Source organism: Sphingobium sp. AS12 (assembly GCF_019097845.1).
In the GTDB taxonomy this organism is placed as follows: Bacteria; Pseudomonadota; Alphaproteobacteria; order Sphingomonadales; family Sphingomonadaceae; genus Sphingobium.
This window is the reverse complement of the sequence record NZ_JAHRGM010000001.1, coordinates 441,779-499,077: the sequence shown is the minus strand read 5'-3', so window position 1 is coordinate 499,077 and position 57,299 is coordinate 441,779. Positions and strand designations below refer to the sequence as shown.

Sequence of the window (57,299 nt, the reverse complement as noted above, 5' to 3'; positions counted from 1 at the left end):
TTTCAAGCCAGCCGCATCGTCGATGACGTCATTCCACCAGGCCAGCCGCATCTGGCCGATCGTGGGTTCACGGGTCGATCGCGCAATATGCGCCAGCCGCGCGTCATAGGCCCATATCGCCCGATGCCGCGCAGACTCCGCCCCTGCATGGGCGCTCAACAGCGCGGCGAGCGGGGACAGGCCATCGTCGGGCACGGGGGTTATCGGTCCTTTAACCATCTTCCTCATACACATTCTAACCAGTGGGCCTGCATAGGCGAACAGAATTGCCCCACCCGGACATGGGGGGTGTTGGGCGCGACATGGGTGATTGCGGACAGATGGGCAAGCAGATCAATCGGACGAACGGGTTTTTGGCCCGGCTGGCGCACAACCAGGCCGGCAACACCCTGGCCATCGTCGCGGCGTCGGTCATCCCGCTGGCGGGCCTGATCGGCGGCGGCATCGACATCAGCCGACTTTATCTGGCAAAGACCCGCCTTCAGCAAGCCTGCGACGCGGGCGCGCTGGCGGGACGCCGCTCCATGTCGGGCATCACCTGGACGACAGGCACCAGCAGCAATGAAGAAACCGCCAAGAATTTCTTCAACCTCAACTTTCCCGCAAACAAATATGGCGCGGGAACACCGGCCATCGCCTATACCGCATCAAACACCGGTGCAGTGACCGGCACTGCGTCCGTCGCGGTGCCGATGACGCTGATGAAATTGTTCAACGTCACCAGCCGCACCATTTCGGCCGAATGCACGGCGGATTTGCAACTGCCTAACACGGACGTCATGTTCGTGCTCGACACCACCCTGTCGATGAACGACATTAATCCGGGCGACAGCGAAAGCCGCATTGTCGTGCTGCGCACTGCCGTGCAGAATTTCTACAATTCCCTGCAACAGGTTAAACCGGCGGGCAGCCATATCCGCTATGGCTTCGTGCCCTATTCCTCGACCGTCAATGTCGGCATGTTGCTCAAGCGCAACTGGATTCAGGACAATGCGACCTATGATTCCCGCGTGCCGGATGGAACGTCGGTTATTCCGGGATCAACGCAGGGCGCCACGATCAGCAAGACTACGTCGGTCGTAAATAGTGGTAATACATCGACCGGCACCAAATATCAGGGTTCGTCGGAAACATGCACCGCGCCCGCCAATTCGCTGAGCGACAGCTATACCGCATGGTCAGCATGGTCGCCGTCTGCTACTGCGCTGCCCCGGTCCCGGACGCGCGTGCGTACCCGCAATGGCGTGACCTATTCGGCCGGCCTGACTAACGGCGTCTGCTGGATCACGCCGACAAACTATAATAATTTGAAGGAGACCTACACGGAAACCGTGTCGGAAAATCCCAACGCTGGTGACCAGAATGCCAACGGGACGGCCTATCACTGGATTTACAAGCCAGTGACCTACTCAATGGCCAATCTGAAGGGCACCGGCTCAGGCGATGATTTGGTGACTGGCGGCTTTTTCATGGCACCAGTGACCAATAATTTCGGTACGGATCGAAAAATCAGCTGGACGCAGACCAACGCCTGCATCGAGGAACGCGCGACCCGTCGCACCAATGAAGGGACCGATGTTCCCCGCTACGACATGGACGTTGACCTGATCCCCGATTCAACCAAGCCTGAAACCCAATGGAAACCCTTCCTGCCTGGGGTTGTCTATGGCCGTCGCGGCGGTAGCGCGACTGCCACGACAGGCTGGGAGTATAGCGGCGCAGCAGCGACCTATACGCGGGTGGTCACGCCCAATGCCACGACCAACTATTACACGCCCAACGGGTCCACGTCCCAATATGCCGCTTGTCCGACCTATGCGCGGAAGCTGGCGGAAATCGACTCTTCCACCCTGTCGACCTATCTTTCCGCGCTCGTACCAGCCGGCTATACCTATCATGATATCGGCATGATGTGGGGCCTGCGGCTGATGTCGCGCGAAGGCTTGTTCGCGGCAGAACATGCCACGGCGGAATCGACGGGACGCTACGCCCGCAACCTGATCTTCATGACCGATGGTGGAACCGATACGCGCATCGGCAGCTATGACGCATGGGGCCTGTCGGCGGTCGCCCGGCGTCGTACATCCAGCGCGTCCATCCCGACCAATGCCGATCAGAACGCCATCACGGAAGCTCGTCTCACTGAATTGTGTACGATTGCCAAAACCCAGAAGAATATCACCGTCTGGGTCATCGCCTTCGGCACCGATCTGAGTACGATGTTGTCCAATTGCGCGTCGCCAGGCCGTGCCTATCAGGCGGACAATGCGGATCAGTTGACCACGACCTTCTCCCAGATCGCGTCGCAGATCGCTCAATTGCGGATCACGCGATGAAATGCGCTGGCTCGCGATGGCCCGGCATGGGGCTGCTACGCGCCCTGCGCGGGGACAGGCGCGGGGCGACGATTCTGGAATTCGCCTTTGTCGCGCCAGTGCTGATCCTGATCCTGATGTTCCTGTTCGACACGGCCTATTATCTCTATGCACGTGCGATCCTGAGCGGGGAAGTTCAGGCGGCGGGGCGCGCATCGGGCCTGGAAACCGCTACCCAAGCCAACCGCGACGCGCTCGACAGTGGCGTCGAAACGGCGGTGAAGCGGCTGGTCGGCGCGGGCAACGTTGCCTTCACGCGCATGGCCTATAAATCCTATGGTCGCGCACAGTCGAAGGCCGAAGCCTTTGTCGATGGAAATGGCGACGGCCTGTGCAACAATAATGAGACCTTCGACGACGCCAATGCCAACCATGTGCGCGACCTGGATTCCGGCGCGACCGGGCAAGGCGGCGCGAAGGATGTGACCATTTATACCGTGACGCTGCGCTACAATCGCATCTTCCCGATGACCTATCTGCTGGGCTGGCCACAGGAGGTGACCATGGCGTCCAGCACGATCCTGCGCAACCAGCCCTTCGACAAGCAGTCCGAACCCGTCACCGGCAATTGCACATGAGGATCACAGCATGACCGCGATTCTCCCTTTCTCCCACGCGCGAAGCGACAGATGGCGGCGTCAGGCGCAACGTCTGCGGCGTAGCGAAAGCGGCATGGCGCTGGTGGAATTCGCCATGGTCCTGCCATTCCTGATGATCATGGCGACCTCGGCGCTTGAACTGACCAACTATGCCATCACAGTCAAGCGGGTCGGCGAACTGGGCGTGATGGTGTCGGACAATGCGTCCCGCATGGGCGCGCAAAGCGCGATCAACAACAAGCCGATCAGCGAAGCGGAAATCAACGATGTATTCATCGGCGCGGATCTTCAGGCGTCGGGCCTGAACCTGGCAGCCAACAGCCGCATCATCCTGTCCAGTCTGCAATTGAACAGCGACGGCGGGCAAACGATCAAATGGCAGCGCTGCTTTGGATCGGTCGCCTATTCCTCAGCTTATGGCGCGCAGGGCACGGGCGCCACCGGCACCGCGTTTGAGGGTATGGGGCCGACCGGAAAGCAGTTGAAAGCCGCGGCTGGCACCGCCGTGATGTTCGTTGAAATCCGGTATCGCTACAAACGCCTGATGCCGCTCTTCTGGCTGCCGCTCAGCGACATTACCGAAACGTCGGCGTTCAACGTCCGCGACAGTCGCGACCTGACGACGGTCTATAATACGGAAAACGTCACGGCCTCGACCTGCTCGGCATAGACCGGCACGAGACATGACGAAACGGGCAGCGTTGATCCGCTGCCCGTTTCTGAACACCTATTTATAGCAAACCTTCTTGGCCGCCGCGACGACGCGGGCGGCGTCGATCAGGGCTGCCTTTTCAAGGTTCGCGGCATAGGGCAGCGGCACGTCCTCATTGGTGACGCGCAGGACCGGGGCGTCGAGATCGTCAAAGCCCTGTTCCATCACTACGGCGGCGATTTCCGACGCGATCGAGCAGGTCGGCCAGCCTTCTTCGACCACGACGAGGCGGTTGGTCTTTTTCAGGCTCTCCAGCACCGTGGCCGTGTCGAGCGGGCGCAGCGTGCGCAGGTCGATGACTTCCGCATCGATGCCCTCTGCCGCCAGCGTTTCGGCGGCTTCCAGCGCAAGGCCGACGCCGATCGAATAGCTAACCAGCGTGACGTCGCTGCCCGACCGCATGATCCGTGCCTTGCCGATCGGCAGGACATAATCATCGACCTTGGGCACGTCGAAGCTGCGGCCGTAGAGCAGTTCGTTTTCGAGGAACACGACCGGGTCCTGGCTGCGGATCGCGGCCTTGAGCAGACCCTTGGCATCAGCCGCGTCATAGGGCGCGATGACGATCAGGCCGGGAACGGCGGCATACCAGGGGGCATAATTCTGGCTATGCTGCGCGCCGACGCGGCTGGCCGCGCCGTTGGGACCACGGAATACGATAGGGCAGCGCATCTGGCCGCCCGACATATAGTTGGTCTTGGCCGCCGAGTTGATGATGTGGTCGATCGCCTGCATGGCGAAGTTGAACGTCATGAACTCGACGATCGGGCGCAGACCGCCCATCGCCGCGCCGGTGCCGATACCGGCAAAGCCATATTCGGTGATTGGCGTGTCGATGACCCGCTTGGCACCAAATTCGTCGAGCAGGCCCTGGGTCACCTTATAGGCGCCCTGATATTCGGCGACTTCCTCACCGATCACGAACACGCGCTCGTCGCTACGCATTTCCTCGGCCATCGCGTCGCGCAGGGCTTCGCGGACCGTGGTTTTGACATATTCGGTGCCTTCGGGAAGGCTGGGATCAGCGACGGTCGCCTTGACCGCGACCGGCTTTTTTGGCGCTTCGGGGGCGGTTTCAGCTTTGGCGGACGCGGCGGCCTTCGGCGCAGGAGCGGCTTCCTCGCCGCCCTCGCCCGCCATTTCGGCGATGACGGTGCCGACCTTAACGCCTTCGGTGCCTTCGGCGATCACGATCTTGCCGATCTTGCCTTCGTCGACCGCTTCAAATTCCATCGTCGCCTTGTCGGTTTCGATTTCGGCCAGGATGTCGCCCGAACGGACGTCATCGCCTTCCTTGACCAGCCACTTGGCCAGCGTGCCCTCTTCCATCGTCGGCGAGAGCGCCGGCATCTTGATTGCGATACCCATCAATATTGCTCCACCAGCACGTCTGTATAGAGTTCGGCCATGTCCGGCTCAGGCGATGTTTCGGCGAAATCGGCCGCTTCGCTGACGATCTTGCGGATGTCCTGGTCGATCTTCTTGAGTTCATCCTCACCCACACCTTGCGCGGCGAGATAGGCTTTGACGCCTTCGATCGGGTCGGACTTGTCGCGCATCGCCTGCACTTCTTCACGCGACCGATATTTGGCCGGATCGGACATGGAGTGGCCGCGATAGCGATAGGTTTTCATTTCCAGCAGGATCGGGCCATTGCCGCCCTGCACCCATTTGAGCGCTTCCTCAGTCGCGCCGCGCACGGCCAGCACGTCCATGCCGTTGACCTGGATACCGGGGATGCGGAAGCTTTCGCCACGGCGATAAAGCTGGTCCTCGGCCGATGAGCGGTTGACGCTGGTGCCCATGGCGTATTGATTATTTTCGATGACGAAAATGATCGGGAGCTTCCACAATTCGGCCATGTTGAAGGATTCATAGACCTGGCCCTGGTTGGCCGCGCCGTCGCCGAAATAGGCGACGCATACGCCGCCATCGCCATTATATTTGTGGGCAAAGCCGAGGCCCGCGCCCAGCGAGACCTGCGCACCGACAATGCCATGGCCGCCGAAGAATTTATGTTCGACGCTGAACATGTGCATCGAACCGCCCTTGCCGCGGGAAATGCCCGCTTCACGGCCGGTCAGTTCGGCCATGATGACATTGGGGTCGATACCATAGGCCAGCATATGGCCATGGTCGCGATAGCCGGTAATCACGCTGTCCTTGCCGGGCTTAAGCGCCGACTGGATGCCGACCGCGACCGCTTCCTGGCCGATATAGAGGTGACAGAAGCCACCGATGAGACCCAGGCCGTAAAGCTGCCCGGCCTTTTCCTCGAAACGGCGGATCAGGACCATCTGCCGGTAGAATTCCAGCAACTCTTCCTTGGATGCCTTGTAATCAGTGGGAGTTTCAGGGCGAGGCCGGTTATGGTCCGCGCCGGCAGCGGGTGCAGCCGCCTTTGCCGTTGCGCGTGAAGGACGCGGCGTCGTTGGTTTCGCCAAGGCTCTTATCCTTTTGCGTGGGGTAGGATGGAAGGAAGTCCGATATAGCGGCAGAGTTGCATATATTGCAACGGCGAAGCCCGGAATCCGGGCGGGGTGGACAAGAATTTCGCAACCTCTATCCGGCTTGCGAAGTTTGCAAAGTCTCGGCCTATCCATTCGCAGCAAAATTGCGACGACAGCCATTTCCGCGCAAAAACGTTACGTTTTCCTGGAAAGACACTCAGTTGAGCGGAACGATCACTTCATCATGATGGATGACGCCAAGCTGGCGGCGGATCAGTTCGTCGGCCAGGTCGGGATCGACGCGGCGGGGATCAAGCGCTTCGACGCGGTTGCGCAGTTCTGCTTGCGCGGCCTTGGTCGTTTTCAGTTCTGCCTTGGCCGCGCGCAGCTGGCGCGAATAGTCGCCCCACGCCAGCACCCCATTCGACCCCAGCACGACATAACCGGCAAAGACGAGCAGGAGCAGCAGCGCGACCGCCGGGCCAAAGGCCGAGAAAAGAAGGGAACGAAGCTTCGCGATATGCGCCATGGCCAAGATGAATCACAGGGAGTGGCTGGCCGCAAGTAAAAAATGGTTAACTTGCGGCCAACCGAATCCTGACCGATTTTAGCGGAAGATCGAGCGACCGGCGTAAACCGCGATGTCGCCCAATTCTTCCTCGATACGGATGAGCTGGTTATACTTTGCGAGCCGGTCGGAGCGCGCCAGCGAGCCCGTCTTGATCTGGCCGCAGTTGGTGGCAACGGCCAGGTCGGCGATGGTCGCATCTTCGGTCTCGCCCGAACGATGCGACATGACGGCGGTGTAGCGCGCGCGGTGGGCCATGTTGACGGCCGCCAGCGTTTCGGTGAGCGTGCCGATCTGGTTGACCTTGACCAGCAGCGAATTGGCCAGCCCCATGTCGATGCCCATCGCCAGACGCTTGGGATTGGTCACGAACAGGTCGTCGCCGACCAGTTGGACCGAACCGCCAATCTTGTCGGTCAGCGCCTTCCAGCCCTCGAAATCATCCTCGCTCATGCCGTCCTCGATCGATTTGATCGGATAGTCGGCACACAGGGCAGCAAGATAATCGGCCATTTCGACCGGGCTGAGCGACAGGCCTTCGCCCGAAATCTCATATTTGCCGTTCTTGAAAAATTCGGTCGCGGCGCAATCGAGCGCCAGCACGACGTCGTCGCCCGGCTTGTAGCCCGCTTTCTCGATCGACAGCATGATGAAGTCGAGCGCATCGCGGGTCGATGCGATGTTGGGGGCAAAACCGCCCTCGTCACCGACCGAGGTCGCCAGACCCTTGTCATGCAGGCCTTTTTTCAGCGTGTGGAAGATTTCCGAGCCGATCCGCACGGCGTCCGCGATGCTTTCGGCCCCCACCGGCATGATCATGAATTCCTGAAAGTCGATCGGGTTGTCGGCATGTTCGCCGCCATTGATGATGTTCATCATCGGCACCGGCAGGACATGCGAGGACACGCCGCCAACATAGCGGTAGAGCGGCAGGCCGCGTGCGTCCGCTGCGGCCTTCGCCACCGCCAGGCTGACGCCCAGGATCGCGTTCGCACCCAGGTTCGACTTATTGTCGGTGGCGTCCAGTTCGATCATCGCGGCGTCGATTTCGCCCTGATCTTCGGCATCATAGCCGACCAGCGCGTCCGCGATCTGGACGTTGACCGCCTCGACTGCGCCCAGCACGCCCTTGCCCATGTAGCGCGACTTGTCGCCGTCGCGCTTTTCCACCGCTTCATAGGCACCGGTCGATGCGCCCGATGGCACGGCGGCGCGGCCGAAGCTGCCATCCTCCAACATGACATCGACTTCGACGGTGGGGTTGCCACGGCTGTCGAAGATCTGGCGGGCGTGAATGTCGAGAATGGCGGTCATGGTCGCTCCCTGAAATATGGCCTGCGCTGCGGCAGGACGCCTATTTTCGCGCTCCGCTTAGCCAGCGACCCGGTGCTTGGCAATGCAGAGGGGCTTGCATGGGCCGAAAAAATGCCGATGGTCGAAATTGGAACGGCTACGGAACTGTGAGCGACCGCAAAGCATTTGACCAAAGTATCAATTGCTGCGCCGCACGCCCCAGCCGCGCAACCGAAAGGGAGACTTAGGACCATGGCCGACACGCCCGAAACCCCGCCCGTCAAGACCGCAGCGAACAAAAGCGCCGCGAAGAAGTCGGTCGGCAGGCCGCGCAAAGCCAAGCCGGTCGAAGCCACCGCCGCCAGCGTGCCTGCGGTGAAGCCCGTCAAGGCTGCCGCGGTGCGCAAGACGCCCGTGCGCAAGGCTCCTGCGGCCAAGACGGCCAAAAAGTCTGGCAATGGCACAGCCTCCACCGGCTGGGCCGCGCAGATCGCGCCCATCAAGGCGAAGGCCGAGCAAGCAGCCAAGTCCGCAACCGATGCGCTGGGCGCTGTCGATTGGAAGTCGCATATCGACCCGATCAAGGAACAGGCGGGTAAAACCGCCAAGTCAGCCGCTGGCGTCGCCAAGGAAAAGACCGGCACGGCCATGCAGAGCCTCTCCAAGCTGATTGCCGATACGGCAGGCACGGTCGATGCCAAACTGGGTCCGCAATATGGCGATTATGCCCGTCAGGCGGCCGAATCGGTCGCTGGTGCGGCGGACTCGCTCGACAGTAAGGATGTCGACCAGCTGATGACCGAAGCGCGCGACTTTGTGCGTAAAAGCCCGGCGGTCGCGATCGGTGCGGCGGCAGTGGTCGGCTTCGTGCTGATGCGTCTGGCCAAGGGTTCGGACAGCGACGCCTGACATCTGCGCAAAAGCTGCGGCAAGCGCGGCGGAGGGTGATTTGACAGAGATGCCAGCGGAAACGGCGGTGACGCCGCACGCCGACGGGCCGGACGATAGCGCCCCCGACGAATCGGTGCGCGACGTCTTTGCCCGTCTCTATGCCGATGGCCGTGCCTATGCGGCGGCAGAAGCGGACAAGCAGAAGGCGCGCGCTGGCCTGATCGGCGCAGGCGTGCGCGATGCGGCGATCTTTGCCGGGGTTGCGATCATGCTTGTCTTTGCTACGCTGGTCGCGTTCCTGATCGGCCTGATCATCGCGCTGGCGCCACAGCTTGGCCCACTTTGGGCGACCTTCGCAGTGCTGGGTGCCAGCCTGCTGGTGGCGATCGGCCTGTTATTGCTGGCGAAGGCGCGGATTTCCCGGATGAAGAAAGCGATTACGCCATGAGCGGTGCAGGGCGCTATCAAGAGGCTGTCGCGCGGGCCGAGGCAGCGAAACAAAGCCTGATTTCCAGCGCTCAGACGGCCAAAGCGCGTATCACGCCCGCTCGGCTGAAGCAGGATGCCACCGCCAAGGTGGTGGACGTTGCCATGGACGGGATGGCCTATGCCGCCGCCACCGCGCGTCAGCGGCCAGCCATGGTTGGCGCGGCTGGGGCCGCCCTGCTCCTCTTCCTGACCCGTCGCCCGCTGGCGGCACTTTTCGGTCGGCTGGGCGTTCGAAATGAAGACACAAACCCCGACCATTCGGAGACTGATGATGGCTGATATTCGCGCCCAACTGAGCCGCGTCCGCGAAGCGGCGAACGATGTCGCGACGAGCGCGACGGACAAGATCAAGGATGGCACGGAAAAGGCGCGCGAAGGCGCTGGCGAACTGATCCAGACCAGCCGGGAAAAGGCGAGCGAGGCCTATGGCGACGCACGCGACCGCACGCAGAAGGTTGCGGCGCGGGCCAACCAGATCGTGCAGGAGCATCCTGTCGTCGCGGTGGCTGGCGCAGTCGCTGCTGGCGCGGTGATCGCGTGGATGTTCCCTAAGAGCCGCGCGGCGATGAAAGCCCTGCCGAGCTTGGCCAGCACGGCCGGTGCGCGGTTGGTCGAGGCAGCGCTGGCCGCACGGTCGGCCGCGTCGGATGGCGCGGAAACGATCAAGCAGGGCGCGAGCGATCTGGCCGCCACCGCGCGCAAGACCGCGGCATCGAGCGACCTGCCCGCCAAGGCATCGCACATTACCGACGATGTCGTCGCGATGGTCAGCACCAAGATCGATGCCCTGGCCGAGGCGATCAAGGCGCGATTGCCGAAAAACTAATCGCAACGGCGGCAAAAGCACGCAGTTGCGGCCCTGCTCCCCCTTGGATGGACGCTGCACCGCTGCTAGGGTCAGCGTTCACCCAAGCGAGGATAAGATAACACCATGAGCAAAATGCATCTGGTGATGGGCGGTCGCGTTACCGATCCACAGACACTGGAATTTCAGGACCTGAGCAAGGTCGATCTGGTCGGCGTGTTCCCTGACTATGCGTCGGCCGAAAAGGCGTGGCGCGGCGCGGCACAGCGGACAGTCGATGACGCGGAAATGCGCTATGTGATCGTGCATCTGCACCGGCTGCTGGAACCGGACCTGCCGTCGACTTGAAGTGTAATGACTTTACCCCAATCCGTTCGTCCTGAGTAGCCATTGAGCGAAGTCGAAATGGCGTATCGAAGGATCAAACGCTGCGCGTGATGCTTCGATACGAGCCTTCGGCAAGCTCAGTCTCTACTCAGCACGAACGGATGTTAGACATTAGGCGCTGATCGTTAATTCAGGGGCTGGGGCGGTTTGCGGAAACGCCAGCGCAGCAGCTGGCGCGTCAGCACCAGCCCCACCAGAAAACCACCAATATGCGCGGCGATGGCGATCTCGCCCAGGTCGCCCAGACCACCAGCGGTCGCGATGCCGATCATCAGTTGCAAGCCAATCCACGCCGCCGCCAGCCAGAGCAGGCGCACGATATTGGCCGACAATGGCCCGATGCGGCGCACCGTCTGCTGGCTGTAGAGCAAGGCATAGGTCGCCATGATTGCCGAGATCGCGCCGCTGGCGCCAACCATCGGATTGGTCGATCCGGGGTCGATCGCCCATTGCGCCGCGCAGGCACCATAAGCGCCGACGAGGTAAAGGCAGAGCGTACCCCCCTTCCCCAGCACCTGTTCGACCTGCCGCCCGCAAAAGACCAGCATCAGCAGATTGAAACCGATATGCAGCCAGCCAGCGTGAATCAGCGCGCAGCTGAGCGGGGTCAACCAGGCCGGAACCGCCGCCATACCCTCCAGGAGAGCAGGGTCGCCAATCCGCGCCGGGATGAAGCCGCCAATGATGGCGGCGTCATCGGTCCGTCCGGTGAAATGGAGCAGCAGGAATGCGACAAAAGTGATCGCCGCAATTCCGTTGGTCATCCTGCCTGCGGGTAATTTCACGGTCAGATGAAGGCGATTTTTTCGACCTGGTAGAATTTGTCGCCCGCGGGGACCGACACTTCCACATCCTCGCCCACCGTGCGGCCGATCAGCGCGCGGCCAAGCGGGCTGTTATAGGAAATCATGCCGAGCTTCGCGTCGGCTTCGGCCTGCCCCACGATCTGATATTTGACCGGCTTGTCATCCTCATCGAGCAAGGTGACGGTCGCGCCGAACACGATCTTGTCGCCCGACAGGCTCTTGGGATCGATGATCTGCGCGCGCGACAGCTTGTCCTCCAGATCGGAGATGGTCGCTTCGACCTGGCCCTGCCGTTCCTTGGCGGCGTGATATTCGGCATTTTCCGACAGATCGCCATGGGCGCGCGCCTCTTCGATGGCGTCGACGATCAATGGCCGTTCAGCCTTGAGTTCGCGGAGTTGCCCCATGAGCTTGTCATAGCCCATCTGCAACATCGGCATCTTCTCAACGGTCGCCATTATGCAAATCCTTCGTCAAAACTTCCCTTTGGCGGCGACCAACATGGTGCCACCCGCAGCGTGTGTCCTTGTGCAGGGGATCAGGCTTGCGACAGGGGATAATAGGACTGGAGCGACCGCACTTCAAGGGGATGGTCCCGTAAAGCCTCGATCGCGTCAGCAGCGGCGACGCTGGCGGCGGCGGTGGTGAAACTGGCAATCTTCGCCCGTAGAGCCGATGTGCGGATCGCCTTGCTGTCCTTCAGGGACTGCCAGCCTTCGGTGGTGTTGAAGATCAGTTGCACGTCGCCGTCGGTGATCCGGTCGACAATATGCGGGCGGCCCTGCGCCACCTTGTTGACCGTTTCCACCGCCAGGCCATTGTCGGCCAGGAAAGTGGCGGTGCCGCCGGTCGCGATGATGCGGAAACCCATGGCAGAGAGCTTCTTGGCAGCGGGCAGGATGACCTGCTTGTCGCCGTCCTTCAGCGAGATGAACACCGTGCCGCTGGTCGGCAACATGGTGCCAGCGCCGATCTGCGCCTTGGCAAAGGCGGTCGCAAAATCGCTATCGATTCCCATGACTTCGCCGGTGCTTTTCATTTCCGGTGAGAGGACCGGATCGACGCCGGGGAAGCGGCCGAAGGGGAACACGGCTTCCTTGACCGCGACATGGTTGATCGCGTTGCGATCGATCACAGGCAGGTTTTCCAGCATCTCGCCCGCCATCACCCGCGCGGCGATCTTGGCGATGGGGGTGCCGATCGCCTTGGCGACGAAGGGGACAGTGCGGCTGGCGCGCGGGTTGACCTCGATCAGATAGACGGTGCCATCCTTGACCGCGAACTGGATGTTCATCAGGCCGCGCACCGACAAGGCATGGGCCAAGATTTCGGTCTGCCGTTCGATTTCCGCGATGATATCATTGCTGAGGCTGTAGGGCGGCAGCGAGCATGCGCTGTCGCCCGAATGGACGCCGGCTTCCTCGATATGCTGCAACACGCCGGCCACGACGACATCGGCGCCATCGCACAGCGCATCGACATCCACCTCGATCGCGTCGCGCAGATATTGGTCGATCAGCACGGGCGATTCGCCCGAAACCAGCACGGCGGTGGTGATATATTCTTCCAGTTGCGCCTGCCCGTCGACAATCTCCATCGCCCGGCCACCCAGAACATAGCTGGGACGCATGAGGACGGGATAGCCGATGCGGTTGGCGACGGCGATCGCCTCCTCCCGGCTGCGGGCAATGCCATTGTCGGGCTGGCGCAGCTTGAGCTTGTCGATTAGCGCGGCGAAGCGTTCGCGATCTTCGGCCAGATCGATGGCGTCGGGCGATGTGCCCAGGATCGGGATGCCCGCATCCTCCAGCGCCTGCGCCAGCTTGAGCGGGGTCTGGCCACCAAACTGGACGATGACGCCCTTCAATGTCCCGTTCGACTTTTCGATGTCGAGGATTTCCAGCACATCCTCGGCGGTCAGCGGCTCGAAATAGAGGCGGTCGGACGTGTCATAGTCGGTGGACACGGTTTCCGGGTTGCAGTTGACCATGATGGTTTCATAGCCAACGTCGCTCAGTGCAAAGCAGGCGTGGACACAGCAATAGTCGAACTCGATCCCCTGCCCGATCCGGTTCGGCCCGCCGCCCAGGATCACGACCTTTTCGCGATCGGTCGGCGCGGATTCATTTTCCGCCTGCCCGAAGATCGGCGCCTCATAGGTCGAATACATATAAGGCGTTTTCGCCTCGAACTCGGCGGCGCAGGTGTCGATGCGCTTGAACACCGGACGCACGCCCAGTTTGTGGCGCAGGGCGCGCACTTCATCCTCGGTCACGCCGCCGGTCATCGCCTTGACCGCTTCGTGGATCAGGCCTGACCCGCGCGCAATGCCGCGCTCCATGCCGCGCAGATTGGCGGATTTTAGCGCGAGATAGGCGAGGCGCTTGTCGGAAAAGCCCATGGATTTGAGGCGACGCATCCCGTCCGCATCGCGCGGCAGGCCGTTTTCGATGACTTCGCCTTCGGCCTCGACAATCTCCTTGATCCGTTCGAGGAACCAGGGGTCGAACTTGGCGATATTGTGGATTTCCGCGACGGTCAGGCCTTCGCGCAACGCCTGCGCCGCGACCAGCAGCCGGTCGGGCGTGGGCTGCGACAAGGCGGCGATGATGTCATCCTTGGGCGCGCCGACCAGATGATCGACATCGTTGAAACCGCACAGGCCGGTTTCCAGACCGCGCAGCGCCTTCTGCATCGATTCATGGATGTTGCGGCCAATCGCCATCACTTCGCCGACCGATTTCATCGCGGTGCCGAGCAAAGGCTCTGCGCCCTTGAACTTTTCGAACGCGAAGCGCGGGATCTTGGTCACGACATAGTCGATCGTCGGCTCGAAGCTGGCTGGCGTCGCGCCGGTAATGTCGTTGGTGATTTCATCGAGCGTGTAACCCACGGCCAGCTTCGCCGCGACCTTGGCGATCGGGAAGCCGGTGGCCTTGGACGCCAGTGCCGAGGAGCGCGACACGCGCGGGTTCATCTCGATCACGATCAGGCGGCCATCCTTGGGATTGACCGCGAACTGTACGTTGGAACCGCCTGTTTCGACGCCGATTTCGCGCAGCACCGCAATGGATGCGTTGCGCATGATCTGATATTCCTTGTCGGTCAGCGTCAGCGCCGGGGCGACAGTGATGCTGTCCCCGGTATGGACGCCCATCGGATCGACATTTTCGATCGAACAGATGATGATGCAATTGTCCGCCCGGTCGCGGACCACCTCCATCTCATATTCTTTCCAGCCGAGCAGCGATTCCTCGATCAGCACTTCGGTGGTGGGCGATGCGTCCAGACCGCCGCGCACGATGGTCATGAACTCGTCGCGATTATAGGCGATCCCGCCGCCGGTGCCGCCCATGGTGAAGCTGGGGCGGATGATCGAAGGGAGCCCCGTAAACTCCAGCGCCTCCAGCGCCTCCTCCATGGAGTGGGCGATGCGCGAACGGGCGGATTCGAGGCCGATCTTGTCCATGGCGTCGCGGAACTTGATCCGGTCCTCCGCCTTGTCGATCGCCTCGGCGTCCGCGCCGATCATCTGGACGCCATATTTCTCCAGGGTGCCGTCATTGAACAGCGCCAGCGCGGTATTGAGCGCGGTCTGCCCGCCCATCGTCGGCAGCACCGCGTCCGGCCGCTCCTTCTCGATGATCTTCGCCACGATTTCAGGCGTGATCGGCTCGACATAAGTGGCGTCGGCAAATTCCGGGTCGGTCATGATCGTGGCCGGATTGGAATTGACCAGGATGATGCGATAGCCCTCCTCTTTCAACGCCTTCACCGCCTGCGTGCCCGAATAATCGAACTCGCACGCCTGGCCGATGATGATCGGCCCAGCGCCGATGATGAGGATGGAGGAGATGTCGGTGCGTTTGGGCATGTTAAATTCCAAAGAAAGCGCGAATAGTATTAATTGCTAGCAATATTGCTTGCTTAGCCGGCTCTTCCGCTACGGCCTCATAGGCATTCATAAGCGGAGCCAAAAGCAGCGCAGAGACTGCTGACGCTAGGACTTTATGCTTCTTTATCAGCGCTATACCTGCACCAATATGGTCTCTTATCCAACTACGCTTATCTTCATCGATCGAATTAGATGATCGTATCGATTCTGAAGCAGCATCTGTGAGTTCGACAACTTCCGCAAATGCGCGAGAGTTATGATCTATCGCAACCAAACGATCAGAAGCTCGGGCGATGGCAATATCAACGAGCGGAAGATCAACACCATCATCTGGCAAAACACCGCGTTCGTCAAAGTGCTTCCGCAGACCAACAAGTGCGCGTCGCAGCCATTGATCACCAAGCTCATGATAATCTTCGTACAGCACATGCTTCAAAAAAGCTGAACCACGAGGGTAATCTGATGCCTTGTCAATCAAGCCAGATTCATCACCGTTCCGTTTGGCATCTTGAATTTGCTCTTGAGCAAGGGAAACGAAATTTTCAAACTCGTTGGCTTTTATTTTTACGAATGTTCCAGAAAAATTGTCGTCAGTCACCCTGAGAAGTCCGCACTCAGCTAGACTTCTTATAACGTCTTGAGCCAACTGCTCCGTGATTGGGAATCCACAGCGCTGCTCAGCATAGTTTTTGAACTCAGACAGATCACCGGAAAAATCTCTTGCAGTAGCTCGATGATTGCCGAAAATGTCGTTGAATTCATCATCATCAGCATCATCCCAACTAATCTTGCTGATGACTGCAAGAGCCACGTAGTCAGCGATACTACGGGTTGTTGGCGGAAGTGCAGAACTCAATGCACCGCCCCCGTCCGAGCCTCGCACCCCCAGCCGTCATATTCAACGCCACACAATATCTCGATCTGGAGGCACTTCTTCGTCAGCGCGCGGATGGAGGCTTCGTCCACCGCCTGTTCGCATTCCAGGAACAGGAACAGGTCGCCATCCTCATCCTCTTCGCGGTCCAACTCGACCATGCCGAATTGGCTGGCGATTTCCAGGACGCGGTCGAAATCCTTGTCATTGCCCTTGAAGCTGACGTCCACGGCGCGCGGGATCATCGCCTTGTCGCCATTGGCGGCGAGGTTGGCGAGGACTTGCCGGTCCGCTTCCCATTCGGCGGCCAGGCGCGCTTCATCGACGGGGGGCAGCTTGATGCTCATGCCGCCACGGCTTTTTTGAGGCCATCGACGAAGCGCTGGAACAGGTAGAAGCTGTCCTGCGGGCCGGGCGAGGCTTCGGGGTGATACTGGACCGAGAAGGCATTTTTGTCAGTGAGCGCAATGCCGCAATTGCTGCCGTCGAACAGCGAGACATGGGTGGCGCGGACATTGACGGGCAGCGTCGCCGCATCGACCGCAAAGCCGTGGTTCATGCTGGTGATTTCGACCAGCCCGTCCTCCAGCCGCTTGACCGGATGGTTCGCGCCACGATGGCCCTGATGCATCTTGATCGTCTTTGCGCCCACGGCAAGGCCGAGCAACTGGTGGCCAAGGCAGATGCCGAACACGGGAATGTCCGCGTCCAGCACCTGCCGGATCACCGGCACGGCGTAAGCCCCGGTCGCGGCGGGATCGCCCGGACCGTTGGACAGGAACACGCCATCGGGCGACAGGGCCGACACCTGATCGAAGGTGGCGGTGGCGGGCAGTACGGTGACGCGCGCGCCGGCCTTTACCAGATTGCGGAAGATGTTGTTCTTCGCGCCATAATCGATGGCGACGACATGGGGTCTTGAACTGGCTCCGTTCGCTTCGAGCGCAGTCGAGAAGCCGCTTTCAGGTGTCTCGACTGCGCTCGACACGAACGGGGTTTGGGTTTCGTTCAGGCTATACCCCGCGCCCAGCGTCCAGCCGCCATCGCTCCACAAGCGGCTATCCTTGCCGGTGACTTCGATGGCGAGGTCCATGCCCTCAAGGCCGGGCCAGGCGGCGGCCTTGGCAGCCAGCGCGGCGATGTCGAACCCGCCGTCGGGATCATGGGCGATGACGATGTTGGGCGCACCCTTTTCGCGGATCATGCGGGTGAGCGCGCGGGTATCGACGCCAGACAGGCCGATGCGGCCATGGTCGCGCATCCAGTCGTCAAATGGCTGGACGTTGCGGAAATTGCTCGGCTCCGTCACGTCCTGCCGCACGACGCAGCCCAGCGCGAAGGGCGTGTCCGCCTCGACATCGTCGGCGTTGGTGCCGACATTGCCGATATGGGGGAAGGTGAAGGTCACGACCTGGCCCGCATAGCTGGGGTCGGTCATGATTTCCTGATAGCCGGTGATGGCGGTGTTGAAGCAGAGTTCGCCCACCGCTTCGCCCACAGCGCCGAAACCACGGCCGAACACGGCGGAACCATCGGCAAAAACCAATACCCCTGTCGCTCCTTTGGGCACAATGAGGGTCTTGGCGTCAGCCATGGTCGGGTGGTCCTTTTTTGCTTTTGCGGGGTCCCGTCTGGTGCGGGTTAAACGGCCGGTCACCTATGCCTGTGCAGCGTCGCGGTCAACGCCTGTTAAAAATCTCTTTTGGCGTTATATCTACTTCTTTCCCGATAAAAACAGGATTCGCTTCGCCATGATTCGCGATACCATCAAGAGCGCCCAGATCACAGCCATGAAGGCGGGCGACAAGGACCGTCTGGCCGCCGTGCGCCTGATCATGGCCAAGCTGAAGGACCGCGACATCGAATTGCGCGTGGCCAGTACCGTGCCGGACGACGATGTGGTGGTGGTCGAAGTGCTGCAGAAGATGGTCAAGCAGCGCCGCGAATCGATCGACATGTTCAAGAGCGGCGGGCGCGACGAGTTGGCCGCCAAGGAACAGAGTGAGTTGGAAGTCATCGAAAGCTTCCTGCCGCAACAGCTGAGCGAGGATGAGACGAAGGCGGCGATCGAGGGCATCAAGGCCGAGGTCGGCGCAGCGAGCGTCAAGGATATGGGCAAGGTGATGGCGGTGCTGAAGGAACGGCACGGCCAGGTGATCGACATGAGCAAGGCCAGCGCGCTGGTGAAGGCGGCGCTGGGTTGACATTATATAGCCCCTCCCTTCCAAGGGAGGGGTTGCCCACAACCGCCGTTCGTTTCGAGCGAAGTCGAGAAACGCAAGGCATGACGCTCGACACAAAGACGGGTTCAGGCATATTCCGCACATGGCTTTCTGGACCTACATGCTGAAATGCTCTGACGGTCGATATTATACCGGCCATACCGACAATCTCGATCACCGGATCGGCCAGCATCATAATGGTGAAGGTAGCGCTTTCACGCGAAAGCGTCGGCCCGTAGTGCTGGTGTGGAGCGAAACTTTCGCCACGCGGATCGAGGCGTTGGAAGCGGAGCAGATCGTCGGTGGCTGGTCTCGCGCCAAGAAGGAGGCGCTGATTGCCGGGAACTGGTCATTGGTGTCGCATTTCGCCAGACCACCGCATGAGCGAAATCCAGCCCACACCCCGTTCGTTTCGAGCGAAGTCGAGAAACCGCAAATGCCGCGTGCGGGTTTCTCGACTTCGCTCGAAACGAACGGCGGTGGAGAAGTCACGCGGGAGGGGAATTAGATGTCGCTAACCCCCGCCTTTCTTGACGAATTGCGTGCGCGCACGTCGCTGTCGACGCTGATCGGGCGTACCGTGAAGGTGCAGAAGGCGGGCCGCGAGTACAAGGCGTGCTGCCCGTTCCATAACGAGAAAACCCCCAGCTTCACGATCAACGACGAGAAGGGCTTTTACCACTGCTTCGGCTGCGGCGCGCATGGCGATGCGATCCGGTGGATGACCGACCAGCGCGGCCTGCCCTTCATGGAGGCGGTCAAGGAGCTGGCGCAGGCGGCGGGGATGGATGTCCCTGCGCCCGATCCGCGTGCGGCGCAGCGGGCGGAGGCGGCCAAGGGGCTGCATGATGCGATGGCGGCGGCGCAGGGCTTTTTCGAGGAGCAGCTGGGCGGGATCGACGGGGCGGAGGCGCGGGCTTATCTGGGCAAGCGGGGGATCAGCGATGCGACGCGGCGGACCTTTGGCTTTGGCTATTCGCCCGATGGACGCGGGCGGTTGAAAGCTGCGCTCAAGGAATTTGGCGAGCCGATGCTGGTTGAAGCTGGTCTCCTGATCAACCCGGATGGAGAACGCGACACTTACGACCGGTTCCGCGGGCGACTGATGCTACCGATCCGCGACATTCGCGGGCGGGTGATCGCTTTTGGCGGGCGGATTTTGGGCGCGGGGGAGCCGAAATATCTCAATTCCCCCGACACGCCATTGTTCGACAAGGGGCGCACGCTCTACAATATCGACCGCGCCTCCCCCGCCAGCCGCAATACGGGCCGGGTGATCGTGGTCGAAGGCTATATGGACGTGATCGCGCTGGCGCAGGCGGGCTTTGGCGATGCGGTCGCGCCGCTGGGGACGGCGCTGACCGAGCATCAGATCGAAAGATTGTGGAAGATGGTCGAGGTGCCGATCCTGTGCTTCGATGGCGATTCGGCGGGGCAGAAGGCGGCAATCCGCGCGGCGATGCGCGCCCTGCCCCTGCTGCGCCCCGGCCATAGCCTGGCCTTTGCGACGCTGCCGGCGGGCAAAGATCCCGACGATCTGATCCGCGCCGAAGGGCCAGCGGCGATGGACGCGGTGCTGAACGCCGCGCAGCCGCTGGTCGACCGACTATGGAACCATGAACAGAGCGTCGCCCCGCTCGACACGCCGGAGCAGAAAGCGGCGCTCAAGCAAAGGCTGGCCGCGATTACCGAGGCGATCGGCCATCCCGACGTGCGCGCCCATTATGCCCATGCGTTCCGTGAACGCTATGACGCGCTGTTTTTCGCCCGCGCCGCCTTTAACAGCGCTCCGCGCGGGCAAGGCACCAGCAATGCCGGGCGGTGGCAGCGCGACAAGAAGGGCAATTGGAAGCCACCAATCGCCCCGGTCGGGCAGGAAGCGCGCGCGATCGGTGCGACCGGCATGGAACAGCGGCTGCTGCGCGCGATTCTGGCCAGTTTGCTGCGCCACCCCGAGCAGATTGTCCGCCACCGCGAGACGCTGGCGAGCCTGCATGTGGCCGATCCGGCGCTGGGTCAGCTGCTCGCCGCGATGATTGCTGCTTCCTTTCGCAAAGAAACAGTTGAAACGGATGGCCTCCTTACCATATTGGGGCCAGGTGAAGTGTATAATATGGCGAAGGGGATGCTTCGGGCCGACACGTTCACATTCACCCCCCACAGGATGATAACCGACGCCGATCGCGTGACCCGCGATCTGGAAGAGGCCATTCGGGTGATGGCGCAGGGACCGGAGCTGGACGCTGCGCTGGCGGAGGCGACGAGACGGGCGAGGGATGACCTCAACGAGGAAAGCTATGCCGAGCAGCAACGGGTCCATCGACTGAAAATGGACCATGAAAGCCGCCTGGCGGAACTGGCGCAGTCCGACGACATTGAATGAGATGATCGTTCCGATATGGAACGAGGGATTTATATGATCGCTCCCGCAAGAGGGGGCGGCGGAGTTAAGGCGAATACATGGCGACCAAGGCGAACAGCAAAAGTGCGGGTGCGGGCGATGGCGGGGATGAAGGCGGCGATGCTCCCCTGCTCGACCTCAACGAAGCCTCGGTCAAGAAGCTGCTCGCCCGTGCCAAGAAGCGCGGCTACATCACCTATGACGAGCTGAACAACGCCCTGCCGCAGGACCAGATGTCCTCCGAGCAGATCGAGGACGTGATGTCCGCGCTCAACGACATGGGCGTCAACATCGTCGAAAATGAAGAAGCCAGCGAGGATGGTGAGGACCAGCAGCGCGAGGATGATAATGACGACGCCAATGAGGCGGCGGAGGACGATGACGGTTCGCCCCGGCTGATCACCGAGAAAAAGAAGGAAACGGTCGATCGCACCGACGATCCCGTTCGCATGTATCTGCGCGAAATGGGCGCGGTGGAACTGCTCAGCCGTGAGGGCGAAATCGCCATCGCCAAGCGGATCGAGGCTGGCCGCGACACGATGATCCTGGGCCTGTGCGAAAGCCCGACCACCTTCAACGCGATCATCGAATGGTCGACCGCGCTCAACAATGGCGAAATGCAGCTGCGCGAGATTCTCGATCTCGACGCGATGCTGTCCAAGGACCCTGCCCCGGAAAGCCTGGAGGAAGGCGCCGAGGATGACGATGGCGAGATAAGCGAAAAGACCGCCGGTCCGAGCTTCAAGGAAGAGGAGGAGCCTGAAGAGGAGTCCGCCGACGCCGATGAGGATGAGGACGGCAACGAACGCCGCCCCCGCCGGGTCGAAGAGGAAGAGGAGGAGGACAACACCCTCTCCCTGGCCCAGATGGAAGAAACGCTCAAGCCGATGGCGCTGGAGAAGTTTGCGACCATCACCGAGATTTTCCGCGCCTTTTCGAGCATTCAGGCCGCGCGCATGTTGGCCATGGGCAATGGCGACGCGCTGAGCCAGGCGGACGAGGACAGCTATCACGAGCTGCGCGAAAGCCTGACCGCGCAGGTCGAAAGCGTGCAGTTCCACCAGCAGAAGATCGAATATCTGGTCGATCAGCTCTATGCCTATAACCGGCGCCTGACCGCGCTGGGCGGGCAGATGCTGCGTCTGGCCGAACGGCACAAGGTGCCGCGCAAGGATTTCCTCGACCGTTATGTGAACCATGAGCTGGACGATGGCTGGATGGACCGTGTCGCAGGCCTGGACAAGAAATGGACCGCCTTCGTCGCTGCCGAAGGGCGCGCGGTGGAACGCATCCGCACTGAAGTGAGCGAAATCGCGCAGGCGACCGGCATGTCGCTCAGCGAGTTCCGCCGCATCGTCAACATGGTGCAGAAGGGCGAGCGCGAGGCGCGGATCGCCAAGAAGGAAATGGTCGAGGCGAACCTGCGCCTGGTCATCTCCATCGCTAAAAAATATACGAACCGCGGCCTGCAATTCCTTGATCTTATTCAGGAAGGCAATATCGGCCTGATGAAGGCAGTCGACAAGTTCGAATATCGCCGCGGCTACAAGTTCAGCACCTATGCGACCTGGTGGATCCGGCAGGCGATCACCCGTTCGATCGCGGATCAGGCGCGGACCATCCGTATTCCGGTCCATATGATCGAGACGATCAACAAGCTGGTGCGCACCAGCCGCCAGTTCCTGCACGAGCAGGGCCGCGAACCGACCCCGGAGGAGATGGCCGAGCGCCTCTCCATGCCGCTGGAGAAGGTCCGCAAGGTGATGAAGATCGCCAAGGAGCCGATCTCCCTGGAAACGCCGATCGGCGACGAGGAGGACAGCCATCTGGGCGACTTCATCGAGGACAAGAATGCGATCATCCCGGTGGATGCGGCCATTCAGGCAAACCTGAAGGAAACCGTCACCCGCGTGCTGGCGTCGCTGACGCCGCGCGAGGAGCGCGTGCTGCGGATGCGCTTTGGTATCGGCATGAACACCGACCATACGCTGGAGGAAGTGGGCCAGCAGTTCAGCGTGACCCGCGAACGCATCCGCCAGATCGAGGCGAAAGCGCTGCGCAAGCTCAAGCATCCGAGCCGCAGCCGCAAGATGCGCAGTTTCCTCGACCAGTAAGCTGCTGCTTATCGGTGATTTTCAAAGGGCGGTCTGCATGGGCCGCCCTTTTTTCTCGTCCGTAAACCGCTCCTTTACCCCGTTCCCTTAGCTTGACCGTCAAATCCCCGCTGGCGGACCGGGGCGAACAGGGAATGGCAGATGAGCGAAGCGGCACCACGCTATCAATTTGGCGATATATCGCGGATATTGGAGGCGCTCGTCGCTGCCGATGGCACGGCGGCCCATGCCTATGCCAATCGGGCGGGTGCTAGCGTAGCGCGCGATTCGCTGCTCTCGCTCGGCGACCTTGCCGATGGCGCTTATTATCTCTGCCTGCTCCATGGCCGCCATCCCGGCGTGATCGATCATGCCGCCACCCGATCGGCCGACAATGCCGCCCGCGCCTGGCTGATCGAAGCGGCCGATTCTTTTGCGACCGAACGCGCCTATCTGACCCAGGTTTCCGTCGCCGTCGGCCCCGCCCCCAGCACGGCGGGCCAGGCCGATTGCGAAACCACCGTTGGCCAGCAACGCCATGCGCTCGACATGCTCGCCCAGTCCGACCGGCGCGGTTGCGCCATGGGCGCGGCGATGGCGCTGGTGCTGGACTGGCGCGCGGTGCGTCATATCCTGGACATGGCGGCGATCCGCGCGGGTATGGAGCCGCATCGCTGCACCCTGCCCGACCGCGCCGCCACGCTGGAGGTCGCGCGTGCGATCGGCGGCGATGATGTGGTGGACCGGGCGATCCAGTTTGGTGCGCGCCAGTTGCTGAACCAGCATCGCGGCCTGTGGGATCTGCTCGCCGCCCGCGCCGACGTGCGCGCACGCCAGCTCTGACCCCTCACCGATAACGCCGACGCGGCTTGCGTCCCTGCCCCGCTTTGCCTAGTCCGAAAACAGGACAGCAAGGCGGACCAGAAATATGCGTTTTGAAGGCACCCAGGATTATGTCGCCACCGACGACCTGAAAGTCGCGGTCAATGCCGCCGTGCTGCTGCGCCGCCCGCTGCTGGTGAAGGGGGAGCCGGGGACCGGCAAGACCGTGCTGGCGCAGGAGATTGCGACCGCGCTCGGCGCGCCGCTGATCGAATGGAACGTCAAGTCCACGACCAAGGCGCATCAGGGCCTCTATGAATATGACGCCGTCGCCCGCCTGCGCGACGGCCAGTTGGGCGATGAGCGCGTCCACGACATTTCCAACTATATCCGCAAGGGCAAGCTGTGGGAGGCGTTCACCTGCCCCACTTTGCCCGTGCTGCTGATCGACGAGATCGACAAGGCCGACATCGAATTTCCCAACGATCTGTTGCAGGAACTCGATCGCATGGCGTTCCATGTGTACGAGACGGGTGAGACGATCGCGGCGAAGGACCGCCCCATCGTCATCATCACGTCGAACAATGAGAAGGAATTGCCCGACGCTTTCCTGCGCCGCTGCTTCTTCCACTATATCAAATTCCCCGATCGCGAGACGATGCAGGCGATTGTCGATGTCCATTTCCCCGGCATCCAGAAGATACTCGTCAGCAAGGCGATGGATATTTTCTACGAGATCCGCGATGTGCCGGGCCTGAAGAAAAAGCCCAGCACCAGCGAGTTGCTCGACTGGCTCAAGCTGCTGCTGAATGAAGATATGCCGCTCGACGTCCTTCAGAATAGCGACCCGACCAAGGCGATCCCGCCGCTGCATGGCGCGCTGCTCAAAAATGAGCAGGATGTCATGATGTTCGAGCGGCTGGCCTTCATGGCGCGGCGGCAGGGGCGCTGACGATGGCGCATGAAGGCGGATGTCTGTGCGGCGCCGTCCGCATCACGATCGACGCGGAACCGATGGCTGCGCGCCAATGCTGGTGCCGCCTGTGCCAATATCTGGGTGCCGGGTCAGGCACGGTGAATGTCGTGTTTCCGACGGAAGCCGTAACGACGACTGGCGAGGTCCGCTGGCACGCCAGCATCGCCGACAGCGGCAATGCGATGCGGCGCGGCTTTTGCCCGCAATGTGGCACGCCGATTTTCAGCCTGGCCGAATCGCGCCCGCACCAGACGATCATCCGTGCCGGTGCGCTGGACGATCCGGGCATGATCGGGCCGCAGGCGGTGATCTGGACCGATGCAGCCCCTGCCTGGGCGCATCATGATCCCGACCTGCCGCACTATCCGGCGCAAATCCCACCTGTCACCTGAATTAGGCTCTTGCGCGCACGCGCTTTGTCTGTAGCGTCACTGTCATAGTTCAAGGCCGCGCCAAGATGGTCTGTTCTGGAGAGGGATGCCATGCCGAAGCGCGCGTTATTCCTGGTTTCTGCGATCCTGTCCCTGGCCGCACCTATGTGCGCCCATGCTGCGGACGATGCTGAGGCCTGGACGCCTACCGAAACCGCGATCCGCGCCACCACGGCAGGGATCAGCCTGCCGCAGACGATCGCCAGCCTGTCGCTGACCAAGAGCGGCGAGGCCTCCAACGGCGGGCGCGCGGTGGACAATTATGCGCAATATCTGTCGGAAGATGGCGCGATCCAGGCGACGCTCTACGTCTATCTGCCGACCTATGCCGACGCATCGCTGGCCGCCTATATGACCGACAAGGCGATCATGGAGCGGTTCGGGTCGCGCACGCGGCGCACCGCCTATGCCAGCGCGCCAGTGGCGGGCAAGGCCGACAGCGCGATCCGCGCGGTGTATGACGATGCCGCCGATGGCGCGCTGACGACGGCGGCGGGCTTCGTCCATGCGGGGCGCTGGATCGTCAAGATCCGCGTCACCGGGCCGACCGAACGCCGCGCTGACGTGCTGGCCGGGCTGGACGGGATGCTGGCGGGGCTGGCACTGGATGATCCGGCATCGCTGCACACGACCGGCCCTGCCAGGTTCGACAGTTGTCCCGCAGCCGACACCCATGAGGCGCGCCTGACGAAGGACGACGCTGCTACCGCCGCCCCGCAGGATGTGCGCATCCCGCGCGAGGGCAAGGACGCTCTTTGCGTGCGCGGCACGGTGACCACCGCCGATGGCCGCTATGACATGCTCCAGCAGGCCGGGCGCAGCGACGGCGCGATCATCGTGCCGGTGGATGACAGCGGCACCGTGCTGGCCTTCGATCCGGCCGCCCAGGGCAAGGGCTATAAGCTCTCGATCCATATGGTCGGGCAGACTGACCTCTATGGCGTCTATGACCGCGTCCCCAGCCCGCGCCAGATCGCCGCGATCCTGGACGGCAAAGACCCGCAGACCGCCAAGGCAGAAGCAACCGCCGCTTACGCCGCCAATGGCGTCGTCACGATGGTGCGGCACTGACGCGAAGCATCAGGCTTGTGCGGCGATCCATTGACGGGTCGTCGCCAGCATATGGGCGGCACGGGTGTTGAGATTAGGATAGGCGTCGCGCAGCGCTTTCGACCGCTCCTCGATCGCGATCGGGATGCCCGGCGGCAACGCTTTACAGAGCGCCGATAGCGGAAGTCCGCCCGCCCCCATCGCCACGCGACCGTCGATCGCTTCGGTCAGGATCGCGGCGGGATCGGCGGGGTCCGCGCCGGGATCGGGGGCGTCACAGAGCTGGACATAGCTGAGCCAGGTCGGCGGCACGGCGGCAACATCCGCCAGCGTGCCACCCGACCGCCGCCAGTGCAGCGCGTCGATCAGCAGCGCCATGGCGGGGTGGCTTATCCGGCGCAGGATGGCGCTGGCATGCGCGATCGTCCTGACCTCCGTAAACAGGCCGAATTCCAGATTGATGCGCAGGCCATCGCCCGCCTGCTCCGCCAAGGCGGCCAGTTTCGCAGCCGTCGCGCCGGCATCGGGATCGCTACTGACGCACAGGATATTGCGCGCGCCCAGTTCCAGCGCGGCGTCCACCAGCCGTCCATGGTCGGGATCGGGCGGGCCGGGCTTGATCCAGACCACTTCCATGTCGAGCAGCGGCAGGCCGCTATCCCGCAACGCGGCGCGCACCGCGCGCGTCGTTGCCGGGGTCCAGGTCACGGCATCATACCACATGCCGCCATAGTCGAACCTGGCACGCGCCGCCGCCTCGACCAGTTGCAGCGGGGTCGCTTCGGGCATGATGCCCGACGCCATGGCGATCGGGTTGTGCCTCACCCCGCGGCCATGGCGGCGGCGATCGATGCCTCTATGTCCGCCTTGCCCGGATTGGCGCGCAGGGTCAGCCCGCCATTCACCTGGAGATTCTGGCCGGTCATGAAACATTCGTCGCTGGCCAGGAACACGCAGCTCGCCGCAATATCCGCCGATGTGCCGTAGCGCCCCAGCGGATAGCCCTTTCTGAACGCCTCCATCAGGCCCGGCACGGCGGCGGCGTCCGCGGTCATCGGCGTTTCGGTAATGCCGGGCGACAAGCTGTTGGCGCGGATGCCCAGATAGCCAAATTCATTGGCGACAGTGCGGATCATATGATCGGTCCCGGCCTTGGTCGCCATATAGGCGGCATGATCATGGAACATGATCGTCGCGGTGGCGGAGCTGATCTGGATCATCGACCCGCCGCCGCGCCGCTCCATCGCCGGGATCAGCGCCTGTGCCAGCTGGAAAGGCCCGCGCAGTTGCAGCGCATACATGGCGTCCAGTTCGTCCTGCGTCGTTTCGAGAAAAGGTTTGAGCAGCCCCCAGCCGGTGGCGTTGACGGCAATGTCGATGCCGCCCAGCGCGGCTTCGGCGGCGTCCACCATGGCGAATATGCTGGCGCGGTCGGTCATGTCGCCGGGGATGGCGACACCGCCAATCTCGTCGGCCAGTGACTGCATGGCGTCCACCTTGCGTCCGGCAACCGCCACCCTCGCGCCTTCAGCAGCGAAGCGGCGGGCGATGGTCTGGCCCATATTATCCTTGCCAGCCGCGCCGACCACCAATGCCGTCTTGCCTTGCAGACGCGCCATATCATCCTCCCTCAACGCAGCTTCTTTGTTGCCTGGATGACGGGATTATGACCGGGGGCCAACTCGGCTTTGTGCTAGGCTTCCGCGCCTAAGCCAGTAAAGCCCGCCGCGACGAAATCGACCAGCCGGTCGACCATGGCGTCCAGATCGCTGGAGCAGAAACGCCCGCCCGATTGCCGGTCGAGCATCCCGCTTTCGACCAATATATGCGTGGTCATCGCCTGAAAGAAGAAGAAGCACCAATGGACGTCGCCTTCATCCATTTCCGGGTGGAGTGCGTGGAGGGCGTGGACATAGGCGGCGATCAGATCGTCAAAATGCTGGCGAAATGGGGACACGAACGCCTCCCCCTGCGGCAGGTTGGCGACCAGCGCCATCAGCCGTATATAATTTTTCCAGCCCGGCCCTCCGCGCATCGATCGGTCGACGATTGGGGTAATGAAGGCGCGGATGATGGCGCGGCGGCGGGCGGCACGGCTGCCATCCAGCGTTATCGCCTGCGCCAGCGCCTGAGTCATACCGTCGGCATGTTCGTCCGCCCGCCGGTCGATCACGGCGCGGAACAAATCATCCTTCGACCCGAAATGATAGTGGGTCAGCGCGACCTGAACACCCGCCTCGGTCGCGATGTCGCGCAGCGAGACGCCGTAGAAACCGCGCTGCGAAAAGAGCGACTCGGCGGCGTCGAGGATGCGGGCTGCGGTCTCCGGCGCACGGCGGCGGTCGGGCTTTGGCGTCGCTTTTGGGCCTGTTTCGGCACCTGACGTTTCCGCTAGTTTTAACGTATTTCCGCCCATTTCAGACCTATGCCCGACGAATTGACAGGCGACAAGCCGCACCGATATATTTAGTCGATCGTTCAAATAATAAACGAGAGGCGTGTCATGACGGTGGAATCCTTTCTGGGTCGCAGGGTCGCGGACTATGATCCGCCCGTCCGCGGCGACCGCATCACGGGCGAGCGCTATTATGCGCAGCGCTGGGCGGACGCGGAATGGCAGCATGTCTGGACCAAAACCTGGCATATCGGCGGCATGGCGGCCGATCTGGAGGAAACGGGCGATTTCCTGACCCATGCGATCGGACGGGAATCGATCGTCATGCTCTGTCAGGAGGATGGGTCAGTCAAAGCCTTCTACAATGCCTGCAAACATCGCGGCTACCGGCTGGCCTGGACCGAGGTGGGCGGCGCGCCGCTGCTGACCTGCGGCTATCACGGCTGGAAATATGCGCCCGACGGCACGCTGGTCCATGTGCAGGACCCCGATGATTTTCCCGGTGGCTCCCCCTGCGGCAAGGTAAAGCTGGAGGAAATTCCCTGCGAGGTGTGGGGTGGGTTCGTTTGGTTCACCATGGATCGCAATGCCGCCCCATTAAGCGAATGGCTGGGCGCGGCGGGCGTGCAGCTGGAACAGTGGCAGATGGACAAGATGACGCGGGTGATGGCGCTCAAGTCCGATGTGCCATGCAACTGGAAGATCATCCGCGACAATTTCAACGAAAGCTATCATCTGCCCACGCTCCACCCGCAAATTGCCGGGTCGATCGACGATGCGCTGGACGGCACCATCTTCGAGATGAACCCTGAAGGTCATAATTGCATGGTGATGCGGGGCTTGAAGCCATCGGGCCGCTATCCGACCGCCGACATATTGGAAATGCCGCTGGCGCAGGCATTGGAATATTGGGAGCTGGACCCCAAGGATTTCGAAAGCCGCGCCAGCCAGGCGCGCGAGGCGATATTGGCGCAGAAGCGCAAGCTGGGCGCGGCGAAGGGCTATGCCCATTATGCCGCAATGGGCGATAGCGAGATTATCGACTATCACCATTATACCCTGTTCCCCAATATCACCCTGACCATGTGGCCGGACGGGTTCCAGCTGCTGCGGTCGGAACCGCACCCGACCGACCCGGAACGCTGCATTTTCGACCATTGGTTCATGGCGCATGAAATCCCCGGCAGCGATGTCGTGTTCGGGCCGATGGGACCGACCCCGTTCGAGCAGGTCGAGCGCGAGACGATCATATTCGGCACCAAAACGCTGGGCGATGTCGCCGATCAGGATATGAGCGTGGCGATCGGCCAGCAGCAGGGACTGCATTCGCGCGGCTATACCGGCGGCGTGCTGGCGGGGCAGGAAAAGCGGGTGCAGATGTTCCATGAGCGACTGAACGACCTGTGCGACATCCATGACTGAGGCGGACGCCGTCGCTGTCCTGATCGCCAAGCAGCAGTTGGCCGAACTGACCATAGCCTATTGCCGGGGGGTCGATCGCGTGGATGTGGCGCTGCTCCAGTCGATCTTCCATGAGGACAGCGTCGTGGAAAGCGGAGTGTTCAACGGCAGCGGGGCGGATTTTGCCGTGGAGATTTGCGCCATCGTCCAGTCCGCCTTTCACCAGACATCGCACGTCACGACCAACCAATGGTTCCGGGTCGATGGCGACGAGGCTGTCGGCGAATCCTATGTGTTCGGCGTGGCGACGCCGCGCAGCGAAGCGGACCGGTCGGTGCAGATGCTGTCGGGCGGGCGCTATCTCGATCGCTTTGCGCGGCGGGACGGCGTGTGGAAATTCAGCGAACGCCGCTATGTCAGCGACTGGGCGATCCACCAGCCGTCGGGCGGGCCGGACGATATGCTGCGCGCACCCTATCCATTGCGCGGCGCGCAGGGGGCGGACGATCCCGTCCATGACCTTTGGAAAGGACCGGGCCAATGAGTGCCATCATGAACCGCCGTTTCATACTGGCGGCGCGCCCGGACGGCCTGCCGCAGGAAAGCGATTTCCGGCTGGAGGACAGTCCCCTGCCCGCGCCCGGCCCCGGCCAGATCGTCATCCGCAATCATTATGCCTCGCTGGACCCGGCCATTCGCGGCTGGCTGGACGATGCGCCAAGCTATTTGCCGCCGGTCGCGCTGGGGGACGCGGTGCGGGCGTCGACCATCGGCACGGTCGAGGCGAGCCATGTCGATCGGTTCCAGCCCGGCGACTGGGTGATGGGGCTGAACCGGATCGAGCAGTATAGCGCCGTGACGCCGGACGATTTCATGCACCCGATCGACGTGTCGCTGGCCCCCACAGTGACCAGTTACCTGTCCTCCATGGGCGCGGTCGGACTGACCGCCTGGTTCGGGGTCAGCGAAATCATGAAGCCCAAGGCGGGCCAGACCGTGCTGGTCAGTGGCGCGGCGGGCGCGGTTGGCTCCATGGTCGGGCAGCTGGCGAAATTGCAGGGCGCACGGGTGGTCGGCATTGCCGGCGGCGCGGCGAAATGCGCCAGGCTGACCGACCATTATGGCTTTGACGCGGCGATCGATTATCGCAGCAAGGATGTCGCGGCGCTGGCGGCGGATATTGGGGAGGCCTGCCCGCAGGGGATCGACCATGTCTATGAGAATGTCGGCGGCACCTGCCTCGACGCGACGCTGCTGCATATCAACACGCAAGCGCAGATCATCCTGTGCGGGCTGATCGCCGAATATAATGGCGATCCGCAGGGCGCGCGCAATATCTGGCAGCTGATCGTCAAGTCCGCGACGATGCGCGGCTATCTGCTTACCGAATTTGTCGATCGCTTCCCCGAAGGCAGCCGCGCCATCGCGGCGCTGATTGCGCAGGGCAAGCTGGTGTTTGACGAACATATCGAGGAGGGGATCGACCGCGCCTATCCCGCCTTCATGCGATTGTTCGATGGCAGCAATGAAGGGAAGATGATCCTGAAACTCGCCTGACGGGGGCATCAAGCGACTGGATTTGCGCCCCGACTGTCGCCATGCTGGACCGATAGCGAGTTCAGGGGGAGAATGGGTCATGGCGACCGACATAGAGGACGGCCTGCCCAAACATCATGGCGCGACCCAGAATGAAAAGCTGGTCATCGCCGCCTCCTCGCTGGGGACGGTGTTCGAATGGTATGATTTCTATCTTTACGGGCTGCTGGCCACCTATATTTCCGCGCAATTTTTCTCCGGCGTGAACGAGACGACCGGGTTCATCTTCGCGCTGGCCGCATTCGCGGCGGGCTTTGCGGTGCGGCCGTTCGGGGCGATCGTGTTCGGGCGGATCGGCGACATGGTCGGGCGCAAGAATACATTTCTGGTGACGATGGGCATCATGGGCCTGTCGACCTTCGCGGTCGGGCTGTTGCCAAGCTATGCCAGCATCGGCGTGGCCGCGCCGATCATCCTGCTGATCATGCGGCTGGCGCAGGGGCTGGCGCTGGGCGGGGAATATGGCGGGGCGGCGACCTATGTGGCCGAACATGCGCCGGAGGGGAAGCGCGGGCTTTATACCAGCTGGATCCAGACGACCGCGACCTTCGGTCTGTTTGCCGCGCTGCTGGTGGTGATCGGATTCCGTTTCGCGCTGGGTGAAGAGGCGTTTGCCGCCTGGGGCTGGCGCCTGCCTTTCCTCATCTCCATCCTGCTGCTGGGCGTGTCGATGTGGATACGGTTGCAGCTCAACGAAAGCCCGGTCTTTCAGAAGATGAAGGATGAAGGCACGGTGTCGAAGGCACCGCTGACCGAGGCATTTGGCCAATGGGGCAATCTGCGCTGGGTGATCATCGCGCTGCTGGGCGCGGTGATGGGGCAGGCGGTGGTCTGGTATGCCGGGCAATTTTACGCGCTCTTCTTTCTGGAAAAGACGCTGCGGGTGGATGGGGCTACGGCCAATATCCTGATCGCGATCGCGCTGGCGCTGGCGACGCCTTTCTTCGTGTTCTTTGGCTGGCTCAGCGACAAGATCGGACGCAAGCCGATCATATTGGGCGGCTGCGCATTGGCGGCGATCAGCTACTTCCCGCTGTTCGGCGCGCTGACGAGCGCTGCCAATCCCGCGCTTGCGGCGGCGCAGGCGGCGGCACCAGTGACGATCATCGCCCATGGCGAAGAGTGTTCATTCCAGTTCGATCCGGTCGGCAAGAACCAGTTTGACCGGACAAGCTGCGACGTCGCCAAAGCCTATATGGCCAAGACGGGAGTGAGCTACGCCAATGTCGAGGCGGCAGCGGGCAGCCCGGCTGTGGTCAAGGTGGGCAGCGCCAGCTTTGCCGCGCCCGATGCGGCCACGCTGGCTGGTCCTGACAAGAAGGCGGCGATTGCGGGCTTTCAGGATGCGCTGAAAGGCGGGCTGGCGCAGGCTGGCTATCCGGCCAAGGCCGACAGCGCGAAGATCGACAAGGTCGCGGTAGTCGCGATCCTGTGGGCGCTCGCGATGCTGGTGACGATGGTCTATGGCCCGATCGCGGCGATGCTGGTCGAACTGTTCCCCAGCCGGATCCGCTACACGTCGATGTCGCTGCCCTATCATATCGGCAATGGCTGGTTCGGCGGCTTCCTGCCAACGACCGCCTTTGCGATGGTCGCGGCGACCGGGAACATCTATTATGGCCTCTGGTATCCGGTGCTGATCGCGGCGGCGACGGTGGTGGTCGGGCTGCTGTTCCTGCCCGAAACATTCCGGCGCAATATCGACGAGTGAGACAGTGAGCCGGACATGGTGAAACGACCGCTCAGCCGATCATCATCAGGCTGGCATTCCCCCCCGCTGCGGTGGTGTTGATGGAGGTGGAGACTTCCTCCATCAGCCAGTCGAGACAATAGCCGTCCGGTCCGGGCGCATGGACCGGGATGATGCGGCCGGGCCAGTCAGCGACGTCCTGCACCATGGCGCTGACTATGTCCGGCTCACCGTCGACCAGCACAGCGGCGATCGGCGTGTTGGCGGCAATGGCGAAGCGGGCGGCGACGTCCGCCGGCAGGCCGGGGGGCAGCGCCATGCCCTGCACCAGCGCATCATTGCCGGTCGCAAGGATCGCAGCCATCTGGCGGAACAGGCCCGTACGGGTTGCGGGGCGCAGCAGCATCGTGCCGCGCGGGTGGAGCGTGTAGAGATTGCGCTCCCCCACCGGGCCGGGCAGCACGAGTTCCAGCCCCAGCGCGGACCTGTCGCCAGTGCGGCGGGCGTGAGTGGCGGCATCCCCCTCCCCCTGCGCGTCGAGCCAGTCGGCAAAGCTGTGGAGCGGGGAGACGAGCGGCGTGACTCGCACCGCGCTGGCTGGCGGGTTGGTGACGAGGCGCCCCAGATAGAGCGGGCCGCCAGCCTTGGGACCAGTGCCGGACAGGCCGCAGCCGCCAAAGGGCTGGACCCCGACGATCGCGCCGATGACGTTGCGATTGACATAGATATTGCCGACCTTCACCCGCGATGTGACCCGCGCGATGGTTTCGTCGAGCCTAGTGTGCAGGCCAAAAGTCAGGCCGTAGCCGGTGGCGTTGATCGCATCGACCAGCGCATCGAGGCCGTCGCGCTTGAACCGCAGGACGTGGAGCACCGGGCCGAAAATCTCTCGGTCCAGATCGGCCAGGCTGTCAATTTCGATGATGGTGGGCGCGACGAAGGTGCCATGCTTCGTTTCGGGAGGGAGCGGCTGTTGCTCGACCTTGCGGTCCAGCGCGCGCATGGCGTCGATATGGGACGTGATGCCGTCGCGCGCTTCGGCGGTGATGACCGGGCCGATGTCCATTTTCAGCGCGTCGGTGCGGCCGATGCGCAGTTCTGCCAACGCGCCCTTGAGCATGGTCAGGGTGCGGTCGGCAACTTCCTCTTGCAGGCAGAGGACCCGCAGCGCCGAGCAGCGCTGGCCTGCGCTGTCGAAGGCGGAGGCGATGACGTCGGCGACGACCTGTTCGGCCAGCGCGCTGCTGTCCACGATCATCGCATTCTGGCCGCCGGTTTCGGCGATCAGCGGGATGGGATGGCCGGTGCGCGACAGGCGGGTAGCAAGCTGGCGCTGGATCAGCCGGGCGACGTCAGTAGAGCCGGTGAACATGACTGCGGCAGTTTGCGGCGCGGCGACGAGGGCTGCGCCGATGCTGCCATCGCCGGGCACCAGCTGGAGCGCGTCGGTCGGGACCCCTGCGGCATGGAGCAGGCGGACGGCTTCGGCGGCGATAAGCGGCGTTTCCTCGGCAGGCTTGGCGAGGACGGCATTGCCCGCGACCAGCGCAGCGGCGACCTGCCCGGTAAAGATGGCGAGCGGGAAGTTCCACGGGCTGATGCAGGTGACGACGCCCAGTGCCTGCTGGTGCGGGCCGAAGCGGGTCCGGGCCTGCTGCGCATAATAGCGCAGAAAATCGATCGCCTCGCGCACTTCGGCGATGGCATTGGGGATGGATTTACCCGCTTCACGGACGATGAGGCCGAGCAGGATCGGCATCCGCTCCTGCATCGCGTCAGCAGCGCGATCCAGCGCAGCAGCGCGGTCGGCGACGGGGGTTGCGGACCAGACGCAAGCCGCGGCAAGCGTGGCGGCCTCCTGCGCTTCTTGCGGCGTGGCGTCGATCACGGTGCCGACCATGTCGCGATGGTCGGCAGGGTTGCGGACGGGGCGCGCCTCCCCTGCCCCGCCTGCTGGCGCGGCAGTCCAGTCGAGCGTGACGCTGTGCCGGAGCGCCTGGGTCAGGCTGGCCAGCGTCGTTTCGTCGCTCAGGTCGAGGCCAGCGGCGTTGCGACGGTCGGGGTAGATCGCGGCGGGAAGTGCGATCAGATCATGATGCGCGCCGGGTTGCGGCATGGCCTGGACCATGTCCACCGGGTCGGCGATCATCTCCTCGACCGACACGGCGGGGTCGGCGATGCGGTTGACGAAGCTGCTGTTCGCGCCATTTTCCAACAGGCGGCGGACGAGATAGGCAAGCAATGTCTCATGCGTGCCGACCGGCGCGTAGATGCGGCAGGGGCGGTTGAGTTTGGCAGCACCCACCACCTGTTCGTAAAGCGGTTCGCCCATGCCGTGGAGGCACTGAAATTCATAAGAACCGACGCTGAAATCCGGGCCGGCCATCTGGTAGATGGTGGCGAGCGTCTGAGCGTTGTGGGTGGCAAATTGCGGGAACACGGCATCCGGCGCGGCGAGCAGTTTGCGGGCGCAGGCGATATAGGCGATGTCGGTGTGCAGCTTGCGGGTATAGACCGGGAAGTCGATGAGGCCATCGACCTGCGCGCGCTTGATTTCCGCGTCCCAATAGGCGCCCTTGACCAGTCGCACCATGATCCGCCGGTCGGCGCGACGGGCAAGATCGACGATCCAGTCGATGACGAAGGGGCAGCGCTTGCCATAGCCCTGCACGACGAAACCCAGGCCGTTCCAGTCCATCAGCGCAGGATGGAGCGCAAGGCTTTCGAGCAGGTCGAGCGAGAGTTCGAGCCGGTCAGCCTCCTCCGCGTCGATATTGAAGCCGATATTATAGCGCTTGGCGAGGCTAGCCAGTTGCTGCACGCGGGGCAGCAGTTCGGCCATGACCCGGTCGGCCTGCGCGCGGGCGTAACGCGGGTGCAGCGCGGACAGCTTGATCGAGATGCCGGGGCCGGCATAGATGCCGCGTCCCGCCGATGCCCTGCCAATGGCGTGGATCGCCTGCTCATAATCGGCATAATAGCGCGCGGCATCGGCGGCGGTGGTGGCGGCCTCGCCCAGCATGTCATAGCTGTAGGCGAAACCCTTTGCCTCCATGACCTTTGCGCGTTTCAAGGCTTCCTTGATGGTTTCGCCGGTGACGAACTGTTCGCCCATCATCCGCATGGCCAGGTCCACGCCCCGCCGGATCACCGGTTCCCCGGCGCGGGCGACGAGGCGGGCCAGTGCTGCGCCAAGGCCGCGATCGTCCACGCTGCCGACCAGCTTGCCGGTGACGACCAGACCCCATGTGGCGGCGTTGACGAACAGCGACTTGTCGGTCCCCAGATGCGATCCCCAGTCACCGTCGGCAATCTTGTCGCGGATCAGCGCGTCGCGGGTGGCCGCGTCAGGGATGCGCAGCAGGGCTTCGGCGAGACACATCAGCGCAACGCCCTCCTGACTGGAGAGGGCATATTCCTGTACCAGCCCCTCAACGCCGCTGCCCTTGTGATTGGCGCGGAGCGCGGTGACGAGGGCGCGGGCGGTTTCGCGGGCGGCGGCACGGGTTGCGTCGGGAAGGGTCGCAGCGGCGATCAGGGGCGCAAGCGCCTCCGCCTCCTCCCGGCGACAGGCGGCGGTGATCGCCTGGCGCAGGGGGGATTGCGCGCGGATGGCGGGGGCGAAGGCGGCGAACGGGAGCTGAGCGGTCATGGCACGCAGAATAGCTGATTTGCGCAAGTCGATCCGACTTTTCAAAACGGTATTCATGCGCGATATGACTTTTAATCCAACTATGCTAGGTCATATGGATGGATAAATTGCCTAAAACAGTCGATCTGGATGATTTCGATCGCAAGATCATCGCCGCTTTGGTGGAGGATGGCCGGATGACCGTTACCGATCTGGCCGTCGCGGTCGGGCTGTCCAAGACGCCTTGCCAGATGCGGCTGCGGCGATTGCAGGAGAGCGGGGTGATCCGGGGATTCCGGGCGATGGTCGATCCGGCCAAGCTGGGGATGGACCATGTCGCCTTTGCCGAGGTCAAGCTGTCTGACACGCGCGAGAGTGCGCTGGCGGAGTTTAACGATGCTGTGCGGCGCATTCCCGAAGTCGAGGAATGTCACATGATCGCCAGCAGTTTCGACTATCTGCTCAAGGTGCGGACGGCGGACATCAGGCGCTATCGCACCGTGCTGGGCGAGAAGATTTCCAGCCTGCCGCATGTCGCCAGCACATCGACCTTCGTGGCGATGGAAACGGTGCTGGAGGCAGGCGGCAGGCGGAAATAGCTGGCGTTAGGCGGGCCGGAAAGTTGCGAGTGCGGCGCGGGCGCCGTCTGTTTCGAGGATGATCAGCCAGCGGATCAGCGCGTCGCGGAAGTGTGGGCTTGCGCCCAGGGCGGGCGGAACGACGGCGTCGAAGGCGAGGATGGCAGCCACCCGATCCTGCGTCGTGCTTGCCGCGCCGAGGGCGGCGGCGATGGGCGTGGCCAGCGGATCATCCACGATATGGGGTTGGCCCAGATCATCCTGCCCGGCCTGCCAGCGGACCCATGCGGCGACCGCCAGCGACAGGGCGTCGATCCCCTGCCCCGCCTCCAGCCGTGCGGCGATGGTGGCGAGCAGACGCTGGGGCAGTTTCTGCGATCCGTCCATCGCGATCTGGCGGGTGCGGTGGCGCAGCGTGGGATTGTCGAAACGGGCCATCAACTCGCGGCGATAGGCGGCGACGTCCAGTTCTGCCGGGGGCGACAGGGTGGTTTCGGCTTCGTCCCACAGCGCTTCGACGAAGATGCGCGCTTCGGGCAGAGCGAGGACTTCGTGAACATAGTCGATCGCCGCGAGGCCGCCCAGATAGGCGATGCCGCTATGCGCACCGTTGAGCAGGCGCAACTTGGCTTCCTCCCACGGAGCGACGGCAGCGGTGATCTGAACCCCCGCCCCGAAATCGGGGCGCGGGCCGCAGAACCTGTCCTCGATCACCCACTGGATGAAGGGTTCGGTCTTGACCATCGCCTGATCCTCGACACCCAGGCGCGCGGTCAGGGCGGCGATGTCGTCAGGCGTGGTGGCGGGGACGATGCGGTCGACCATCGTTTCGGGGAAAGCGCCCTCCGCCGCGATCCAGTCGGCGAGCGTGGCGTCATGGCGGCGGGCTAGCGCCAGCACGGCGTTGCGCAGGCGCGTGCCATTGTGGGGGAGATTGTCGCAGCTGATCGCGGTGAAGGGGGCAAGCCCCGCCGCCTTGCGCTGCGCCAAGGCCGCGACGAGATAGCCGGGCGCGGTCTGGGGGGCGTCGAGCGAAACGAGGTCTGCGGCGAGTTGCGCATCATCCTCGATCAGCGCGCCGGTCGCCGGGTCGAGCTTATAGCCCTTCTCGGTGATGGTGAGCGTCACGATATGGGTGTCGGGCGACGCCAGTGCGGCGATGAGCGCTTGGCAGTCTTGCGGGGCGACGATGACGTCCTGCACCGCGCCGATGATGCGCACCTGCTCCGATCCGCCGTCGCGCACCAGCATGGTGTAGAGGCCGTCCTGCGGCACCATCTGGTCACGCACCGATGGCGAACGGAGCGAGGCGGCGATGATGCCCCAGCGCAGGTCGCCTGCGTTCAGGGCATTATCGAACAGCACCGCCTGATGCGCGCGGTGGAACGCGCCGATGCCCAGATGAACGACGCCTGCCTTTACCTGCACGCGGTCATAGCCGGGGCGGATGACGTCGGCGGGCAGACGGCCTGACGTCTGGCTGGACAGGCGGCTCACAGCTTGTAGGCCTGCTTGACCAGGTCATAGGCGAGCGCGCGGGCGACCTCGAACGCTTCATCCTCTTCCATGCGATGTTCGACGACCAGCTGCGCCAGCCAGCCGCAGTCCATGCGGCGGGCGACGTCATGGCGCGCGGGGATCGACAGGAAGGCGCGGGTGTCGTCGTTGAAGCCGACCGTATTGTAGAAGCCGCCCGTCTCGGTCGCGCGTTCGCGGAAGCGGCGCATCCCTTCGGGGCTGTCATGGAACCACCAGGGTGGGCCAAGCTTGAGCGCGGGATAATGGCCCGCCAGCGGGGCGAGTTCGCGCGAATAGACATCCTCGTCCAGCGTGAAAAGGATGAGCGTCAGGCGCGGGTCGGTGCCGTAGAGGTCGAGCAAGGGCTTCAATGCCTTCACAAATTCCCCGGCGGTCGGGATGTCGGCACCCTTATCCTTGCCAAAGCGCGCCAGCACGGCGGCATTATGGTTGCGGTGGACGCCGGGATGCAGCTGCATGACCATGCCGTCGGCAATCGACATACGCGCCATTTCGGTGAGCATATGGCCGCGGAACAGTTCGGCCTCCGTAGCGCTGACCAGACCGCTGGTGACTTTGGCATAGAGCGCCTCAATCTCCGCGCGGGGCAGATTGGCGGTGAAGGCGGACGGGTGGCCATGGTCGGTCGAGGTCGCGCCAGCCGCGCGGAAATCGGCGCGGCGCTTTTCATGGGCGCGCAGATAGCCGGCGAAGCTGGCGGCATCCTCGCCCGCCATCGCGCAGAAACGCTGGACATTGGCGATGAATTTGGGGTCGTCGGGGTCCAGCACCGGATCGGGGCGGTAAGCGGTGACGACCTTGCCGTTCCAATCGCTGGCGCGGATCGCGCGGTGATGGTCGAGCGGGTCGAGCGGGCCTTCGGTGGTGGCGATGACTTCGATATTGTAGCGATCGAACAAGGCGCGCGGGCGGAAAGCGGGGGTTTTGAGCGCGGCGTCGATAATGTCGTAATAATGGTCGGCGGTCTCCGCCTCCAGCCGCACGGTGATGCCGAAGGCTTCGGCGAACACCCAGTCGAGCCACATGCGCGAGGGCGTGCCGTGGAACAGATGATAGTTGGCAGCGAAGATGTGCCAGATGGCGCGCGGGTCGCTGGCGGTCGGGCTGCCGTCGACGGTCGGCACGCCGAGGTCCTCCAGCTTGACGCCCTGGCTGAACAACATGCGGAACACATAATGATCCGGCACGATCAGCAACTCTGCCGGGTTGGCGAACGGATCGTCATAGGCGAACCAGCGCGGGTCGGTATGGCCATGGGGCGAGACGATCGGCAGATCCTTGACGCTGGCATAGAGTGCGCGGGCGATGTCGCGGGTGCGCGGTTCGGCCGGGAACAGGCGATCAGGGTGCAGGATGAGGGGCTTAGGCAAGAATCATGCTCCTTCGACGCTGACTATGCCAGCGGTGGCAACGACGTGATAGCGCGGAATGATCAGATGAATAGTGCAAAGTGCGACTAGATAGGCGCAGGATGCGACGGCGAAGATCGGACCATAGCTGCCGACCGTTTCCAGGATGGTTCCGGCAAATTTGGCCATCGTCATGCCGCCGATCGCCCCGGCCAGTCCGCCAAGACCCACGACCGATCCGGCCATCCAGCGCGGAAACACATCGCCCGGCAACGCATAGAGATTGGCGGAAAAACCCTGATGTCCGGCGCAGGCGAGGCCAATCAGGCCAACCGCCACCCACATATTGGGCGCATGGCTGGCAAAGGCGATCGGCACGGCGCAAAGGGCAGCGAGCAACATCGCGGTCTTGCGCGCGCGATTGACGCTCCAGCCACGCCCCATGAAACGCGAGGAGGTCCAACCGCCCGCGACCGACCCGACATCAGCCAGCAGATAGACGGCGATCAGCGGCGGACCGAAATCCAGCATCTTGACGCCATATTGCTTGTTGAAGAAATCAGGCAGCCAGAACAGGAATGTCCACCAGACCGGATCGATCAGGAAGCGGCCCAGCATATAGGCCCAGGTCTGGCGCAGGCGGAACAGGGTGGCCCATTTGACCGGGCGCTTTTCCTCGAACGGGTCGATTTCGATCCAGGCCAGTTCCTCTGCACTCAGGCTCTTTTTCTCGCGCGGGCTACGGTAGAAGCCGAGCCAGGCGGCGAGCCAGACCAGAGTGAGCAATCCCGTGAGTATGAAAGCCCAGCGCCAGCCCATGGTGACGGCGATGATCGGGACGATCAGCGGGGTCAGGATCGCGCCGACATTGGACCCGGCGTTGAAGATGCCGATGGCCAGCGCCCGCTCCTTCTTGGGAAACCATTCATTGGTCGCGGCGATGGCGGCGGGAAAGGTTCCCGCTTCGCCGATGGCCAGCGGGATGCGGGCGATCAGCATCCCGGCGGTCGAGGTGAAGAAGATGTGGGCGACATGTCCAATCGTCCACAGCGCCACCGCCAGCGTATAGCCAGAGCGCGCGCCGATCCGGTCGATCAGGCGGCCGAAAAAGACATAGGCAATGCCGTAGCCCGCCTGAAACCAGATGGCGAGATCGGCATAGCCGCTTTCGGTCCAACCATAGCGTTGTTGCAGGTCGGGCTTGAGCGTCGGCAGGACTAGGCGATCGACATAGGATAGCACCACCGCCGCGAACAGCAGGGCACAGATGATCCAGCGGATTTTGCCGGAAGGTTTTGGAATGTCGGTCATAAACTGCGTTCATCCGCTGAGGCCTGCACGCGCAGGTTGTAGAAAGGGTGAGGATGGACGTGCAGGCCACCCTCACCCTTCCGCGCCATCGGCGCCCCTTCCCTCCCCCTACGGGAGTGGGAAATCCGTTCCTGGGCCGGCATTACCAGTTGAACATGGTGCCATCTTCCAGCCGGTTCACTGGCAGGAAGGCGCGATTATATTCATATTTCGCGGCCAGTTCCTCGTCTATGTCAACGCCCAGACCCGGCGCTTCGCCGGGATGCATCGCCCCGTCGGCAAAGGTGTAGGCGTGGGGGAATACGGCGTCGGTTTCAGCCGTGTGGCGCATATATTCCTGCACACCGAAATTGGGGACGGACAGGTCGAAATGCAGCGCGGCGGCCATGCAGACCGGCGACAGGTCGGTCGCGCCGTGGCAGCCGGTGCGGACCTGATAGAGATCGGCCAGATTGGCGATCTTGCGCAAATGGCTGATCCCACCCGCATGAACCACGGTGGCGCGAATATAGTCGATCAGCTGGTTTTCGATCAATTCGCGGCAATCGTGGATCGAATTGAAAATCTCGCCCACGGCCAGCGGCGTGGTGGTGTGCTGGCGGATCAGCTTGAACGCTTCCTGATTTTCCGCCGGGGTCGCATCTTCCAGCCAGAAGGGGCGATAGGGTTCCAGATCCTTGCCCAGACGCCCCGCCTCTATCGGGGTCAGGCGATGGTGGATGTCGTGGAGCAGATGGACGTCCCAGCCCAGCGCTTCACGCGCGGCCTTGAACAGTTCGGGGACGACGCGGAGATATTTGTTGGTGTTCCAGACATTTTCGGTCGGCAGGTCGGCGTCGGCAGGTTCGTAGAAATATTTGTCCTTCGACACGCCATAGGTGGAGGCCATGCCGGGGACGCCGCACTGGATGCGGATCGCCTTATAACCCTGACGCTGATAGTCGAGCGCGACGTTGACCGTATCCTCGATCGTGGTGCCATTGGCATGGCCATAGACCATCACGCTTTCGCGGCTGGCCCCGCCCAGCAGCTGATAGACAGGCAGGCCCGCCAGCTTGCCCTTGATGTCCCATAGCGCGGTATCGACGGCGGCGATGGCCGACATGGTCACCGGGCCACGACGCCAATAGGCACCCTTGTAGAGATATTGCCAGATATCCTCGATCCGGTGCGCGTCACGGCCGATCAGACAGGGGATGACATGGTCCTGCAGATAGCTGGCGACCGACAGTTCGCGGCCATTGAGCGTCGCGTCGCCCAGGCCATAGACGCCATCATCGGTGATGATCTTCAAGGTGACGAAATTGCGGCCGGGGCTGGTGACGATGACCTTGGCGTCGATGATCTTGGGCATGGGAACGGTCCTGTTGAGATGAGGCGAGCAGGCGGATGGAGTGGTGCCAAATAGAGGCTGCGCGAAAATGATAACGCTACCATTTGACCAAAGCTGACGCGCTTGTCAATCCTGTCAGGCTGTGTGAGGCGTGGCATCAGAGCAGGATCATTTTGCGCTTCGCCATGACTGCTTGATTACGCTACCACCCCGGCCATGATCAATTTTGTACGAACAGGCACGACCCGTTGAGCGACAGCAGACCATCGCGCCGCCAGCGCAACGCACCGACCATCAACGATGTGGCGCGCCATGCCGGGGTGTCTCCGATGACGGTATCGCGCGTCATCAATGGCGAACAGGCGGTCCGCCCGGCGACGCGCGCCAAGGTGGACGCGACGATCGCGGCGCTCAACTATGCGCCGAGCGCAGCCGCGCGCAGCCTGGCAGGTGGCGAGGAAATGCGGATCGGCCTGCTCTACAGCAACCCGTCAGCGTCTTATCTCAGCGAATTTCTTGTCGGCAGTCTGGATCAGGCCAGCCGCAGCGGTGTGCATCTGGTGGTCGAGAAATGGGACGAGCAGACGTCGGTCAAGGCGGTGGTCGATCATCTGACGCGCGGGCGGATCGACGGGGTGATCCTGCCACCGCCGCTGTGCGACCTGGAGGAAATGGTGCAGGCGCTGGCCGCCGTGAATATGCCTGCCGTTGCGGTTGCGACGGGTCGATCAGCCGGCGATCTGGCGGCGGTGCGCATTGATGATCGGCAGGCCGCCTATGAGATGACCCGCCATTTAATCGCGTTGGGGCATAGCCGCATCGGCTTCATCAAGGGCAATCCCAACCAGAGCGCCAGCACGCGGCGGCTGGAGGGCTATGTCGCGGCGCTGGGCGACGCGGGCCTTGCCGTGCAGGATGATTATATCGCGCAGGGCTATTTCACCTACCGGTCCGGGCTGGACGCGGCTGAACATATATTGGCGCTGGCGGAGCCGCCGACCGCGATCTTTGCCAGCAATGATGATATGGCGGCGGCGACGGTGGCGATCGCCCATCGGAACGGGCTGGACGTGCCGGGCGACCTGACCGTATGCGGCTTTGACGACACGTCGCTGGCGACGACGATCTGGCCGGAGCTGACGACGATCCGCCAGCCGATCAGCGCGATGTCACGCGCGGCGGTGGAGGTGCTGGTGCAGATGCTGCGCGCCCGGCGGAGCAAGCTGGAGGCGGCACCGGCACATCTGGTGCTGGACCATCAGCTGATCCGGCGGCAGTCGGACGCGCCGCCACGGGTGCGGCCGAAGGCGGGCGGGCGGAAATAGATGGATCCCGTTCGGGCTGAGCTTATCTAGGCCCGCCCTTTCTTGAAGAAGGACGGCCCTTCGACAGGCTCAGGGCGAACGGAATTTGTAGTTGTTCTCAGGCTTCGCCGAACACCCGGCGGAAAATCGTGTCGACCTGCTTGAAATGATAATCGAGGTTGAACTTGTCCTCAATCTCCGCGACCGGCAGCGCGGCGGTGACGTCAGTGTCGGCCTTGAGCAGTTCCAGTAGCGAAAGCTGGCCGTCCGATTCCCACACCTTCATCGCGTTGCGCTGGACATAGCGGTAGCTGTCCTCGCGGCTGACGCCCGCCTGGGTGAGGGCCAGAAGGACGCGCTGCGAGTGGACGAGGCCGCCCATCTTGTCGAGATTCTTCATCATCCGCTCAGGATAGATGAGCAGCTTGTCGATCACGCCGGTCAGGCGACCGAGCGCGAAGTCGAGCGTGATGGTCGCGTCGGGGCCGAAGAAACGCTCCACCGACGAATGGCTGATGTCGCGTTCGTGCCAAAGGGCGACATTTTCGAGCGCAGGGACCACAGCGGCGCGGACGACGCGGGCGAGGCCGGTCAGATTTTCGGTCAGCACAGGATTGCGCTTGTGCGGCATGGCCGACGAGCCCTTCTGGCCGGGCGAGAAATATTCCTCCGCCTCCAGCACTTCGGTGCGCTGAAGGTGGCGGACCTCGACGGCGAGGCGCTCGATCGAGCTGGCGATGACGCCCAGCGTCGCAAAGAACATCGCGTGACGATCGCGCGGGATCACCTGGGTCGAGACCGGCTCGATCGCGAGGCCCAGTTTCTCCGCGACATGCTCTTCCACGGCGGGATCGATATTGGCGAAGGTGCCGACCGCACCGGAAATGGCGCAGGTAGCGACTTCGGCGCGGGCGGCGATCAGGCGGGTCTTGCAGCGGCTGAACTCGGCATAGGCTTCGGCCATTTTCAGGCCGAAGGTGACGGGTTCGGCATGGATGCCATGGCTGCGGCCGATGGTGGGGGTCAGCTTATGTTCAAAGGCGCGGCGCTTGATGACCTCCAGCAGCTTGTCCAGATCCTCGATCAGGATGTCCGATGCGCGGGCAAGCTGGACAGCGAGGCAGGTGTCCAGCACGTCGGAGCTGGTCATGCCCTGATGCATGAAACGGGCTTCGTCGCCCACCTGTTCGGCCACCCAGGTCAGGAAGGCGATGACGTCATGCTTGGTGACCGCCTCGATCGCGTCGATCGCGGCGACGTCGATAACCGGGTTGGTCGCCCACCAGTCCCACAGCGCCTTGGCCGCCGATGGCGGCACCACGCCCAACTCGCCCAGCTTCTCGGTCGCGTGCGCCTCAATCTCGAACCAGATTTTGAAGCGGGCTTCCGGTTCCCAGAGGGCGGTCATTGCGGGACGGGAATAGCGGGGGACCATGGGCGAATCCTGCACAGGAGAGAGATAAGGTGCCGCGCGCCTAGCAGCGTCCTTGCGCCGGGGCAAATCGCGCCGATGTCATCAAAGAAAATGAAGATAATGGCCTCAACTGGTCGCACTTGGCACAGCAAAGGCAGTCGAATTGAGCGGATTCCCAAGACAAGCCGTTGAACATGAACGGATATTCAGGAACATTGACGGGTTATCAGTCATTATCCCTTCGTCATTCAACGCCGGGCAGAGCAAGTATTCACTGTTCCGGCTTAAGTAACCGAGGAGATTGTCATGATCCGCACGCTTCTAGTCACGACCGCCCTTGCTATTGCCGCCCCCGCTATGGCGCAGCAGGCTGCAACGCCGCAAGGTGCAATGCCTGCCACGCCCGCAACGCCAGCGGAACCGCAGGCTGCAACACCGGAAGCCGCCACTCCTGCAACGCCAGCGACCCCCGCTAACCCCACCAATGCGGTCGCTTCGATCGTCGATACCGAATTTCCGGCCTATGACGCCAATAGCGACGGCCAGCTCGACCAGTCCGAATTTTCCAAGTGGATGGTCGCGCTGAAGGATCAGGAAATGAAGGCGACAGGCAAGACGCTGCCCGCCGAGCAGGTGACAGCTTGGGCCAATGGTGCGTTCACCACGGCGGACGCCGACAAGAGCGTGTCGGTTAGCAAGCCGGAACTGGTGACCTATCTGAGCGGTGGCGCCGGATAAGTTAACGCAGAAATACTCCCCGTCGCGAAGGACGGAGAAGAAGAGCCCGTAAGGGTCGCAAAAATGGGCGGTATGGCGCGAATGCCATGCCGCCCTTTTTGCGTGGTCGCGATTTAGCTGCGCTTGCGGGTGTAGAGCAGGGCCGCGACGATCGCGGCCGAGCCAATGCCGACGGCTGCGCCGGTCCAGGCAGCCTTGCCTGCGGATTTGCGGGCCGCGCTGGCAAGATCGCTCTTGTCGTCAGCGGGTACTGCGGGGGTGGCGGATGAGGCGTCGGTGTCCGGCGCGGTCTTTTCAATTTTGCTCATGACATCAGCATCTATGCCGTAAAGCGGCGACGGGGAAAAGATGAAAGGCAGTTTTGTGACCACCATCGATCGAAATTATCGCTGCGCGCGGATTACCCCCTGCCCTGCCCCTTGACTTCCGTGCATCGGCATTGTTGGTAGCGCTATCAACAATAGACTGCCAGGAGTTGATGATGCCGGTGGACATGAGCCTGTCCGATTGCCTGCCCGCCGATTGGCGCGATGGCCTGTTTATTGGTCGCGTGCTGCGCGCCGAAGGACCAAGCCCCCTGCTGGTGGCGCAGGGCATCGCCTATGATATGAGCCAGGTCGCGCCGACCGTGGCGCAACTGATCGAAATGCTGCCGGTGTCGCCGGACGCTGGTGAAGCGTTGGGCGCGCTCGACGCGCTGGACCTGCCGCTGCTCAGCCCCGTCGATCTGCAGTGCGTCAAGGCGTGCGGCGTGACCTTCGCCCTGTCGGCGATCGAGCGGGTGATCGAGGAACGGGCGCGCGGTGATTCGGGCGCGGCAGCGGCCATTCGCGAGCGGTTGGAGGAGCGGGTCGGCGGCTCCATCCGTGCGGTCGTCCCCGGATCGAGCGAAGCCGCAGCGCTCAAGGCCGCGCTGATCGAGGATGGGTTGTGGTCGCAATATCTGGAGGTCGCGATCGGCCCGGATGCGGAGGTGTTTACCAAGGCGCCGGTGCTGGCGACCGTGGGCGCTGGCGCGGACATTGGTATCCGGTCCGATTCGACCTGGAACAATCCCGAACCCGAAATCGTGCTGATCGTCGATGCGGGCAGCACGGCGGTCGGTGCGACGCTGGGCAATGACGTCAATCTGCGCGATTTTGAGGGGCGTTCCGCACTGCTGCTGGGCAAGGCGAAGGACAATAATGCGTCCTGCGCGCTGGGGCCGCTGATCCGCCTGTTCGACGACGGTTTCACGATCGAGGATGTGCGCAATGCCGAGGTCGGGCTGTCCATCGACGGACCCGAAGGCTATCGGCTGGACGGGCGCAGCAGCATGAACCAGATCAGCCGCGACCCGCTGGAACTGGTGCGCCAGACGCTGAGCGAGCATCAATATCCTGACGGGTTCGCACTGTTTCTGGGGACATTGTTCGCGCCGGTGCAGGATCGCGAAGATCCAGGGCGCGGCTTTACCCATAAGGTCGGCGATATCGTCACCATCGCGACCCCGCGTCTGGGCAGGCTGGTCAATAGGGTCGTGACGTCGAAGGACGCCGCGCCATGGACCTGGGGGCTGAGCGCGCTGATGACCAATCTGTCGCAGCGCGGCCTGCTGGCCAAGAGGGACGCGGCATGAGCCGGGCCATTTATCCCAGCCTTGTGGGCAAACGGGTGTTCATTTCGGGCGGTGGCAGCGGCATTGGCGAGGGGCTGGTCGAGGGCTTTGTCGCGCAGGGGGCGCGCGTTGCCTTTTGCGATATTGCGCAGGCGGACAGCGAGGCGCTGGTCGCGCGGCTCGCAGGCGCGACCTTTACGCCGGTCTTTCACCATGTCGACCTGCGCGACATTGATGCGGTGCAGGCGATGATCGGACAGGTGGAGGCAGAGCTGGGCGGCATCGATATCCTGATCAACAATGCCGCCAATGACGACCGGCACAGCATTGATGACGTGACCCCCGCCTATTGGGACGATCGGATGGCGGTGAACCTGCGTCACCTGTTCTTTGCGGCGCAAGCGGCCGTCCCGGCGATGAAGCGTGCAGGCGGCGGGGTAATCCTGAATGTCGGGTCGATCAGCTGGCATCTCGCCCTGCCCGATCTGGTGCTGTACCAGACCGCCAAGGCCGCAATCGAGGGGCTGACACGCAGCCTGGCCCGCGATCTGGGGCGCGACAATATCCGCGTCAACACGATCATTCCGGGCAATGTCAAAACCCCGCGCCAGATGAAATGGTACACACCCGAAGGCGAGGCGGAGATTGTGGCCGCGCAATGCCTGGACGGGCGGATCATGCCGGTCGATGTCGCGGCGCTGGCGCTGTTCATGGCGTCGGACGATGCGCGTTACTGCACCGGCCATGATTATTTTATCGATGCCGGGTGGCGCTGACCCGGCATAACCGGATCATCGCAACGATATAAGAGCAGAGAGGACGCACGAGGATGAGTGAGGGCAGCGCGGAGAAGGTCAATATGGCCTTTATCGCCGCGATCGTCGCGGTTGCGACGATTGGCGGGTTCATGTTCGGTTATGACAGCGGGGTCATCAACGGCACGCAAAAGGGGCTGGAAAGCGCCTTTGACCTGGGCAAGTTGGGCATTGGCGTCAATGTTGGCGCGATTCTGGTCGGGTCGTCGATCGGTGCCTTTGGCGCGGGGCGGATGGCCGACATGATCGGGCGGCGCGGCGTCATGATGCTCGCCGCCATCCTGTTTCTAGTCAGCGCGCTGCTGGCGGGGGCCGCCGGGTCGTCGGCCATCTTCATCCTTGCGCGGATCATCGGCGGGCTGGGCGTCGGGGCGGCGAGCGTCATTTCGCCGGTCTATATTTCCGAAGTCACCCCGGCGGCGGTGCGCGGGCGGCTGTCGAGCGTGCAGCAGGTCATGATCATTTCCGGCCTGACCGGCGCGTTCGTCGCCAATTTCGTGCTGGCGCGCCATGCGGGCGGATCGACCGCGCCGCTATGGCTGGATTTCCCGGCATGGCGCTGGATGTTCTGGTTGCAGGCAATCCCGGCCGCGATCTATTTCGTCGCTTTGCTCTTCATCCCCGAAAGCCCCCGCTATCTGGTCGCGCGTGGGCGCGAGACGCAAGCGGAAGCGGTGCTGACCCGGCTGTTCGGCGCGCAGGAGGCCGCCCGCAAAGTGGTGGAGATTCGCGACAGCCTGGCCGCCGACCATCATCGCCCCAAACTATCCGACCTGATCGACAAGAGCAGCGGCACGATCCGCCCGATCGTGTGGACCGGCATTGGGCTGGCCGTGTTCCAGCAGCTGGTCGGCATCAATGTCGTCTTTTATTATGGCGCGACCTTGTGGGAAGCGGTCGGCTTTTCCGAAGATAATGCGTTGCAGATCAACATATTGTCCGGCGTGCTGTCGATTGGCGCCTGTCTGGGGTCGATGCTGCTGATCGACCGGATCGGTCGCAAGCCGCTGTTGCTGATCGGATCGGCGGGCATGGCAGTGACGCTGGCGATCGTCGCCTATGCATTTTCCACCGCGGTCACCGGGGCGGATGGCGGGGTCAGCCTGCCGGGGCATAATGGCCTGATCGCCTTGATCGCCGCCAATCTCTATGTGATCTTCTTCAACATGAGTTGGGGACCGATCATGTGGGTGATGCTGGGCGAGATGTTCCCGAACCAGATTCGCGGATCTGGGCTGGCCGTCGCGGGCTTTGCCCAGTGGATCGCCAATGCGGCCATATCGGTCAGCTTTCCCGCGCTTGCGGTGTCGCCGGGGCTGGTCATGACCTATAGCGGCTATGCGCTGTTTGCGGCGATCTCCTACTTTTTCGTGCGCAAGATGGTGCAGGAGACCAAGGGTCGCGAGCTTGAGGATATGGTCGGCTGAGCGGCGGGCCAATCCTGTTGCGGGCGGAGGCGCTGGAAGCGGCGCTCTCGCCTGCTGGCGGCGGATCGCTGCTGTGGTTGCGCCATGGCGGCGCGGATGTGCTGCGGCGCGCGCCGATCGACTGCGTTGATCCGCTGGGCATGGCCAGTTTTCCGCTGGTCCCCTATGCCAACCGGATCGCGCACGGGCGCTTTGCCTTTGCCGGGCGTGACTATCAACTGCCGCGCAATTTTGGCGATCATCCGCACAGCATTCATGGCACGGGATGGCAGGCCGCTTGGGAGGTCGACGCGCAGAGCGCGAACGCCGTGCGGCTGGTGCAGGATCATGGTGGCGGGGCGGACTGGCCATGGGCCTATTGCGCCGAGCAGCATGTTCAGGTGCGACCCGACGCGATCGATATGCGCCTGACGCTGACCAACAGGAGCGACGCGGCGATGCCTGCCGGTCTGGGCTTCCATCCCTATTTTCTGGCCGATGCCGGGACGCAATTGCAGTTTGCCGCGACCAGTTTGTGGCTGGCGACGCCCGACATGCTGCCCGACCGGGAAGTGGCGGCTGACGCGCTGGGCGACTGGTCGCGCGGGGCCGCTGTGATGGGCGATACGCTGATCGACAATGTCTATGGCGGCTGGGATGGACGCGCGACGATCGTGCAGGGCGACGGCACGCGCATTGTCCTGACCGCCAGCTGCGCAGCCTGGCTGCATGTCTATCGCCCGCCCGATTCCGTCGATTTTTGTATCGAGCCGGTGAGCCATTGTCCCGACGCGATAAACCGGGCCGGTGGCATGGCCGTACTGACGCCGGGCGCCTCGACGCAGCTGTCGATGACGATCGCCATCGACAAAAACGATCGGACGCTTCCGAAAAGCGACGGGATCGCCTAAGCTGCTCCGGTTGAGCAGCAAGAGGATATGCCGATGCAATTTTTGCGGACCGCCTTCTGGGTCGTGGTCGCCGTCGCCCTCGCCTTTTTCTGCATGGCGAATTATGTGCCCGTGACTGTCCGCCTGTGGGGCGACATGGTGATGGAAACCAAATTGCCGGTGCTGCTGATCGGCGCGTTTCTGCTGGGCGCGCTGCCCTTCTGGATCATGGCGCGCGCAACGCGCTGGCGATTGAAGCGGCGGCTGGACAGTGCTGAGCGGGCGCTGGCCGTGACGGCGACCGCCACGCCACCGCCCGTCACCACCCCGCCAGTCACGCCTGACACCTCCATCCCATCCCTTCCCCCCCTCAACCCCGCAGGACCCGTATGAGCAGCCCCCTTTATGTCGCGATCGACACGCCGGACCTTGGCAAGGCGCAAAATCTGGCGCAGCAGGTACGTCATCATGTCGGCGGGTTGAAACTGGGCCTCGAATTTTTCTGCGCCAATGGCCATCATGGCGTGCATGAGATGATGAAGTTCAGCCTGCCGATCTTCCTGGACCTAAAACTGCACGATATTCCCAATACGGTGGCCAAGGCGGTGCAGGCTTTGCACCTGCTGGAACCGGCGATCCTGACCGTCCATGCCGCGGGCGGGCGGGCGATGCTGGAGGATGCCAAGGCCGCGGCTGGCATCAAGACCAAGGTGGTGGCTGTGACGGTGCTCACCAGTCTGGATGATGCCGATCTGCTCGACATTGGCGTGGGCGGCAAAGCGGAGGATCAGGTGCGCCGACTGGCCGATCTGGCGCAAAATGCCGGACTGGACGGGATCGTCTGTTCGGGCGAGGAAGTCGCGATGGTCAAGAAGCATTGGCCGGACGGCTTCTTCGTCGTGCCAGGCGTGCGACCCGCAGGGGGCGCAATGGGGGACCAGAAGCGCGCGGTGACGCCGCGACAGGCGCTGGATCGGGGCGCATCCATCCTGGTCGTCGGACGGCCGATCAGCCTGGCGGAAAATCCCGATCTTGCCGCGCGCGAGATTGAGGCGACGCTGTAGGAACCAACACCTTCACCGCGTTCCGTTCGTTTCGAGCGCAGTCGAGAAACTTGCGCGCTGGGTTTCTCGACTTCGCTTGAAACGAACGGATGTTGGCAGTTTGCCCCTGTAATGTGAAACGGGGCGGGATTTCTCCCACCCCGCCCCGTATTTAGAAGCGCCAGCCGACGCTGGCCACGACCTGATGCCGGTCGGTGTCGATGTCGAATTCGCTGCTCGTCGCGCCGTCCATATAGTCGATATGGGCGCTGTCATATTTGGAGTAGCGATATTCCACCTTGGCAAAGGTGTTCTGGTTGATCGCGCGCTCCACGCCGCCACCGATGCGCCAGCCGTCCAGCTTGAACGCGGTGTCGGTGGTTTCGTCGCTGTCGCCTGCCAGCACGTTGAGCTTGGTGTTGGTGTAGCCGCCCTTCACATAGACCAGCGTGTTGGGGTTGGCGAGGATGCCGGCGCGCGCGCCGACATAGAGGTCACGGCCCTGGCTGACGCGACCGAAACCGAACTGGTCGGTCAAGTCGAAACGGTCGCTCTTGGCAGTGGAGTCGGTATATTCGCCCTCGACGCCGACGACAGCGCTGCCCAGATTCATGTCGTAACCAGCGCCAACGCCGTAGAGCAGACCGTCGATCGACTGGTCGTCGCGGCCGTTATTATTGTCGACATCGCTGCCGGCGCCGACATGGTCATAGCCCAAAATCGCTTCGACGCGGGGACCGGTGAAGGTCGGGCCGACGTCCTGTGCCAGAGCAGGTGAGGCGACCGCGGTTCCGGCCAAAAGGGTTGCGACCACTAACTTACGCATATGCTTAACTCCAATTGTCATTCACGCCCCGCAGGGGTGAGACGTTGAAGTCCGGGCAAAGCCGTTGGTTGCATGAACCTAAGATAAACAAGGACTTATGTTGCCAAATTGGCACAGTGAAGATCATCTCGTCCCGATATTGTGGGCTGAAAAGGACGAGCCGATGGAACCCGCTCAGCACTCCACCACGTTGACGGCCAGCCCGCCGAGCGAGGTTTCCTTGTAGCGGCTGGCCATATCTTCGCCGGTCTGGCGCATGGTTTCGATAACCGCGTCCAGGCTGACGATGTGACGGCCATCGCCCTGGAGCGCGAGATAGGCGGCGTTGATCGCCTTGACCGCGCCCATCGTGTTGCGTTCGATGCAGGGGATCTGGACCAGCCCGCCTATCGGGTCGCAGGTGAGGCCCAGATTATGTTCCATGCCGATTTCAGCCGCGTTTTCGACCTGCCCATTGGTGCCGCCCAGCACGGCGGCGAGGCCTGCGGCTGCCATGGAACAGGCGACGCCGACTTCGCCTTGACAGCCCATTTCAGCGGCCGAGATGGACGCGCGTTTCTTGTAGAGGAAGCCGATGGCGGCGGCGGTGAGCAAGAAGCGCCGCTCGCCATCGCGATCCGCTCCGGGGACGAAGCGACGATAATAATGCAGCACTGCCGGGATCACCCCCGCCGCGCCATTGGTGGGAGCGGTGACGACGCGGCCACCGGCGGCATTTTCCTCATTCACCGCCAGCGCGAATAGGCTGACCCATTCGAAAATCTGCGCCGGGCCAAGCGCGTCCTGTTGCAGGCGCAGCCGCTGGTGGATCGCCATGGCGCGGCGGCGGACTTTGAGGCCGCCGGGGAGCAACCCTTCCTGCGCCATGCCCCGGTCAATCGAGGCGCTCATCGCGTCGATCACGCTGTCGAGGAAGGTGTCCGTGTCCGCCTGCGCCCGCCACGCGCCTTCGTTGCGCAGGACCAGCGTGGCGATGGACAGGCCCGTCGCCTCCCCCTGAGCGAGCATTTCCGCGCCGGAGGAGAGGGATAGGGCTGGACGATATTATGGCCGAGCGGTGCATCAAGCTGGGAGCTGCCGGGCAGGACCGCGCCGCCGCCGATGGAGTAATAATCCTGCACTTGGCGATCGCCTTGCCCCTCGAACCAGGCGCAAAAACGCATTCCGTTGCTGTGCGCTTCGAGAAATTCGCCCTTGTGGAAGATCAGGTCGCGCGCTTCCTCAAATGCGATCCAGTCCTCGCCCAACCGGATGCGGCCATCATCGCGGATGGCGCGGAGGATTGCGGGGATGGCATCGGGATCGACGCTTTCGGGACGATAGCCGGACAGGCCAAGCAGGATGGCGCTGTCGGTCGCATGGCCATGGCCGGTCAGCGCGAGCGAGCCGTATAAATCGCAACGGACGCGGACAGGCCGGGCGGGCAGCGATTCCATGAACATCAGCGCCGCGCGCATGGGGCCGACCGTGTGCGAGCTGGACGGGCCAATGCCGATGGTGAACAGGTCCATGACGCTGATCGCGGCAGCGGCGTCGATGCGCGACTTGGTCACGATCAATAATCCTTCGAGACGCGCACGTTGGCGCTTTCGCGGCCCAGGGTCGAGATGGCGCCGAGCAGCGAGAGCCAGCGCGTGACCTGATATTCGATCCGGGTGGCGCTATAGCCCTGTCCGTCGGTAATCAGTTCGACATAGGTTTTGCGGGTCAGATATTTGCCCGCCGCGATCGAGGTCCCCTGCCCCTGTGTCGGATCGGCAGCGATGATGCGCAGCCGGTCGAGACCCGCCGCCTTGCGCACCGCATTGATCGGGTCCAGCCCACCGCCGCCCTGGAGCGAGCCGACCGCCGAGGCGAGTTGCAGCGCTTCGGGCGCGGACAGGTTGGTGATCGAGGTGCCGAAGAGGATGCGGGAGAGCAGTTCGTCCTGCGGCAAAGCGGGGACGCTGGTGAAGGTGATTTCAGGTTTCAGGCCGGTGCCGCCGACATGGATGGTGGCGGTCAGATCGCTGACGTCCGCCTGTGCGTCGATGTCCAGCGTCGGGTTGACCGGCGTCTTGCCGTCAAACTGGATGCGGCCTTCGCGAAGGTCGAACCGGCGGCCGGCAAATTCATAGCCGCCACGCACCAGTTCCGCCCGACCCGCAATCGCCGGACTGGTGACGGTGCCGCCGATGTCGAGATCGGCGCGCCATTCGCTGTCGAGGCCAAGGCCGGTGACGGTCAGGCGGTTGCGCGCGCGCGCCTTGATCGCCAGCGCCCAAGGGACATTGGTGCGGACCCGCTCAATCTCCTCGCCGCGCCGGTTGATTTCCGTGACGGCCAGCTCGGGTATTTGCGCAACGGCGGCGGCGCGTCCTAGGGTGAAGCGGCTCCTATTGAGGGTCAGGTCACCACCGATGGTCCCGCCGACGCCATCGGAACGCAGGCTGATCGGCCCGGTGACGGTGGCGGCAATATCGTCCCGCTCCAGCAGCGCGGCATTGTCCGCCTGCATTGCCAGGTCCATGCCGACGCCCGCTATGCCGTTGAAGGTGAAGCGGCCGGTGCCGCTGACCGATCCGCCATTTTGCGCGGTGGCGGCGAAGCTGGAGATGACCAGCTGGTCGCCGGAAAAACGCCCCCGCGCCTTGACGCTTTTCAGCCGCATGCCGGTGACGGGGCTGTTGATCGCGGCATTGTCGGTCGCCAGCGATCCGGTGATTTGCGGGTTGCCGAGCGTGCCGCGCATGTCGGCGGAGACGTTGACGGGACCGCCAATGTCGACAATCTCCACGCCGGTCAGCCGCCACAGCGTGTCGGCGGTGCCGCCATAGCGCAGCTGCGCGAAGAAGGGCGCACGGTTGAGGCGCTCGACCAGCCCGCCCTCACGACCCAACGGGTTGAGCAACGCCTGCGCCCGGCCAATCGTCTTGCCATCGGCAACGAAGATCATGCGGGTAGCGAGGCGATCGGCGGTCAGCGCGGCATTGAGGCCGACATCGACCGGGCGTGAACTCAATGACAGGCCGGAGCGCGACAGGCCACGGATGCGCAGCTCCGCCGTGCCGGTCGGCAGGCCGCCGCCGCGCGGCTGGGCATAGCTTAATGACCCGGTCGCCGTGCCGCCCAGCCCCAGATTGTCATAGCCAATGTCGAGCAAAGCGAGCGGCAGTTTCTGCATCCGCGCTTCGACATGGGTGGAGGTGCTGCCCAGTTCGCCCGCCAGTTGCAGCGATCCGCCCGCATAGCTGATGGTCGCAGGCGACAATTTCCAGCCATCGTCGGTGCGGGTCAGCAGCGCCGCGCGGGTCAGGCGGATAGGGCGCTTGTCGATCGTGCCGCCAGCGGTCAGGCGGATGCGGTCGGCATCGACCTGCGCTTCGCCCTGTATGTCGAAGATGCGGCCGCGCTGGCCCGACAGGCTGCCGCGTATCTTGCCCCGCCCATCGACCAGATCGGCATTGGCGGCAAAGCGTCCCAGCAACACGCCCCCGACACGCAAGCCGCGCGCCTGCGCCGTGGCGGTCAGCGTGGTGCGGGACGGATCGAGCAGCATGGTCGCGTCCAGCGTGCCGCGCCGCACCGCGATGACGGTCGGCCCGTCGAAACTGGCGTCATTGGCGGTCAATTTAAGCTGGACCTGCTGGATCGCATTGACAGGCTTCAGGCTGATATAGCCGGTGACCGGACCATTGACGGCCAGTTGCCCGTCGAGGCCACCGGTCACCGGGCGAATGTCGCCGCTGGCAGTGACGCCGGACACGTCGATCCGGGCGATGCGCACGACCGCCTGCCCGCCCGGCGGCAACAGGATGACGCCGCGTCCGGTGAAGGGACCAAGGGTCGATCCACCGCCTGCGGTATAGCTGTAACCGGTCGCATCGGGGATCAGCTTAGCGCGCACGTCGCGCAAGCCGAGCGATTTCATCGGGCTGGCGAGCAGCAGATCGACGGTCGGGCGATCAATCTTGCCATCCAGCGTCAGCCTGACCGGACCATATTGGCCATGCCGCCCCTGCCCCTCCAGATGGAGCGTGCCGTCGCGATGACGCAGGCCATTGCCGGTGAGCGTCAGCAAGGGCGCGTCGAGCCGCAAATTGGTGAGCGCCAACTGCCCGTCCGGGCGCAACGCCAGCGCGCTGCGCACGGTCGGCAGACCGCCGCCTAAAGTGCGCAGAAACTGATTGTCCAGCCGCCGCACCCGCGCCAGCGCATTGCCGCTGAGGCCAAAGCTGCGATTGGGACCGGGCACCGCGCGCAGCTTGGAGGTCAGATCGACAATGCCGAGGCCGCGAATGGCCAGGCCGTTGATCTGCCCATCC

General features: G+C 63.2%; 52 protein-coding genes and 1 pseudogene (2 of these 53 running past the window's edge). 29 read left to right on the top strand and 24 right to left on the bottom strand.

The features are described from left to right. Positions 1 to 219, bottom strand: the start of a protein-coding gene (locus tag KRZ98_RS02535; protein ID WP_254798027.1) for a hypothetical protein. The gene continues 456 nt to the left of window position 1, outside the view; 219 of the gene's 675 nt are visible here — the first part of the coding sequence; its start codon is at positions 217 to 219; its stop codon lies off the left edge, out of view. 83 nt (positions 220 to 302) lie between these two features. On the opposite strand from KRZ98_RS02535, the gene KRZ98_RS02530 reads away from it, so the two are divergent. The 3 genes from KRZ98_RS02530 to KRZ98_RS02520 are packed head-to-tail and all read left to right on the top strand — an operon-like array spanning position 303 to position 3,644. Then, the gene (locus tag KRZ98_RS02530) at positions 303 to 2,336 is read left to right on the top strand and encodes a pilus assembly protein (protein ID WP_217672089.1); all 2,034 of its coding nucleotides are present in this window, start codon (positions 303 to 305) and stop codon (positions 2,334 to 2,336) included. A gap of 26 nt (positions 2,337 to 2,362) precedes the next feature. Further along, positions 2,363 to 2,953, top strand: coding sequence for a TadE/TadG family type IV pilus assembly protein (locus tag KRZ98_RS02525; RefSeq protein ID WP_254798025.1), 591 nt, complete (start codon positions 2,363 to 2,365; stop codon positions 2,951 to 2,953). Positions 2,954 to 2,963: 10 nt separating this feature from the next. Further along, positions 2,964 to 3,644 (top strand): TadE/TadG family type IV pilus assembly protein, encoded by a 681-nt coding sequence (locus KRZ98_RS02520; protein ID WP_217672087.1) that lies wholly within the window; start codon positions 2,964 to 2,966, stop codon positions 3,642 to 3,644. A gap of 57 nt (positions 3,645 to 3,701) precedes the next feature. On the opposite strand, the gene KRZ98_RS02515 is transcribed toward KRZ98_RS02520, so the two are convergent. The 4 genes from KRZ98_RS02515 to eno form a co-directional block, all read right to left on the bottom strand. Beyond that, on the bottom strand, positions 3,702 to 5,054 hold the full coding sequence (locus KRZ98_RS02515) for a pyruvate dehydrogenase complex E1 component subunit beta (protein ID WP_217672086.1): 1,353 nt from the start codon (positions 5,052 to 5,054) through the stop codon (positions 3,702 to 3,704). Further along, entirely contained in the window at positions 5,054 to 6,130 is a 1,077-nt protein-coding gene (pdhA, locus tag KRZ98_RS02510) for a pyruvate dehydrogenase (acetyl-transferring) E1 component subunit alpha (protein ID WP_119744282.1), read from the bottom strand. The genes KRZ98_RS02515 and pdhA overlap by 1 nt, the downstream gene beginning before the upstream one ends. A gap of 223 nt (positions 6,131 to 6,353) precedes the next feature. Next, entirely contained in the window at positions 6,354 to 6,665 is a 312-nt protein-coding gene (locus tag KRZ98_RS02505; RefSeq protein WP_119744283.1) for a septum formation initiator family protein, read from the bottom strand. Positions 6,666 to 6,743: 78 nt separating this feature from the next. Continuing rightward, on the bottom strand, positions 6,744 to 8,018 hold the full coding sequence (gene eno / locus KRZ98_RS02500; protein WP_217672085.1) for a phosphopyruvate hydratase: 1,275 nt from the start codon (positions 8,016 to 8,018) through the stop codon (positions 6,744 to 6,746). 231 nt (positions 8,019 to 8,249) lie between these two features. Between eno and KRZ98_RS02495 the strand changes: the two genes are divergently transcribed. The 5 genes from KRZ98_RS02495 (at position 8,250) to KRZ98_RS02475 (ending at position 10,530) form a co-directional block, all read left to right on the top strand. Continuing rightward, complete coding sequence (locus tag KRZ98_RS02495; protein ID WP_217672084.1) at positions 8,250 to 8,906, top strand: hypothetical protein; 657 nt, start codon at positions 8,250 to 8,252, stop codon at positions 8,904 to 8,906. A gap of 40 nt (positions 8,907 to 8,946) precedes the next feature. Then, positions 8,947 to 9,336 carry a phage holin family protein gene (locus KRZ98_RS02490; protein WP_119744286.1) on the top strand — a complete coding sequence of 130 codons (390 nt, stop codon included), beginning with the start codon at positions 8,947 to 8,949 and terminating at the stop codon, positions 9,334 to 9,336. After that, positions 9,333 to 9,656 carry a hypothetical protein gene (locus KRZ98_RS02485; RefSeq protein WP_217672083.1) on the top strand — a complete coding sequence of 108 codons (324 nt, stop codon included), beginning with the start codon at positions 9,333 to 9,335 and terminating at the stop codon, positions 9,654 to 9,656. Before KRZ98_RS02490 ends, KRZ98_RS02485 begins: the two co-directional genes overlap by 4 nt. After that, a complete protein-coding gene (locus KRZ98_RS02480) occupies positions 9,649 to 10,203 on the top strand; it encodes a DUF883 family protein (RefSeq protein ID WP_217672406.1) in 555 nt (184 codons plus the stop codon). The genes KRZ98_RS02485 and KRZ98_RS02480 overlap by 8 nt, the downstream gene beginning before the upstream one ends. A gap of 105 nt (positions 10,204 to 10,308) precedes the next feature. Continuing rightward, on the top strand, positions 10,309 to 10,530 hold the full coding sequence (locus tag KRZ98_RS02475; RefSeq protein ID WP_217672082.1) for a DUF4170 domain-containing protein: 222 nt from the start codon (positions 10,309 to 10,311) through the stop codon (positions 10,528 to 10,530). A gap of 164 nt (positions 10,531 to 10,694) precedes the next feature. Here KRZ98_RS02475 and KRZ98_RS02470 read toward each other — a convergent pair whose 3' ends face one another. The 6 genes from KRZ98_RS02470 to carA form a co-directional block, all read right to left on the bottom strand. Then, positions 10,695 to 11,333: a rhomboid family intramembrane serine protease gene (locus tag KRZ98_RS02470; RefSeq protein ID WP_217672081.1), complete on the bottom strand. Its 639-nt coding sequence runs from the start codon at positions 11,331 to 11,333 to the stop codon at positions 10,695 to 10,697. Positions 11,334 to 11,356: 23 nt separating this feature from the next. Beyond that, the gene (greA, locus tag KRZ98_RS02465) at positions 11,357 to 11,833 is read right to left on the bottom strand and encodes a transcription elongation factor GreA (RefSeq protein WP_217672080.1); all 477 of its coding nucleotides are present in this window, start codon (positions 11,831 to 11,833) and stop codon (positions 11,357 to 11,359) included. Positions 11,834 to 11,913: 80 nt separating this feature from the next. Continuing rightward, positions 11,914 to 15,249: a carbamoyl-phosphate synthase large subunit gene (carB, locus tag KRZ98_RS02460; RefSeq protein ID WP_217672079.1), complete on the bottom strand. Its 3,336-nt coding sequence runs from the start codon at positions 15,247 to 15,249 to the stop codon at positions 11,914 to 11,916. 1 nt (position 15,250) lies between these two features. Further along, a complete protein-coding gene (locus KRZ98_RS02455) occupies positions 15,251 to 16,126 on the bottom strand; it encodes a hypothetical protein (RefSeq protein WP_217672078.1) in 876 nt (291 codons plus the stop codon). Then, entirely contained in the window at positions 16,123 to 16,491 is a 369-nt protein-coding gene (locus KRZ98_RS02450) for a ribonuclease E inhibitor RraB (RefSeq protein WP_217672077.1), read from the bottom strand. Before KRZ98_RS02450 ends, KRZ98_RS02455 begins: the two co-directional genes overlap by 4 nt. After that, positions 16,488 to 17,738 carry a glutamine-hydrolyzing carbamoyl-phosphate synthase small subunit gene (gene carA / locus KRZ98_RS02445; RefSeq protein WP_217672076.1) on the bottom strand — a complete coding sequence of 417 codons (1,251 nt, stop codon included), beginning with the start codon at positions 17,736 to 17,738 and terminating at the stop codon, positions 16,488 to 16,490. Before carA ends, KRZ98_RS02450 begins: the two co-directional genes overlap by 4 nt. Before the next feature lie 157 nt (positions 17,739 to 17,895). On the opposite strand from carA, the gene KRZ98_RS02440 reads away from it, so the two are divergent. From KRZ98_RS02440 to KRZ98_RS02405, 8 genes are all read left to right on the top strand, one after another. After that, a complete protein-coding gene (locus tag KRZ98_RS02440) occupies positions 17,896 to 18,348 on the top strand; it encodes a GatB/YqeY domain-containing protein (protein WP_217672075.1) in 453 nt (150 codons plus the stop codon). A gap of 121 nt (positions 18,349 to 18,469) precedes the next feature. Beyond that, entirely contained in the window at positions 18,470 to 18,874 is a 405-nt protein-coding gene (locus tag KRZ98_RS02435; protein WP_217672074.1) for a GIY-YIG nuclease family protein, read from the top strand. Then, positions 18,875 to 20,749, top strand: coding sequence for a DNA primase (gene dnaG, locus KRZ98_RS02430; protein ID WP_217672073.1), 1,875 nt, complete (start codon positions 18,875 to 18,877; stop codon positions 20,747 to 20,749). Between the two features lie 77 nt (positions 20,750 to 20,826). Next, positions 20,827 to 22,881 carry an RNA polymerase sigma factor RpoD gene (gene rpoD, locus KRZ98_RS02425; RefSeq protein ID WP_217672072.1) on the top strand — a complete coding sequence of 685 codons (2,055 nt, stop codon included), beginning with the start codon at positions 20,827 to 20,829 and terminating at the stop codon, positions 22,879 to 22,881. A gap of 141 nt (positions 22,882 to 23,022) precedes the next feature. Next, a complete protein-coding gene (locus tag KRZ98_RS02420) occupies positions 23,023 to 23,703 on the top strand; it encodes a hypothetical protein (protein ID WP_217672071.1) in 681 nt (226 codons plus the stop codon). A gap of 85 nt (positions 23,704 to 23,788) precedes the next feature. Continuing rightward, the gene (locus KRZ98_RS02415; protein WP_119744298.1) at positions 23,789 to 24,634 is read left to right on the top strand and encodes a MoxR family ATPase; all 846 of its coding nucleotides are present in this window, start codon (positions 23,789 to 23,791) and stop codon (positions 24,632 to 24,634) included. Positions 24,635 to 24,636: 2 nt separating this feature from the next. Next, positions 24,637 to 25,050 (top strand): GFA family protein, encoded by a 414-nt coding sequence (locus tag KRZ98_RS02410; RefSeq protein ID WP_217672070.1) that lies wholly within the window; start codon positions 24,637 to 24,639, stop codon positions 25,048 to 25,050. Positions 25,051 to 25,140: 90 nt separating this feature from the next. Further along, positions 25,141 to 26,160 (top strand): hypothetical protein, encoded by a 1,020-nt coding sequence (locus tag KRZ98_RS02405; protein WP_217672069.1) that lies wholly within the window; start codon positions 25,141 to 25,143, stop codon positions 26,158 to 26,160. Positions 26,161 to 26,169: 9 nt separating this feature from the next. Here KRZ98_RS02405 and KRZ98_RS02400 read toward each other — a convergent pair whose 3' ends face one another. The 3 genes from KRZ98_RS02400 to KRZ98_RS02390 form a co-directional block, all read right to left on the bottom strand. After that, on the bottom strand, positions 26,170 to 26,964 hold the full coding sequence (locus KRZ98_RS02400; RefSeq protein WP_217672068.1) for a TIM barrel protein: 795 nt from the start codon (positions 26,962 to 26,964) through the stop codon (positions 26,170 to 26,172). Next, a complete protein-coding gene (locus KRZ98_RS02395) occupies positions 26,961 to 27,758 on the bottom strand; it encodes an SDR family NAD(P)-dependent oxidoreductase (RefSeq protein WP_217672067.1) in 798 nt (265 codons plus the stop codon). The genes KRZ98_RS02400 and KRZ98_RS02395 overlap by 4 nt, the downstream gene beginning before the upstream one ends. Positions 27,759 to 27,832: 74 nt before the next feature. Next, on the bottom strand, positions 27,833 to 28,555 hold the full coding sequence (locus KRZ98_RS02390; RefSeq protein WP_217672066.1) for a TetR/AcrR family transcriptional regulator: 723 nt from the start codon (positions 28,553 to 28,555) through the stop codon (positions 27,833 to 27,835). 87 nt (positions 28,556 to 28,642) lie between these two features. On the opposite strand from KRZ98_RS02390, the gene KRZ98_RS02385 reads away from it, so the two are divergent. From KRZ98_RS02385 to KRZ98_RS02370, 4 genes are all read left to right on the top strand, one after another. Next, positions 28,643 to 29,956: an SRPBCC family protein gene (locus tag KRZ98_RS02385; protein ID WP_217672065.1), complete on the top strand. Its 1,314-nt coding sequence runs from the start codon at positions 28,643 to 28,645 to the stop codon at positions 29,954 to 29,956. After that, positions 29,949 to 30,479, top strand: a complete 531-nt coding sequence (locus tag KRZ98_RS02380) for a nuclear transport factor 2 family protein (protein ID WP_217672064.1) — start codon at positions 29,949 to 29,951, stop codon at positions 30,477 to 30,479. The genes KRZ98_RS02385 and KRZ98_RS02380 overlap by 8 nt, the downstream gene beginning before the upstream one ends. Before the next feature lie 8 nt (positions 30,480 to 30,487). Beyond that, positions 30,488 to 31,492 (top strand): NADP-dependent oxidoreductase, encoded by a 1,005-nt coding sequence (locus KRZ98_RS02375; protein ID WP_254798023.1) that lies wholly within the window; start codon positions 30,488 to 30,490, stop codon positions 31,490 to 31,492. 79 nt (positions 31,493 to 31,571) lie between these two features. Next, positions 31,572 to 33,242 carry an MFS transporter gene (locus KRZ98_RS02370; RefSeq protein WP_217672062.1) on the top strand — a complete coding sequence of 557 codons (1,671 nt, stop codon included), beginning with the start codon at positions 31,572 to 31,574 and terminating at the stop codon, positions 33,240 to 33,242. Between the two features lie 31 nt (positions 33,243 to 33,273). Here KRZ98_RS02370 and putA read toward each other — a convergent pair whose 3' ends face one another. Further along, positions 33,274 to 36,930: a trifunctional transcriptional regulator/proline dehydrogenase/L-glutamate gamma-semialdehyde dehydrogenase gene (gene putA, locus KRZ98_RS02365; protein ID WP_302849060.1), complete on the bottom strand. Its 3,657-nt coding sequence runs from the start codon at positions 36,928 to 36,930 to the stop codon at positions 33,274 to 33,276. Positions 36,931 to 36,971: 41 nt separating this feature from the next. On the opposite strand from putA, the gene KRZ98_RS02360 reads away from it, so the two are divergent. Further along, positions 36,972 to 37,451, top strand: coding sequence for an Lrp/AsnC family transcriptional regulator (locus KRZ98_RS02360; RefSeq protein WP_217672060.1), 480 nt, complete (start codon positions 36,972 to 36,974; stop codon positions 37,449 to 37,451). 6 nt (positions 37,452 to 37,457) lie between these two features. Here KRZ98_RS02360 and KRZ98_RS02355 read toward each other — a convergent pair whose 3' ends face one another. The 4 genes from KRZ98_RS02355 to manD all read right to left on the bottom strand — a co-directional run bounded on the left by KRZ98_RS02355 (position 37,458) and on the right by manD (position 42,983). After that, positions 37,458 to 38,927: a mannitol dehydrogenase family protein gene (locus tag KRZ98_RS02355; RefSeq protein WP_217672059.1), complete on the bottom strand. Its 1,470-nt coding sequence runs from the start codon at positions 38,925 to 38,927 to the stop codon at positions 37,458 to 37,460. Then, positions 38,924 to 40,339, bottom strand: a complete 1,416-nt coding sequence (uxaC, locus tag KRZ98_RS02350; protein ID WP_217672058.1) for a glucuronate isomerase — start codon at positions 40,337 to 40,339, stop codon at positions 38,924 to 38,926. Before uxaC ends, KRZ98_RS02355 begins: the two co-directional genes overlap by 4 nt. Before the next feature lie 3 nt (positions 40,340 to 40,342). Next, positions 40,343 to 41,629 (bottom strand): MFS transporter, encoded by a 1,287-nt coding sequence (locus KRZ98_RS02345; protein WP_217672057.1) that lies wholly within the window; start codon positions 41,627 to 41,629, stop codon positions 40,343 to 40,345. A gap of 142 nt (positions 41,630 to 41,771) precedes the next feature. After that, positions 41,772 to 42,983, bottom strand: coding sequence for a D-mannonate dehydratase ManD (gene manD, locus KRZ98_RS02340; protein WP_217672056.1), 1,212 nt, complete (start codon positions 42,981 to 42,983; stop codon positions 41,772 to 41,774). 227 nt (positions 42,984 to 43,210) lie between these two features. On the opposite strand from manD, the gene KRZ98_RS02335 reads away from it, so the two are divergent. Next, entirely contained in the window at positions 43,211 to 44,287 is a 1,077-nt protein-coding gene (locus tag KRZ98_RS02335) for a LacI family DNA-binding transcriptional regulator (protein ID WP_217672055.1), read from the top strand. Positions 44,288 to 44,384: 97 nt separating this feature from the next. Here the strand turns inward: KRZ98_RS02335 and purB are convergent, their stop codons facing one another. After that, positions 44,385 to 45,701, bottom strand: a complete 1,317-nt coding sequence (gene purB, locus KRZ98_RS02330) for an adenylosuccinate lyase (protein ID WP_217672054.1) — start codon at positions 45,699 to 45,701, stop codon at positions 44,385 to 44,387. A 285-nt stretch (positions 45,702 to 45,986) separates the two neighbouring features. On the opposite strand from purB, the gene KRZ98_RS02325 reads away from it, so the two are divergent. After that, entirely contained in the window at positions 45,987 to 46,418 is a 432-nt protein-coding gene (locus KRZ98_RS02325; protein WP_217672053.1) for an EF-hand domain-containing protein, read from the top strand. Between the two features lie 113 nt (positions 46,419 to 46,531). On the opposite strand, the gene KRZ98_RS02320 is transcribed toward KRZ98_RS02325, so the two are convergent. Next, complete coding sequence (locus KRZ98_RS02320) at positions 46,532 to 46,726, bottom strand: hypothetical protein (protein WP_217672052.1); 195 nt, start codon at positions 46,724 to 46,726, stop codon at positions 46,532 to 46,534. Between the two features lie 173 nt (positions 46,727 to 46,899). Between KRZ98_RS02320 and KRZ98_RS02315 the strand changes: the two genes are divergently transcribed. Genes KRZ98_RS02315 through pyrF form a run of 6 tightly spaced genes read left to right on the top strand, consistent with a single transcriptional unit; the run spans position 46,900 to position 52,190 of the window. Next, entirely contained in the window at positions 46,900 to 48,036 is a 1,137-nt protein-coding gene (locus KRZ98_RS02315) for a fumarylacetoacetate hydrolase family protein (protein WP_217672405.1), read from the top strand. After that, complete coding sequence (locus KRZ98_RS02310) at positions 48,033 to 48,791, top strand: SDR family NAD(P)-dependent oxidoreductase (RefSeq protein WP_217672051.1); 759 nt, start codon at positions 48,033 to 48,035, stop codon at positions 48,789 to 48,791. Before KRZ98_RS02315 ends, KRZ98_RS02310 begins: the two co-directional genes overlap by 4 nt. Positions 48,792 to 48,844: 53 nt before the next feature. Continuing rightward, entirely contained in the window at positions 48,845 to 50,257 is a 1,413-nt protein-coding gene (locus KRZ98_RS02305; RefSeq protein WP_217672050.1) for a sugar porter family MFS transporter, read from the top strand. Between the two features lie 17 nt (positions 50,258 to 50,274). Further along, positions 50,275 to 51,147, top strand: coding sequence for an aldose 1-epimerase (locus tag KRZ98_RS02300; RefSeq protein ID WP_217672049.1), 873 nt, complete (start codon positions 50,275 to 50,277; stop codon positions 51,145 to 51,147). A gap of 33 nt (positions 51,148 to 51,180) precedes the next feature. Further along, positions 51,181 to 51,519: a LapA family protein gene (locus KRZ98_RS02295; protein ID WP_217672048.1), complete on the top strand. Its 339-nt coding sequence runs from the start codon at positions 51,181 to 51,183 to the stop codon at positions 51,517 to 51,519. Then, positions 51,516 to 52,190: an orotidine-5'-phosphate decarboxylase gene (gene pyrF, locus KRZ98_RS02290; protein ID WP_217672047.1), complete on the top strand. Its 675-nt coding sequence runs from the start codon at positions 51,516 to 51,518 to the stop codon at positions 52,188 to 52,190. The genes KRZ98_RS02295 and pyrF overlap by 4 nt, the downstream gene beginning before the upstream one ends. Before the next feature lie 151 nt (positions 52,191 to 52,341). On the opposite strand, the gene KRZ98_RS02285 is transcribed toward pyrF, so the two are convergent. The 3 genes and pseudogenes from KRZ98_RS02285 to KRZ98_RS02275 all read right to left on the bottom strand — a co-directional run. Beyond that, a complete protein-coding gene (locus KRZ98_RS02285; protein WP_217672046.1) occupies positions 52,342 to 52,995 on the bottom strand; it encodes an outer membrane protein in 654 nt (217 codons plus the stop codon). Between the two features lie 174 nt (positions 52,996 to 53,169). Beyond that, positions 53,170 to 54,548, bottom strand: a pseudogene (locus tag KRZ98_RS02280) (L-serine ammonia-lyase). A gap of 2 nt (positions 54,549 to 54,550) precedes the next feature. Further along, a protein-coding gene (locus KRZ98_RS02275) for a translocation/assembly module TamB domain-containing protein (RefSeq protein WP_217672045.1) crosses the window boundary here: on the bottom strand, positions 54,551 to 57,299 show its 3' portion. It continues 1,430 nt past the right edge of the window; 2,749 of the gene's 4,179 nt are visible here — the last part of the coding sequence; its start codon lies off the right edge, out of view; the stop codon is at positions 54,551 to 54,553.

Coding starts and splice junctions, on each gene's coding strand:
- KRZ98_RS02530 (WP_217672089.1), top strand. CDS start 303: ATGGGTGATTGCGGACAGATGGGCAAGCAGATCAATCGGACGAACGGG.
- KRZ98_RS02525 (WP_254798025.1), top strand. CDS start 2,363: ATGGGGCTGCTACGCGCCCTGCGCGGGGACAGGCGCGGGGCGACGATT.
- KRZ98_RS02520 (WP_217672087.1), top strand. CDS start 2,964: ATGACCGCGATTCTCCCTTTCTCCCACGCGCGAAGCGACAGATGGCGG.
- KRZ98_RS02515 (WP_217672086.1), bottom strand. CDS start 5,054: ATGGGTATCGCAATCAAGATGCCGGCGCTCTCGCCGACGATGGAAGAG.
- KRZ98_RS02505 (WP_119744283.1), bottom strand. CDS start 6,665: ATGGCGCATATCGCGAAGCTTCGTTCCCTTCTTTTCTCGGCCTTTGGC.
- eno (WP_217672085.1), bottom strand. CDS start 8,018: ATGACCGCCATTCTCGACATTCACGCCCGCCAGATCTTCGACAGCCGT.
- KRZ98_RS02495 (WP_217672084.1), top strand. CDS start 8,250: ATGGCCGACACGCCCGAAACCCCGCCCGTCAAGACCGCAGCGAACAAA.
- KRZ98_RS02485 (WP_217672083.1), top strand. CDS start 9,333: ATGAGCGGTGCAGGGCGCTATCAAGAGGCTGTCGCGCGGGCCGAGGCA.
- KRZ98_RS02480 (WP_217672406.1), top strand. CDS start 9,649: ATGGCTGATATTCGCGCCCAACTGAGCCGCGTCCGCGAAGCGGCGAAC.
- KRZ98_RS02475 (WP_217672082.1), top strand. CDS start 10,309: ATGAGCAAAATGCATCTGGTGATGGGCGGTCGCGTTACCGATCCACAG.
- KRZ98_RS02470 (WP_217672081.1), bottom strand. CDS start 11,333: ATGACCAACGGAATTGCGGCGATCACTTTTGTCGCATTCCTGCTGCTC.
- greA (WP_217672080.1), bottom strand. CDS start 11,833: ATGGCGACCGTTGAGAAGATGCCGATGTTGCAGATGGGCTATGACAAG.
- carB (WP_217672079.1), bottom strand. CDS start 15,249: ATGCCCAAACGCACCGACATCTCCTCCATCCTCATCATCGGCGCTGGG.
- KRZ98_RS02450 (WP_217672077.1), bottom strand. CDS start 16,491: ATGAGCATCAAGCTGCCCCCCGTCGATGAAGCGCGCCTGGCCGCCGAA.
- carA (WP_217672076.1), bottom strand. CDS start 17,738: ATGGCTGACGCCAAGACCCTCATTGTGCCCAAAGGAGCGACAGGGGTA.
- KRZ98_RS02440 (WP_217672075.1), top strand. CDS start 17,896: ATGATTCGCGATACCATCAAGAGCGCCCAGATCACAGCCATGAAGGCG.
- KRZ98_RS02435 (WP_217672074.1), top strand. CDS start 18,470: ATGGCTTTCTGGACCTACATGCTGAAATGCTCTGACGGTCGATATTAT.
- dnaG (WP_217672073.1), top strand. CDS start 18,875: ATGTCGCTAACCCCCGCCTTTCTTGACGAATTGCGTGCGCGCACGTCG.
- rpoD (WP_217672072.1), top strand. CDS start 20,827: ATGGCGACCAAGGCGAACAGCAAAAGTGCGGGTGCGGGCGATGGCGGG.
- KRZ98_RS02420 (WP_217672071.1), top strand. CDS start 23,023: ATGAGCGAAGCGGCACCACGCTATCAATTTGGCGATATATCGCGGATA.
- KRZ98_RS02415 (WP_119744298.1), top strand. CDS start 23,789: ATGCGTTTTGAAGGCACCCAGGATTATGTCGCCACCGACGACCTGAAA.
- KRZ98_RS02410 (WP_217672070.1), top strand. CDS start 24,637: ATGGCGCATGAAGGCGGATGTCTGTGCGGCGCCGTCCGCATCACGATC.
- KRZ98_RS02405 (WP_217672069.1), top strand. CDS start 25,141: ATGCCGAAGCGCGCGTTATTCCTGGTTTCTGCGATCCTGTCCCTGGCC.
- KRZ98_RS02395 (WP_217672067.1), bottom strand. CDS start 27,758: ATGGCGCGTCTGCAAGGCAAGACGGCATTGGTGGTCGGCGCGGCTGGC.
- KRZ98_RS02390 (WP_217672066.1), bottom strand. CDS start 28,555: ATGGGCGGAAATACGTTAAAACTAGCGGAAACGTCAGGTGCCGAAACA.
- KRZ98_RS02385 (WP_217672065.1), top strand. CDS start 28,643: ATGACGGTGGAATCCTTTCTGGGTCGCAGGGTCGCGGACTATGATCCG.
- KRZ98_RS02380 (WP_217672064.1), top strand. CDS start 29,949: ATGACTGAGGCGGACGCCGTCGCTGTCCTGATCGCCAAGCAGCAGTTG.
- KRZ98_RS02375 (WP_254798023.1), top strand. CDS start 30,488: ATGAACCGCCGTTTCATACTGGCGGCGCGCCCGGACGGCCTGCCGCAG.
- KRZ98_RS02370 (WP_217672062.1), top strand. CDS start 31,572: ATGGCGACCGACATAGAGGACGGCCTGCCCAAACATCATGGCGCGACC.
- putA (WP_302849060.1), bottom strand. CDS start 36,930: ATGAATACCGTTTTGAAAAGTCGGATCGACTTGCGCAAATCAGCTATT.
- KRZ98_RS02360 (WP_217672060.1), top strand. CDS start 36,972: ATGGATAAATTGCCTAAAACAGTCGATCTGGATGATTTCGATCGCAAG.
- KRZ98_RS02345 (WP_217672057.1), bottom strand. CDS start 41,629: ATGACCGACATTCCAAAACCTTCCGGCAAAATCCGCTGGATCATCTGT.
- manD (WP_217672056.1), bottom strand. CDS start 42,983: ATGCCCAAGATCATCGACGCCAAGGTCATCGTCACCAGCCCCGGCCGC.
- purB (WP_217672054.1), bottom strand. CDS start 45,701: ATGGTCCCCCGCTATTCCCGTCCCGCAATGACCGCCCTCTGGGAACCG.
- KRZ98_RS02325 (WP_217672053.1), top strand. CDS start 45,987: ATGATCCGCACGCTTCTAGTCACGACCGCCCTTGCTATTGCCGCCCCC.
- KRZ98_RS02320 (WP_217672052.1), bottom strand. CDS start 46,726: ATGAGCAAAATTGAAAAGACCGCGCCGGACACCGACGCCTCATCCGCC.
- KRZ98_RS02315 (WP_217672405.1), top strand. CDS start 46,900: ATGCCGGTGGACATGAGCCTGTCCGATTGCCTGCCCGCCGATTGGCGC.
- KRZ98_RS02310 (WP_217672051.1), top strand. CDS start 48,033: ATGAGCCGGGCCATTTATCCCAGCCTTGTGGGCAAACGGGTGTTCATT.
- KRZ98_RS02305 (WP_217672050.1), top strand. CDS start 48,845: ATGAGTGAGGGCAGCGCGGAGAAGGTCAATATGGCCTTTATCGCCGCG.
- KRZ98_RS02295 (WP_217672048.1), top strand. CDS start 51,181: ATGCAATTTTTGCGGACCGCCTTCTGGGTCGTGGTCGCCGTCGCCCTC.
- pyrF (WP_217672047.1), top strand. CDS start 51,516: ATGAGCAGCCCCCTTTATGTCGCGATCGACACGCCGGACCTTGGCAAG.
- KRZ98_RS02285 (WP_217672046.1), bottom strand. CDS start 52,995: ATGCGTAAGTTAGTGGTCGCAACCCTTTTGGCCGGAACCGCGGTCGCC.